At 50.4% G+C, this 57,671-nt stretch carries 53 protein-coding genes and 1 other annotated feature (2 of these 54 only partly in view); of the genes, 18 read left to right on the top strand and 35 right to left on the bottom strand.

What is annotated here, in order from left to right:
* Positions 1-196, top strand: partial view of an iron ABC transporter permease gene (locus DXU84_RS16745; RefSeq protein WP_013576112.1) — the 3' end only. Its footprint begins 833 nt before the window's first position; only the last 196 of its 1,029 coding nucleotides appear in the window; its start codon lies beyond the left edge, outside the window; the stop codon is at positions 194-196.
* Positions 189-977 (top strand): heme ABC transporter ATP-binding protein, encoded by a 789-nt coding sequence (locus DXU84_RS16740; protein WP_013576113.1) that lies wholly within the window; start codon positions 189-191, stop codon positions 975-977. Before DXU84_RS16745 ends, DXU84_RS16740 begins: the two co-directional genes overlap by 8 nt.
* Before the next feature lie 46 nt (positions 978-1,023).
* Here the strand turns inward: DXU84_RS16740 and DXU84_RS16735 are convergent, their stop codons facing one another.
* The 15 genes from DXU84_RS16735 to DXU84_RS16665 all read right to left on the bottom strand — a co-directional run bounded on the left by DXU84_RS16735 (position 1,024) and on the right by DXU84_RS16665 (position 16,311).
* A complete protein-coding gene (locus tag DXU84_RS16735) occupies positions 1,024-2,478 on the bottom strand; it encodes a YdiU family protein (RefSeq protein WP_153376257.1) in 1,455 nt (484 codons plus the stop codon).
* Positions 2,479-2,620: 142 nt separating this feature from the next.
* Positions 2,621-3,349 (bottom strand): EAL domain-containing protein, encoded by a 729-nt coding sequence (locus DXU84_RS16730; RefSeq protein WP_037035304.1) that lies wholly within the window; start codon positions 3,347-3,349, stop codon positions 2,621-2,623.
* Positions 3,350-3,864: 515 nt separating this feature from the next.
* The gene (locus tag DXU84_RS16725) at positions 3,865-4,878 is read right to left on the bottom strand and encodes a lipoate--protein ligase A (RefSeq protein ID WP_121019047.1); all 1,014 of its coding nucleotides are present in this window, start codon (positions 4,876-4,878) and stop codon (positions 3,865-3,867) included.
* A 96-nt stretch (positions 4,879-4,974) separates the two neighbouring features.
* A complete protein-coding gene (locus DXU84_RS16720) occupies positions 4,975-5,454 on the bottom strand; it encodes an NlpC/P60 family protein (protein WP_013576118.1) in 480 nt (159 codons plus the stop codon).
* Positions 5,455-5,608: 154 nt separating this feature from the next.
* Positions 5,609-5,998: a 4-amino-4-deoxy-L-arabinose-phosphoundecaprenol flippase subunit ArnF gene (gene arnF, locus DXU84_RS16715; RefSeq protein WP_013576119.1), complete on the bottom strand. Its 390-nt coding sequence runs from the start codon at positions 5,996-5,998 to the stop codon at positions 5,609-5,611.
* The gene (gene arnE / locus DXU84_RS16710; protein WP_013576120.1) at positions 5,995-6,327 is read right to left on the bottom strand and encodes a 4-amino-4-deoxy-L-arabinose-phosphoundecaprenol flippase subunit ArnE; all 333 of its coding nucleotides are present in this window, start codon (positions 6,325-6,327) and stop codon (positions 5,995-5,997) included. The genes arnF and arnE overlap by 4 nt, the downstream gene beginning before the upstream one ends.
* A complete protein-coding gene (gene arnT / locus DXU84_RS16705) occupies positions 6,324-7,994 on the bottom strand; it encodes a lipid IV(A) 4-amino-4-deoxy-L-arabinosyltransferase (RefSeq protein ID WP_112152171.1) in 1,671 nt (556 codons plus the stop codon). The genes arnE and arnT overlap by 4 nt, the downstream gene beginning before the upstream one ends.
* The gene (arnD, locus tag DXU84_RS16700) at positions 7,994-8,893 is read right to left on the bottom strand and encodes a 4-deoxy-4-formamido-L-arabinose-phosphoundecaprenol deformylase (RefSeq protein WP_153376255.1); all 900 of its coding nucleotides are present in this window, start codon (positions 8,891-8,893) and stop codon (positions 7,994-7,996) included. Before arnD ends, arnT begins: the two co-directional genes overlap by 1 nt.
* A gap of 13 nt (positions 8,894-8,906) precedes the next feature.
* Entirely contained in the window at positions 8,907-10,889 is a 1,983-nt protein-coding gene (arnA, locus tag DXU84_RS16695; RefSeq protein ID WP_112197123.1) for a bifunctional UDP-4-amino-4-deoxy-L-arabinose formyltransferase/UDP-glucuronic acid oxidase ArnA, read from the bottom strand.
* The gene (arnC, locus tag DXU84_RS16690; RefSeq protein WP_013576124.1) at positions 10,889-11,869 is read right to left on the bottom strand and encodes an undecaprenyl-phosphate 4-deoxy-4-formamido-L-arabinose transferase; all 981 of its coding nucleotides are present in this window, start codon (positions 11,867-11,869) and stop codon (positions 10,889-10,891) included. Before arnC ends, arnA begins: the two co-directional genes overlap by 1 nt.
* Entirely contained in the window at positions 11,869-13,011 is a 1,143-nt protein-coding gene (arnB, locus tag DXU84_RS16685; RefSeq protein WP_013576125.1) for a UDP-4-amino-4-deoxy-L-arabinose aminotransferase, read from the bottom strand. The genes arnC and arnB overlap by 1 nt, the downstream gene beginning before the upstream one ends.
* Positions 13,012-13,358: 347 nt before the next feature.
* Positions 13,359-14,108 (bottom strand): vitamin B12 ABC transporter ATP-binding protein BtuD, encoded by a 750-nt coding sequence (btuD, locus tag DXU84_RS16680; RefSeq protein WP_013576127.1) that lies wholly within the window; start codon positions 14,106-14,108, stop codon positions 13,359-13,361.
* A gap of 19 nt (positions 14,109-14,127) precedes the next feature.
* Positions 14,128-14,679 (bottom strand): glutathione peroxidase, encoded by a 552-nt coding sequence (locus DXU84_RS16675; protein WP_013576128.1) that lies wholly within the window; start codon positions 14,677-14,679, stop codon positions 14,128-14,130.
* Between the two features lie 72 nt (positions 14,680-14,751).
* The gene (gene btuC, locus DXU84_RS16670) at positions 14,752-15,759 is read right to left on the bottom strand and encodes a vitamin B12 ABC transporter permease BtuC (protein ID WP_013576129.1); all 1,008 of its coding nucleotides are present in this window, start codon (positions 15,757-15,759) and stop codon (positions 14,752-14,754) included.
* Positions 15,760-15,912: 153 nt separating this feature from the next.
* Positions 15,913-16,311, bottom strand: a complete 399-nt coding sequence (locus DXU84_RS16665; protein WP_013576130.1) for a DUF2502 domain-containing protein — start codon at positions 16,309-16,311, stop codon at positions 15,913-15,915.
* Positions 16,312-16,582: 271 nt separating this feature from the next.
* Here DXU84_RS16665 and DXU84_RS25030 point away from each other — a divergent pair, with 271 nt between their 5' ends.
* Complete coding sequence (locus DXU84_RS25030; protein ID WP_013576131.1) at positions 16,583-16,741, top strand: hypothetical protein; 159 nt, start codon at positions 16,583-16,585, stop codon at positions 16,739-16,741.
* A 349-nt stretch (positions 16,742-17,090) separates the two neighbouring features.
* On the opposite strand, the gene ihfA is transcribed toward DXU84_RS25030, so the two are convergent.
* The 8 genes from ihfA to thrS all read right to left on the bottom strand — a co-directional run bounded on the left by ihfA (position 17,091) and on the right by thrS (position 24,302).
* Positions 17,091-17,387 (bottom strand): integration host factor subunit alpha, encoded by a 297-nt coding sequence (gene ihfA / locus DXU84_RS16660; RefSeq protein ID WP_004089944.1) that lies wholly within the window; start codon positions 17,385-17,387, stop codon positions 17,091-17,093.
* A gap of 4 nt (positions 17,388-17,391) precedes the next feature.
* On the bottom strand, positions 17,392-19,779 hold the full coding sequence (gene pheT, locus DXU84_RS16655; RefSeq protein WP_112152168.1) for a phenylalanine--tRNA ligase subunit beta: 2,388 nt from the start codon (positions 19,777-19,779) through the stop codon (positions 17,392-17,394).
* Positions 19,780-19,793: 14 nt separating this feature from the next.
* Positions 19,794-20,777, bottom strand: coding sequence for a phenylalanine--tRNA ligase subunit alpha (pheS, locus tag DXU84_RS16650; protein ID WP_013576133.1), 984 nt, complete (start codon positions 20,775-20,777; stop codon positions 19,794-19,796).
* A gap of 99 nt (positions 20,778-20,876) precedes the next feature.
* Positions 20,877-21,001, bottom strand: a sequence feature (Phe leader region).
* Positions 20,952-20,996 (bottom strand): pheST operon leader peptide PheM, encoded by a 45-nt coding sequence (pheM, locus tag DXU84_RS25025; protein WP_106120997.1) that lies wholly within the window; start codon positions 20,994-20,996, stop codon positions 20,952-20,954. Its footprint overlaps the feature before it by 45 nt.
* A 125-nt stretch (positions 21,002-21,126) precedes the next feature.
* A complete protein-coding gene (rplT, locus tag DXU84_RS16640) occupies positions 21,127-21,483 on the bottom strand; it encodes a 50S ribosomal protein L20 (protein ID WP_013576134.1) in 357 nt (118 codons plus the stop codon).
* Between the two features lie 42 nt (positions 21,484-21,525).
* Positions 21,526-21,723, bottom strand: a complete 198-nt coding sequence (rpmI, locus tag DXU84_RS16635) for a 50S ribosomal protein L35 (protein ID WP_013576135.1) — start codon at positions 21,721-21,723, stop codon at positions 21,526-21,528.
* A 95-nt stretch (positions 21,724-21,818) separates the two neighbouring features.
* A complete protein-coding gene (gene infC / locus DXU84_RS16630) occupies positions 21,819-22,370 on the bottom strand; it encodes a translation initiation factor IF-3 (protein ID WP_013576136.1) in 552 nt (183 codons plus the stop codon).
* A 3-nt stretch (positions 22,371-22,373) separates the two neighbouring features.
* Positions 22,374-24,302 carry a threonine--tRNA ligase gene (gene thrS, locus DXU84_RS16625; RefSeq protein WP_013576137.1) on the bottom strand — a complete coding sequence of 643 codons (1,929 nt, stop codon included), beginning with the start codon at positions 24,300-24,302 and terminating at the stop codon, positions 22,374-22,376.
* A gap of 289 nt (positions 24,303-24,591) precedes the next feature.
* Here thrS and DXU84_RS16620 point away from each other — a divergent pair, with 289 nt between their 5' ends.
* Positions 24,592-25,272, top strand: coding sequence for a MarC family NAAT transporter (locus tag DXU84_RS16620; RefSeq protein ID WP_013576138.1), 681 nt, complete (start codon positions 24,592-24,594; stop codon positions 25,270-25,272).
* Positions 25,273-25,295: 23 nt separating this feature from the next.
* Here DXU84_RS16620 and DXU84_RS16615 read toward each other — a convergent pair whose 3' ends face one another.
* On the bottom strand, positions 25,296-25,931 hold the full coding sequence (locus DXU84_RS16615) for a transglycosylase SLT domain-containing protein (RefSeq protein WP_013576139.1): 636 nt from the start codon (positions 25,929-25,931) through the stop codon (positions 25,296-25,298).
* A 322-nt stretch (positions 25,932-26,253) separates the two neighbouring features.
* Here DXU84_RS16615 and DXU84_RS16610 point away from each other — a divergent pair, with 322 nt between their 5' ends.
* Positions 26,254-27,123 (top strand): fructosamine kinase family protein, encoded by an 870-nt coding sequence (locus DXU84_RS16610; RefSeq protein ID WP_013576140.1) that lies wholly within the window; start codon positions 26,254-26,256, stop codon positions 27,121-27,123.
* A gap of 105 nt (positions 27,124-27,228) precedes the next feature.
* Here the strand turns inward: DXU84_RS16610 and DXU84_RS16605 are convergent, their stop codons facing one another.
* On the bottom strand, positions 27,229-27,777 hold the full coding sequence (locus DXU84_RS16605; protein WP_013576141.1) for a YniB family protein: 549 nt from the start codon (positions 27,775-27,777) through the stop codon (positions 27,229-27,231).
* Positions 27,778-27,970: 193 nt separating this feature from the next.
* Between DXU84_RS16605 and hxpB the strand changes: the two genes are divergently transcribed.
* From hxpB to DXU84_RS16580, 5 genes are all read left to right on the top strand, one after another.
* A complete protein-coding gene (hxpB, locus tag DXU84_RS16600) occupies positions 27,971-28,636 on the top strand; it encodes a hexitol phosphatase HxpB (protein ID WP_013576142.1) in 666 nt (221 codons plus the stop codon).
* 308 nt (positions 28,637-28,944) lie between these two features.
* Positions 28,945-29,781, top strand: a complete 837-nt coding sequence (gene kduI, locus DXU84_RS16595; RefSeq protein WP_153376253.1) for a 5-dehydro-4-deoxy-D-glucuronate isomerase — start codon at positions 28,945-28,947, stop codon at positions 29,779-29,781.
* A gap of 78 nt (positions 29,782-29,859) precedes the next feature.
* Positions 29,860-30,621: a 2-dehydro-3-deoxy-D-gluconate 5-dehydrogenase KduD gene (gene kduD / locus DXU84_RS16590; protein WP_153376251.1), complete on the top strand. Its 762-nt coding sequence runs from the start codon at positions 29,860-29,862 to the stop codon at positions 30,619-30,621.
* A gap of 152 nt (positions 30,622-30,773) precedes the next feature.
* The gene (locus DXU84_RS16585) at positions 30,774-31,331 is read left to right on the top strand and encodes a metal-dependent hydrolase (protein WP_013576145.1); all 558 of its coding nucleotides are present in this window, start codon (positions 30,774-30,776) and stop codon (positions 31,329-31,331) included.
* A 189-nt stretch (positions 31,332-31,520) separates the two neighbouring features.
* Positions 31,521-32,912, top strand: a complete 1,392-nt coding sequence (locus tag DXU84_RS16580; protein WP_037035298.1) for an L-cystine transporter — start codon at positions 31,521-31,523, stop codon at positions 32,910-32,912.
* Between the two features lie 87 nt (positions 32,913-32,999).
* Here DXU84_RS16580 and kdgR read toward each other — a convergent pair whose 3' ends face one another.
* A complete protein-coding gene (gene kdgR, locus DXU84_RS16575; RefSeq protein ID WP_013576147.1) occupies positions 33,000-33,791 on the bottom strand; it encodes a DNA-binding transcriptional regulator KdgR in 792 nt (263 codons plus the stop codon).
* 239 nt (positions 33,792-34,030) lie between these two features.
* On the opposite strand from kdgR, the gene DXU84_RS16570 reads away from it, so the two are divergent.
* Complete coding sequence (locus DXU84_RS16570) at positions 34,031-35,428, top strand: MFS transporter (RefSeq protein WP_013576148.1); 1,398 nt, start codon at positions 34,031-34,033, stop codon at positions 35,426-35,428.
* Between the two features lie 56 nt (positions 35,429-35,484).
* Here the strand turns inward: DXU84_RS16570 and htpX are convergent, their stop codons facing one another.
* The 4 genes from htpX to DXU84_RS16550 all read right to left on the bottom strand — a co-directional run bounded on the left by htpX (position 35,485) and on the right by DXU84_RS16550 (position 39,999).
* Complete coding sequence (gene htpX / locus DXU84_RS16565) at positions 35,485-36,366, bottom strand: protease HtpX (RefSeq protein WP_013576149.1); 882 nt, start codon at positions 36,364-36,366, stop codon at positions 35,485-35,487.
* A 258-nt stretch (positions 36,367-36,624) separates the two neighbouring features.
* Positions 36,625-38,697, bottom strand: a complete 2,073-nt coding sequence (prc, locus tag DXU84_RS16560) for a carboxy terminal-processing peptidase (protein ID WP_013576150.1) — start codon at positions 38,695-38,697, stop codon at positions 36,625-36,627.
* A gap of 19 nt (positions 38,698-38,716) precedes the next feature.
* On the bottom strand, positions 38,717-39,406 hold the full coding sequence (proQ, locus tag DXU84_RS16555) for an RNA chaperone ProQ (protein WP_013576151.1): 690 nt from the start codon (positions 39,404-39,406) through the stop codon (positions 38,717-38,719).
* 95 nt (positions 39,407-39,501) lie between these two features.
* Positions 39,502-39,999, bottom strand: a complete 498-nt coding sequence (locus DXU84_RS16550) for a GAF domain-containing protein (RefSeq protein ID WP_013576152.1) — start codon at positions 39,997-39,999, stop codon at positions 39,502-39,504.
* 257 nt (positions 40,000-40,256) lie between these two features.
* Between DXU84_RS16550 and yebS the strand changes: the two genes are divergently transcribed.
* The 5 genes from yebS (at position 40,257) to DXU84_RS16525 (ending at position 48,234) form a co-directional block, all read left to right on the top strand.
* Positions 40,257-41,504: a membrane integrity lipid transport subunit YebS gene (gene yebS / locus DXU84_RS16545; protein WP_153376250.1), complete on the top strand. Its 1,248-nt coding sequence runs from the start codon at positions 40,257-40,259 to the stop codon at positions 41,502-41,504.
* Positions 41,473-44,103: a PqiB family protein gene (locus DXU84_RS16540; RefSeq protein ID WP_013576154.1), complete on the top strand. Its 2,631-nt coding sequence runs from the start codon at positions 41,473-41,475 to the stop codon at positions 44,101-44,103. Before yebS ends, DXU84_RS16540 begins: the two co-directional genes overlap by 32 nt.
* Positions 44,104-44,187: 84 nt before the next feature.
* Positions 44,188-45,705, top strand: a complete 1,518-nt coding sequence (gene rsmF, locus DXU84_RS16535; RefSeq protein WP_037037450.1) for a 16S rRNA (cytosine(1407)-C(5))-methyltransferase RsmF — start codon at positions 44,188-44,190, stop codon at positions 45,703-45,705.
* A 371-nt stretch (positions 45,706-46,076) separates the two neighbouring features.
* On the top strand, positions 46,077-47,798 hold the full coding sequence (locus DXU84_RS16530; protein ID WP_013576156.1) for a diguanylate cyclase: 1,722 nt from the start codon (positions 46,077-46,079) through the stop codon (positions 47,796-47,798).
* A gap of 193 nt (positions 47,799-47,991) precedes the next feature.
* Positions 47,992-48,234, top strand: a complete 243-nt coding sequence (locus DXU84_RS16525; RefSeq protein ID WP_013576157.1) for a YebV family protein — start codon at positions 47,992-47,994, stop codon at positions 48,232-48,234.
* Between the two features lie 43 nt (positions 48,235-48,277).
* Here DXU84_RS16525 and DXU84_RS16520 read toward each other — a convergent pair whose 3' ends face one another.
* From DXU84_RS16520 to DXU84_RS16505, 4 genes are all read right to left on the bottom strand, one after another.
* Entirely contained in the window at positions 48,278-48,928 is a 651-nt protein-coding gene (locus DXU84_RS16520; protein ID WP_112152166.1) for a hypothetical protein, read from the bottom strand.
* Positions 48,929-49,026: 98 nt separating this feature from the next.
* Positions 49,027-49,419: an ASCH domain-containing protein gene (locus DXU84_RS16515; protein ID WP_013576159.1), complete on the bottom strand. Its 393-nt coding sequence runs from the start codon at positions 49,417-49,419 to the stop codon at positions 49,027-49,029.
* Between the two features lie 97 nt (positions 49,420-49,516).
* Entirely contained in the window at positions 49,517-52,357 is a 2,841-nt protein-coding gene (locus DXU84_RS16510; RefSeq protein ID WP_153376248.1) for a WG repeat-containing protein, read from the bottom strand.
* Positions 52,357-55,119 carry a WG repeat-containing protein gene (locus DXU84_RS16505; protein WP_153376246.1) on the bottom strand — a complete coding sequence of 921 codons (2,763 nt, stop codon included), beginning with the start codon at positions 55,117-55,119 and terminating at the stop codon, positions 52,357-52,359. Before DXU84_RS16505 ends, DXU84_RS16510 begins: the two co-directional genes overlap by 1 nt.
* Positions 55,120-55,635: 516 nt before the next feature.
* On the opposite strand from DXU84_RS16505, the gene DXU84_RS16500 reads away from it, so the two are divergent.
* Entirely contained in the window at positions 55,636-55,893 is a 258-nt protein-coding gene (locus DXU84_RS16500; RefSeq protein WP_013576162.1) for a DUF1883 domain-containing protein, read from the top strand.
* 364 nt (positions 55,894-56,257) lie between these two features.
* A complete protein-coding gene (locus tag DXU84_RS16495; RefSeq protein WP_015690175.1) occupies positions 56,258-57,436 on the top strand; it encodes a M20 aminoacylase family protein in 1,179 nt (392 codons plus the stop codon).
* Here the strand turns inward: DXU84_RS16495 and DXU84_RS16490 are convergent.
* Positions 57,433-57,671, bottom strand: partial view of an extensin family protein gene (locus DXU84_RS16490; protein WP_013576164.1) — the final stretch only. The gene runs 460 nt beyond the window's last position; only the last 239 of its 699 coding nucleotides appear in the window; its start codon lies off the right edge, out of view; it ends in the stop codon at positions 57,433-57,435. The genes DXU84_RS16495 and DXU84_RS16490 overlap by 4 nt on opposite strands.

Genomic DNA, 57,671 nt, shown 5'->3' with positions numbered 1-57,671 from the left:
GCGTATTGGCGCAGACCACCGCTGGCTATTACCGGGATCGGCCATGGCGGGTGCCTGCCTGCTTTTGCTCGCTGACACGCTGGCCCGCACACTGGTTGCTCCGGCAGAAATGCCGGTGGGATTGCTCACCAGCCTGATTGGCGGGCCGTATTTCTTATGGCTGATCCTGCGCCCGGGAGTTCCGCGTAATGTCTGACTTTACTTCATCAATGGTTGCAGAAAATCTGACGTATTCCGTCAATAGCCGCCGGTTAATTGACGATGTTTCACTCAGCTTGCAAAGCGGAGAGATGGTGGCGTTGATTGGGCCAAACGGTGCCGGAAAATCAACACTGATGCGTATGCTGACCGGCTACCTGATGCCACAATCGGGGCAGATTTCGCTTCAGGGAAGGCAACTCAATGACTGGCCAGCACAGGAACTGGCGCGCACCCGGGCAGTTATGCGTCAGAACAGTACATTGGCGTTTGGCTTTAGCGTGCGGGAAGTACTGACACTCGGGCGTTCACCGCACGGTCAGCAAAATATGCAACGGGCACTGACTGAAGTCATGACGCAAACCGATTGTCTGAATCTGGCAGAAAGAGATTATCGCCATTTATCGGGGGGCGAACAGCAGCGGGTTCAACTGGCGCGGGTACTGATCCAGCTCTGGCAACCCGCCCCTTCCTCACGCTGGTTGTTTCTCGATGAACCTACATCGGCGCTGGATTTATATCATCAGCAACACGCGTTGCGTTTGCTGCGACAGCTAACCCGGCAAACGCCGCTGGCGGTATGTTGCGTGCTGCATGATCTCAATCTTGCGGCGTTGTATGCCGACCGGATTATTTTATTGCACGGCGGAAAAGTGGTCGCCAGCGGGACGCCCGTTGACGTACTGAGCGAGGCCATACTGAGCCGCTGGTATCAGGCCGATTTGAACGTCTGCCCGCATCCGGAAACCGCATTGCCGCAAGTTTTCTTACGCCAGTAGAGACGGTTCAATAAAAATGCCACATTCAGATGTGGCATTTTTTATCTCAGCTCGAACAAGATATTTCGAGGTGTTTTCCCCAGTCGGGTGGCAGTTTCGCCATTTCGTCATATTGAGGCGCATCGCTGTAAGGGTCACGCAATGCCTGGTGAAGTTGCTCCAGCGCACTGATATCATCCACTTCAGCCCTTTCGATGGCTTTCTGCGCCAGATAATTTCTCAAAATAATGCGTGGATTACTTTGTTTCATGGCGTCCTGCCGCGTGGCATCATCAATATCTTCCGTTTGTAAACGCTGACGATAAGCCTGATACCAGCTGTCAAAAGCGTCACGGTCGATGAATTCATCCCGTAAAGGCGACGCGGCCTGCTGTTGTTCTGTCTGGCTGAGCAACCTGAAAGTCTGCGTGAAATCCCGCCCCTCTTTCGCCATCAGACTTAGCAGCCCGGTGAGCAGATCGTTATCCTGTTTATTCTCGGTAAAGAAACCGAGTTTGCCGCGCATCAGCGTGCCATAGGCTCTCATCAGCGCCGGTTCATACTCGCCAAGTGCGGTCTGGAGCTGTTCCGTGGACATCAGGCCGGATAACGTTTGTGCCAGACGATGCAGGTTCCAGTAAGCCACCGCCGGCTGATTATCGTAGCTGTAACGCCCCTGATGATCGGAATGGTTGCAGATATAACCCGGCTGATAATCGTCGAGGAAACCGTAAGGGCCGTAATCGATAGTCAGTCCGAGAATCGACATATTGTCGGTATTCATTACGCCGTGTACAAACCCGATACTTTGCCATTGTGCAATCAGCGCAGCGGTTCGTTCCACCACACTGGTAAACCATTGCTGGTAGCGTGATGCGTCAACCGGCTCACTTTCCAGCAACCGGGGCCAGTGATGTGCGATGACATAATCTGCCAGTTGCCTGACATGTTCAGGCTGTTTGCGGTAGTAGAAGTGCTCGAAATGACCAAAGCGAACATGGCTTTCCGCCACGCGGATCAGCATCGCACCGCGCTCAGGCTGCTCGCGGAAAACCGGCTCATCACTGGTGGCAATCGTCAACGCCCGCGTTGTCGGCACCGATAAATGATGCAGCGCTTCCGAGGCGAGAAACTCACGCACGACAGAACGCAAAACCGCACGACCATCTCCCATTCGTGAGTAAGGTGTCAGCCCGGCCCCTTTCAGATGCCAGTCGAACCGTTTTCCGGAAGGTAAAACCTGTTCGCCCAGTAAAATACCCCGTCCGTCGCCCAGTTGTCCGGCCCACTGGCCGAACTGATGCCCGCTATAAACCTGAGCCAGAGGCTGCATACCGGGGAAGAGTTTTTCACCGCACCAGTATTCGCGATGCTGAGCATCGAAAAGCGAGTCATCCAGCCCCAGTTCACGCGCCAGTGGTTCGCTGTGATAAAGAAGCCGTGCGCCTTTTAGCGGCGTCGGTTGCAGTTGCGTGTAAAAGTCAGGCAACTGGTCAGCATAATGATGTTCAAATCGCAGCATAAATCCCCCTTTTTAATAGTGTAGGACTGCGGGACGTTAATTAACACGGAGCGAATGCAGGGAGATTATGACCTTGAGTGATAAAAAATCCCGGCACAGCAGGCGCTGGCCGGGATCCTGAGAGTGAAACAACCTGCGACGATCAGTGAAATTGGCTGGGCCGCACAAGCAGGCTGTCCAGTTCAGCGGGCTCAACACCAGGCCATAGCAAACCCTTCACCCCTTGTATTTCTACTTTGCGTAACGCATCAAAATAGTCCTGAGAGTCGAGCCCGTCGACCACGATATTACGGCAAAAACGGTTAACATTTCTTATCAGCGAGGGCATCACGATAGTGAAATGTTCACCCTCACAGAGCTGCCAGAAAAGATTTTTGTCGAGCTTCACCCACTGAAAAAGATGGTCAAAAACGGGCACCATGTTAATAGTGCCTGAGCCGAAGTTTTCCAGACAAAGCGGGAAATATTTTTTTAATGCAACCAGTTGCTGGTTATTTTTGCCTTCGGAAAGACGCGGAAACGACTCACTCAGATTAAGATGAATGAAAGTATGCATGCTGAACGCATTGCGGAGATTTTCATCTTCCAGCAATAAGGCCACCTGTTTTTCCTCAACACTGATATTCAAAATAACCTGATTATCGCTAAACCATCGGGCATGCTCACCCGCCCATATCTGTTGTTCATTAAGAAACCGTAATAACTGCTGCGGTGTTAACAGGTTCAGTACCAGTTCTGTGGGCATGACTAACTTGCTGTCTGCGCTGGAAAAACGGCAAATTAATTCTATGGCGAGTAATTTCCCGTCAATGGTATAGACCGGCTGGCACAGGTAGCTGCTGTTAAAGGCCGTATCGAATTGTATTTTCATTTTTGTCCAAAACATCAACGGCACGACTAATTGATTAATAACTTTTTTGACTATCAATCAGATCATAAAGATACCGGAGCCCCGAGGCGAAACCGAAATATTAGAGAAATTGATATCAATAAAGAGCCTATCCGGTTGTAAGTGTACAGAGACGACCACACGAGCGGCTGCGATTCAAAGTTTTTAAAAACGCCTTTCCCTTATTGCCTTCTTTTTAGGGGTTATAACAGTCAACACAGGGATTTCAGACTAATCTTATCGCCAGAGGTGAAAACACGCAACTTGCCTTGTGAGCGCTATCAATCCTTTTTCAACAAGAATTCCTGCTTTGTTTTGTGCTAATGCCCAAAAAGCATGTTACTAAATATTTTAGCTAATGGTTATAGTGACTTATGGAATATTGCGCAAGTGACGGGATTCACAACCGGGCTTTTAAGAATGATGAGTAATTTTGCTAAGGTAATAATAAACCGGAGGTTATTCGTCATCATCACCGACCTCCGGCATTCTCAACTTTACTGGATACAACGCACCAGCCAGTTTTGCAGTTCAGTGAGTTCAGCCTGCATCGCCGGATATCGGATAATGATGCGCTGGCAGGCTTGCCCGACGTCCTGCGCGTGATAGCGCGTGCCTGCCAGCTCCGCAGCTAATCTCTGTAACGGTGCGGGATTAAGGCTGTCGGTGAAAATCTGCGCACGGCTGATGTTGCCCTTCTCCACATCAAAGTGAATATCCACCCCGCCCCAGATAAACCGTTCGTTCAGTAAATGGCTGAAGGCCGGTGCTTTGCCGAAATTCCATTCCCAGCTGCTTTGTTTAGCAAATCTTTCGGGGAATCCCGGAATGTCAGGAAACACTTCCGGAGAGATGATTTCAGGTTTTACATTCCCACCATACCAGTCGAAAAATGCCGCAATCACGGCCTGGCAAATTTGCTCATGATTGATATCCGGCACAAACTCATTGAGATTCGCGACCCTCGAACGCACCGAAGTGATCCCTTTTGCCTGCAACTTTTTGACGTCCGGATTGAGATAGTTGGCGAGACGGCTGAGATCGGCATTAAGCAGTAACGTGCCGTGATGGAAGCCGCGGTCGGCTGTTTCACGATAGGCGGAACCGGAAATTTTCCGCTCGCCTTCCGGCGTCTGTACCACCAGATCGTTACGACCCGAGGCAGTAGCATCGATACCCAGCGTTTTTAGTGCGTTGAGAATAATGCCGGTTGAAATGCTTTTATCGTATTCCGGTTTACCCGCCATGAAGGTGAAGCAGGTATTCCCGAGATCGTGAAAAACCGCCCCGCCGCCACTGCTGCGCCGCGCCAGACGAATGCCGTCTTCTTCCATTCTGCGGGTATTGCATTCTTTCCACGGATTCTGCGCCTGCCCGATAACCACGGTTTCGGAATTTCGCCAGAGGAATAACACACGCTGCGTGGTCATCTCGCGGAAAATACAATCTTCTACGGCCAGATTGAACCAGGGATCGTAAGAATCGGAAAGTAATAGTCTGAGAGGTTTCATTGCATATTCATCCTGAATGAGTCTGCTTTGATAATAACAGCAAAAAACAGGATGAAATACGCAGTGAAATCAGGGGGAATGCGATTGGGCACCGTGTCAGATACGGCGCGCCTGCCAGTACACTTTTCGCCAGTAAACGTTGTCGAGTGAAGAACGGGTCACGCCCTGGCTGGTCGAGGCATGAATAAACTGATCGGCAGTATCATAAATACCGACATGCAAACCATTTTCACCGCTGCCGGTTTTGAAGAAGACTAAGTCGCCGGGCAACAATTCATCACGTGGCACTTTGGTGCCAATTTTGGTCTGGTCGGCGGTCGTTCTCGGCAGCACGACGCCAAACCGATCGCGGTAAGTGCGGAAGACAAAACCAGAACAGTCAACGCCGCTCGGTTGTAATCCGCCGTAACGATACGGGGCACCGTGCCATTGGCTGAGCTGGTCGTTAAGCTCGGCCACGACAGTAATAGAATCGGCAAACCTGCCGCTTGGCGGCGGAGCGTGGCTGCTGCAACCGTTAAGAATTAATGCGGCAACGGCCAGCAGGGAATACATGGATACGGATGAGCAGCGCATAGTGCATTCCTTCTCGAATAGCATCACGGCCTGACCAGACGCGAAGGTTTACGCGCGCCGGATAAGTCGCCGTTATCTAAGAACTAATAGAATTTAGCGCTATTTTATCCGTCATCCAATGTTTAATGATGTTTTTTATCGTCATAAAAATCATTCAATGGGATTTTTTTACCGGTTTACTGTGGATAAGCCAGACACCTGACAGGATAAGCAACCCGCCAATTGTTTTACTTAAGCTGATGCTTTCATTGAACCAGGGCAGCGTTACTGCGGCAATATACACCAGCGCATAACTCAGACTCAGTAAGGTATACGCCCGGTTGAGTGGCAGGTAACGCAAGGCAAAGAACCAGCATCCCATCGATAATATATAGCCACACAGCCCCATAAAAACGGCAATCAGGGCATGTAAATGGCTAACAATAAAGGGAGTATCTATAGCGGCCAGTGAAAACAACGGGATCTGCACTATGCCCCATTTCATCAGTAATTGTGCCGCCGTTACCAGCAAAACACTTCCCGCACTCCACAGGTATCCTTTCATAAGCTGACACTCATTAGTGCAATACCACACATGATCAGTGCGACGCCGCACCAGTGGCGGCCATCGACAACTTCACCGAAGAACCAGCGGGCACACAGCGTGATCAAGACGAAATTCAGGCTGAGCATCGGATAAGCCAGGCTCAGCGGCAATAATTGCAATACACGTAACCATAACAGCATGGCGATACCGAGCAACAATATCGCCAGCCCGAGCCAGCGTAAAACTCTCGCCATGCCATGCGCAGCAACCTGTGCGGCCTGCTTCTGACAAAGCTGACCGGCACAGGTGACAACGCTGACGACAAGAACCAGAAGGAAACCGGTCATGGCAGTTTTTTGTAGAATAACAGTGCCTGACGGTCGATCCGCACCGTTTGATCCGCAGGAGGCAGAGAGGATTTCACCGCAGCATTACGGTCAAGTCTGAGGATCAGAGAAACATTTCCTGCCTGACGCGCTTGTTGCAGCCACTGTGAGAAATGTGCCGCATCGACAAAATTGTCTTTGGCATCCGGATAGCTCAAACCGTATTGCAGCTCACCCTTTTCATCAAACATCAGAATATCGCTGCGCTTGAGTGTCCACGCAACTGCGGTTGCCACACCGACGTTATCTGTCAGCACATAACGACTGTCTTTCAGCAACGCCATATTTTGCGTCAAAAAGGGCTGTGGCTGTTTGGAATCCATCACTTTTTTCGGAATAGCCTGTCCGGCCAGCAATGCCAGCACCAGCGGGCAAAGGGCAGCCCAATACCAGCGCTTTTTCAAATCCGTCAGCGACACTGCGCCAGCCAGCGCCCACACGGCAAAACACAGAATACCGATCAGGGCATGCGGCAACTCAGAACGACTGAACACGGCTTTGATGTGGAAAGGTAATATGCCGGAGATCAACAGAACTGCCACGGCCAGCAACACACCAAACACGATGTTGAGGGTCCCATTGGCTTTCAGTGCACGTAATTTTCCTGACTCAAGGATCTTATCTAAATAATCCGCCATCAGCAGGGCAAGCGGCGCAAAGCACGGCAAAATGTAAGTCGGCAATTTACCTTTAGCAATGCTAAAGAAAATCAGCGGCATGATTGTCCAGCTCAGCAGGAAGAACAATTCCGGACGCACGACGCGTTGAGTCCAGCCCGCCCGCAAAGCTCCCGGTAACAACCCGAGCCATGGCAGCGCCCCCAGAAACAGCACCGGCAGGTAATACCAGAAAGGTGCCTTGTGCTGAGCATCAGCCTCAGCAAAACGCTGAATATGCTCAACCCAGAAGAAGTAGTTCCAGAAGTCCGGCTCCCGGTGTGCTATCGCCAGCACCCACGGCAGGCTCAGTACCGCCGCACTCACAATCGCCAGGGGCCCCCAGCCAAGCAGGGTTTTGAAACGCTTTTCGCGCCAGATAATCGGCAGAACCGCAATAACCGGTAACGCCAGCGCCAGAAAGCCTTTGGTCATAAAACCCATACCACAGGCCAGCCCGAGTGCAATCCAGCTCAGGGCTTTTTGCGGTGTACGCGATACCCGCAGGCAGAAATAGCTTGCGACCATTGCGGCCGTCATCCACAGCGTGATCATCGGATCCATCACACTGTAAGTCCCGATGCCGAAAACCAACGTCATGGACAGATAAATCAATGCCGCAGTGTAAGCCGTCTGGCGGTTGCGCCACATAAGATGCGCCAGCCAGAACACTAAAATCGCGCTAAGCGCCGTGCTGAATACCGATCCAAAACGCACGGCAAAGTTGCTGTCGCCAAAAATCATCTGGCTGATATTGTTAAACCAGTAACCCGCGACGGGTTTCTCAAAATAGCGTAACCCGAGAAGATGTGGCACAACCCAGTCGCCGCGCTGAAGCATTTCGCGGCTGATTTCTGCATAACGGGTTTCATCGGGTTGCCATAAGAGACGGGTGTTAAGAGGAACAAGGTAAACCAGGGCAAAGAACACCAAAATCAGCGTGCCCCACAGGCCTTTAATTGTTTTCGACATCAGGAAAAACCTTCTTGCTGACAGCCTAACCAGCCTTCCCGACCCGGGAAACTGGCGCGAACCACTTTGCCTCTTGGCAATGTACTGAGATCTTGCGGCAGCAACTCACCCAGCGCGCAAAACTGGATCCCCTGCGCAGACGCACGGGTTAACAATTCATCGAACTGTTTAGCCAGTGACATGCCTTCCACTTCGGCATGAATGGTATAAACCGGTACACCATGATCTTTCGCAATAGCATCAAGAATAAAGTCGTTGAAGTTATCGGCGTTAATCTCGCCGCCAGCCACTTCGTCATAAGTGGGTAACGTCACGGGAATCTGCACAGCGCCCAGTGTTCCGTTTTCCAGTACCGGCAGGAAAGGTCGCGTTCCGCGGCAATCACTGTTGTAGTAAAAGTGGAAACGTTCTTTGACTTCGATAACCCGCTCATCGGCACGCCAGCCTGCTACGGCCGAACATTCGACATCATGGCCCAAACTTTTTTCGAGCGCATCCAGCCCCAGGCGGATTTGTTCTTCCAGCTGTTTCTCGGACCATTTCCCGACTTTTGCCTGCCAGCCCTGATGATCCCAGGCGTGCAGCCCGACTTCATGCCCGCGTTTTGCGGTTTCTTTCATCAGATAACCGAGATCACGCGCGATAAGTTTACCCGGCCACGCGGTGCCTGCCAGTAAGATATCCCAGCCGTAAAGAGACGCCGCATTAGAGCGCAGCATTTTCCACAGGAAGCGCGGTTTAAGCAGGCGCCATAAATGACGCCCCATATTATCCGGGCCAACGCTGAAGAAGAAACTGGCAGTAATTTTATGATTTGCAAGAGTTTGCAGAAGCTGAGGGACACCCTCGCGGGTGCCACTCCAGGTATCCACATCAATGCGCAGACCCACTTTCTTCATGACGGGCACCGTTTCAGGCTTTGCCAGCGTCAGGATTTACTGAACGCAGGAAGAAATCCAGGGTTTCAGCAACGGTTTTATCCATGCCGATTTCCGGTTTCCAGTTAAGCAGACGACGGGCATTTTTGATGCTCGGCGTACGGTGCTCCACGTCCTGATAGCCTTTTCCGTAATACGTGCTGCTTTCCACCAGATTGAAACCAGCGAACGGCGGGAACTGCGCGCGCAACGGATGTGATTCAAAACTGCTCAGCAGCATTTCTGCCAGTTCACGAATGCTCGCTTCGTTAGTCGGGTTACCGATGTTAATAATCTGGCCATCACATAAGTTGTCGCGGTTCTCGATGATCCGGAACAACGCTTCAATACCGTCGTTGATATCAGTGAAGCAACGCTTTTGCTCGCCGCCATCCACCAGTTTGATCGGTGATCCTTCAACCAGATTAAGAATCAGTTGGGTGATCGCACGGGAACTGCCGATACGCGCAGCATCCAGGTTATCCAGACGTGGTCCCATCCAGTTGAACGGACGGAACAGGGTGAACTTCAGGCCTTCTTTCGCGCCGTAAGCCCAGATCACGCGGTCCAGCAGTTGCTTGGAAACAGAGTAAATCCAGCGCTGTTTGTTGATCGGGCCGACAATCAGACGGGAATGATCTTCGTCGAATTCCTTATCATCACACATGCCGTAAACTTCAGACGTTGACGGGAAGATAATGCGTTTTTTGTATTTAACGCAATCGCGGACAATTTTCAGGTTTTCTTCGAAATCCAGTTCGAATACGCGCAGCGGATTACGGGTGTATTCGATTGGCGTTGCAATCGCCACCAGCGGCAGAACGACGTCGCATTTTTTGATGTGATATTCGATCCACTCTGAATGGATGCTGATATCGCCTTCCACGAAGTGGAAATGCGGATTACCCATAAAGCGGCTGATCGCGTCAGAGCTGATATCCAGGCCATAAATTTCATAGCGGTCTTCGCGAAGCAAACGCTCACTCAGGTGGTTACCGATAAAACCATTCACGCCGAGGATTAAAACACGGGTACGGCGTTTCATCACCGCCGTGGGCAACGTTGCGACACGCATATCCGGCATAATGCCCAGTTCCAGTGCCAGACGGGAACCCTGTACATACAGGCCGTTTTCACTCTGCCCTGCCAGAATTTCCAGCGCGCCTTCGCCACAGGCGATGGTCAGCGGATCAGAAGAAAGCACGGTGCCCGGTTGTTTGTCGTGCTGAGTTGCCAGCGGACGTGCGCGCCAGATAGTCAGCTTACGTTGGCCGAGATAAGAGAATGCGCCGGGATAGGGTTCAGTCACCGCGCGGATCAGGTTATTAATTTCAGTGGCCGATTTGTGCCAGTGAATTTCACCGTCAGCGGCGGTACGGCGACCAAAGTAACTGGCCTGAGATTCGTCTTGCGCCGTCAGTGTGATGTTACCCGCTTTCATTTCCGGCAACAGATCTGTCAGTAATGCTTTCGCTGCCTCACGCACTTTGGCATGAAGTTTCAGCGCCGTGTCATCGCCAGTGATCGCCACTTTGCGCTGACCAACGATATCACCTGCATCCGGTCGTTTGACCATTTTATGCAAAGTGACACCCGTTTCGGTTTCACCGTTGAGGAGCGCCCAGTTAACCGGTGCACGACCACGGTAACGCGGCAGCAATGAACCGTGCAGATTGAAGCCACCCTGCGGCGCCAGAGATAAAATCTCTTCGCTCAGCATATTACGGTAGTAGAAAGAGAAGATGATATCGGGCTGTAAAGCACGGATGCGGTCAACCCACAATGGATGGTTAACATCTTCCGGTGCATAAACGGGCAGGTTCAGCTCAGCGCCCTGACGGGCAACGGAAGAAAAGAACTGGTTTTCATTCGGGGAATCAGTGTGGGTGAAAACTGCCTGAACATCATAACCCGCGTCAACCAGAGCCTGTAAACCAACACAACCAATATCATGATAGGCAAATACAATCGCTTTCATTACTCTTCTTCCTGACTGTGGTCTTCGGAACGAACGCCGACGACTTTTTGAACAAAATAACGGGGACGCGCACGAACATCGTTGTAGATCCGCCCGATGTATTCACCGAGTAATCCCATACCGACAAACTGCGCACCGATAAACATAAATAACAATGCAAATAGCGTGAATACGCCTTCCGCAGACCACTCAGGGCCGTTGATCAGGCGCATTAAAATGAGGAATACCGCCAGCAGGAAACCGAAGATGGCAATCACACTGCCAACAACACTGAGCATTCTCAGCGGTGTTGTCGTCAGACAAGTGATCAGGTCATACATCAGGTTAATCAGTTTCATCAGACTGTATTTGGAATCACCAAACTCACGCTCAGAATGCTGAACCGGAATTTCTATGGTTCTGCGTGCGAATGTGTTGGCCAGAATAGGAATAAAGGTACTGCGCTCATGGCAATGCAGCATAGCTTCGATAATGTGACGGCGATAAGCCCGTAACATACAGCCGTAGTCACCCATCGATTTACCGGTGGCACGTTGGATCATCATGTTGATCATCTTTGATGCCGTTTTACGGAACCAGGAATCGCGACGATTTGCACGTACGGTGCCGACAACGTCATAGCCTTCATCGGCAGTGGCGACCAGGCGCGGGATTTCTTCCGGTGGATTTTGCAGGTCAGCATCAAGCGTAATGACCAGATCACCGGTCACATGGCTAAAACCGGCCATAATGGCGGAATGTTGGCCGTAATTGCGGTTGAGCAAAACGGCAATAACATGGCTGTCCGGTTGTTCTGCAGCGGCAGCGAGCATGTCGCCGGAGCTGTCAGAACTGCCGTCATCCACCAGAATGATTTCGTATTGCTGGGTTAATTGCTGACAAGCGGCCTGCGTACGAGATAACAACGCCGGCAGGCTTTCTTCTTCGTTGTAGACCGGGATAACCACCGAGACTTTACGGATTGGTTCGTATTGCGCCACTACTGCGCCTCCAGAAGGGAAAAAAGAGCCGCGACAACGCGGTCCACATCGCTGTCCTGCATATCAGGGAACAGCGGCAAACTGCATAAACGTGCCGAATTCCATTCACTGTTTGGCAGGCTCAGATGCGGATAACGTTCGCGGTAATATTTTTGGGTGTGAGCTGCACGGAAATGTAAACCCGTTCCGATCCCCTGCTCTTTCAGACGTTCCATCAGTGCGTCACGGCTGATACCACAACGCGCTTCATCCACACGGATCATGAATAAGTGCCACGCATGAAGGTGCGGGTAAGCCGGTACAGCCATTGGCAGATAAGGTGAGCCCTGTAATTTATCCAGATAACGCTGTGCCAGCTCCGCACGGCGGGCATTCATTTGTGCAAGACGTTTAAGCTGCACGACAGCCACAGAAGCATGAATGTCGGAGAGATTGTATTTAAAGCCTGGCTCAACCACTTCAGCCTGCGGTTTACGCCCCAGCACCTGACGATCAAATGCATCAACCGCCAGACCATGGAATTTCAATGCACGTACTTTTTCAGCCAGAGCATCATCGTCGGTGGCAATCAGACCGCCTTCTGCGCAGGTCATATTTTTGATCGCGTGGAACGAGAAAATTGCTGTCCCCTGTGCGCCAATCCAGCGTTCACGGTATTTTGTGCCTGCCGCGTGCGCAGCATCCTCCACGACCGGAATACCGTGTTCATTAGCAACAGCATAAATCGGGTCAAGGTCTAAAGGCGCGCCGGCGTAATGCACCGGGATAATCGCTTTGGTTTTTGGCGTGATAGCCGCAGCAACCGCGTCGGCACTGACCATCAACGTGTCAGGATCAACATCAATCATCACCGGTTCTGCGCCGAGCAGGACAATCATGTTGATGGTTGAAACCCAGGTCTGTGAAGGCGTGATCACTTCATCGCCCGGTCCGATGCCGAGCGCCATCAGGGTGACATGCATGCCGCCGGTCGCAGAACTGACTGCGATAGCATGCTTACAACCGAAAGTGGCAGAAAAATCCTGTTCAAGCTGATGAGTCTGTGGCCCGGTGGTGATCCAGCCAGAACGTAAAACCTGCCCCACTGCAGCTATTTCTTCTTCGCCCATAGACGGACGGGAAAAAGGCAAAAAGTTTTCCATTACGCTATCCCAAAAAGGTAATTACCGATACCGACTGTAGACCGCATTTATTTAACAGTAAGTAAACGCCGTCATGAAATTATGGATCTTATGATGTCGGTTTAATCTTAATTTAACCTTAAGAATTTACCAGTCACGCGAAGCTAAACAGAAAGTAAATAAACAAAAATTAAATAGCAGGAAAAAATAAAAACCATTTAATAACAATCAATTACATTAAATTATGTTTTTATGAAAAAATGAACTTTATTAAAACAATGCATCTTCTGCGTTTTTTATGAACAAATAAGAATTGGGGTAAAGCGTAAACCCCAATAATAATATAATTAAACCGCTATGCATTAAGCTCAGGTCGCCATTATCCATTGCCTGCCTGCCAGTTCGTGTATCTGAAATGCCACTTTGTACACGTCTGAAAGTATTTCAGGCTGCATGACATCAGCACATTTTCCCGCCGCCATCACCTGACCCTGCGACATAAGCCAGATCTGATGTGCGTAATGGAGGGTATGGTTGAGATCATGATCGCTTAACACAACGGAACGTCCTGCCGCGCAAAACTCCGCAAGTAACTGATCCAGCGCCTGCTGCTGGGCAACATCCAGGCTGTTCATCGGCTCATCAAGGAATAAAAGCTGACTATCAGGATTCACCGTCGGCCACACTTGCAATAAAGCAGCCGCCAGCCTCACCCGCTGCCATTCCCCGCCGGATAAATGCGTGACCGGCCGGCCAAGTTTATCGCTGAGATGTAAAGCATCACATAAACATGAAACCGTGCGCTCAAGAACAGCAGGATCCACTTCTCGCGGCTGATGAAGGGACAAATATTGAAATACCGGCATCAGGGATGCCGGGGTCAGTTGCTGGCATAACCAGGCGCGAAGACGTGCCAGCCTGGGTCCGGGAACGTCGGCAAGCGGTTGTCCGTCGAGAATAACCTCGCCTCCCCCTGCCGACATACCCGCCAGACGGGTCAGTAAAGTGCTTTTCCCGGCGCCATTCGGGCCGATAATATGGATCCGACAGCCCGGCACAATCTGCGCGCTAAATGCGCTAAGCCGCCCCGCAACGGTTATCTCACGACATTCCAGCATTGGTGTATTCACACGCAAATTATTTCGCCAGTGCGGCTTTGATGGTTTCCATAAGGATCGGATCTTCCGGTGTCATATCGGGTGCAAAACGCTGAACCACGGTGCCGTCACGACCAATCAGGAATTTCTCAAAGTTCCACAAGATGTCATCGGGCTTAAGAGGTTGACGACCTTTGCTGGCCAGACGTTCGTAGAACGCACTGTCTTCCGGTTTGACGGCTGTCGGACAGGCTGCAATCAGCGCTGAATACAGCGGATGACGGTTGTCTCCGTTGACGTTAATTTTGCTAAACATCGGGAATTTCACGCCAAAATGGGTGGTGCAGAAGGTTTTGATCTCATCTTCAGTGCCCGGTTCCTGCGCGCCGAATTCATTGCACGGGAACCCCAGCACTTCAAAACCACGATCGTGCCAGGCCTGGTAGATATTTTCCAGCCCCTCATATTGCCTGGTCAGGCCACATTGTGATGCCACATTCACGACCAGCAATACAGAACCTTTATAAGCACCGAGCGTCGTGGTTTCGCCATCGATAGTTTTCAGGGAGATATTATAAATTTCATTACTCATCGTTTTCGTCCTGATATTTGTAGGTTAGGGGAAGGGTTTCAGTGAACAGCATAGCCGACACACCGAAAAGCATCAGCGGATTTGTCCGGTTCTGGTCAGCAACCAGATGAATACCGGTGCACCCAGCGTGGCAGTCACCACACCAATCGGTAATTCCGCCGCGGATAAACCAATTCGCGCCAGCACATCCGCTAACAGTAAAACTGAAGCGCCGCAAAGCGCACAGGCGGGCAGCAAACGGCGCTGATCGGTGATCCCGCAAAGCCTGAGAATATGCGGGATGATCAGCCCGATAAAACCGATGACGCCCGATAAGGCGACGCTCAGCCCGACCATCCAGCCGACGGCAAGCACCAGAATATAACGCCAGGTGTTCAGCGATATGCCGAGTTGCCTCGCCTGCTGCGTCCCGAGAGACAATAGATTGAGTGCATTCCCCTGTAAGACCAGCCACAGTAAAACAGGCAGCAACATTAATCCCAGCCAGAGCTGATTCCAGTCAACACCGCCAAATCCGCCCATCATCCAGTACATCAACTGCCGTAAATCGAGATTGTTGCTGAAATAAATCGCCCAGGTCATTAAAGCACTGCAGACAATCCCAATAGCAATCCCGACAAGAAGCATACGGGCATTCGTCAAAAGGCGTTTACGGGCAATATATAGCAGAAAGAAAGTGACAATCAGAGCGCCCGCGATGGCTGCCAGACTCATGATCCAAACAGGCAACAGGCCGTGGCTTAACATGACACATAAAACCAGCGCGACGCAGGCACCATTGGCAACACCGAGTAAACCGGGCTCGGCAAGAGGATTTTCGAACAACGACTGCATCACTGCCCCGGAGACAGCGAGACTTGCGCCCACCAAAATGACAGCGACAGCGCGCGGAAACCGTAATTGCCACACGAACAGACGCGCCTCAGTGCTGAACCATTGATCCGGCCACAGCCAGCGTTCACCCGCACTCAGACTGAACACCCATATCAACAACAAGAACATACCCAGCCCGTATAACCAGCGGCGGTCACGGTATTTCTGTTGCTGTTCAAAGGCAGAAAAGGTCTGCGGGATAGGCATGAATGGCTAATTCCTGGGGCTCACGGGAAGTGACTATCCTACCGATATTAGGCAGTTAGCTCTAGCGAAGAACGGCTGAATACCATAAATAGAAATTGAAAAAGCCGGTGACTGAGCACCGGCTTCGGACACGTTGGGCATTTACAGGGAAAATCAGTGTCCCTGATAACCATTCGGCGGGATCGGCTGGCCGTTCCCCTGATGACCATTATTATCATGATGATCATTACCGTTTGGACGGCCCGGGTTATGGGGCTGCGGTCCTGGCTGATTACGCCCCGGCTTATCATGGTTACGCTGCGGTGGTTTAGCGTCCCAGCGATTACCGTGCCAGTACATGCCATGTTCATTACGCTCACCGTAATGATGGCCCTGATGATCATGCCACCACTGCGGTGGGCGCCAGTCATAGCCATCCCAATAGTAACCGCGCTGATCCTGATCCCCGAGGTGAAGTGATACGCCAGGTACGTTGAGGTCAATAGAAACATTTGCCTGCGCGATCACAGGCAAAGCCAGTGCACAACAAAGCAATAAGAGAGATTTTTTCACGTTAGTTACGCCTTCTTTATTTTTTATGACGTGATTTTTATATCAGTCAGGTATTGAAGAAAATATAAGAAATAAGCGTATTTTCGGATAACTTGCTCTGACCTTACAATAAAAACACAAACATGTCCTGGTTGAAATAATTCAACAAGACGGCGTGTGTTATCTATTCAATTCCTATTAAGACACTAACAAATCTTAACGCAAGCCTGACAACAACCTGTCTGCATTCTATTTATAATCGACCTGTTTATTCAAACGAAGGATGTATTTTATGCGTCGTATTTTCGCTCTGCTGAGCATTGCTCTGGTTGTCGTCAGCCTCAGTGGCTGTTTATTCCCACCATTTTGGGGTCCTGGTGGTGGCGGTCATGGCGGCGGTGGGCACGGTGGCGGCGGTCCGGGTGGACCTCGTATGTTCTATAACCACTAGTCACCTTTTATAATTCCATTCTCCCGTTCCCGGCTAATTTGTCCGGTAACTTTTATTCAGATATTAATATGTAAATATTATTAACTGAACATAATGAGTGACTTACCATAGGGGCTTCGGCCCCGTTTTATTTGAATGGCATCCGGATAAATAATAAACCAAAGTTCTTTTCAGGCCTTGAAATTTAATCTATCAGACTAATCCTGAACCGCCTACCCCTTTAACGCTATCTTTTCACTTTCTGTGCTAATTACTTAAAAGCGTTAAAACCTATTGTTTCCGATGACACTGCACTCTTAAAAATCAGATAAAAAAAAGGCCGCTTTCGCGGCCTTTTTGATGTTTTCACTTATTCTTTCGGCGTGGCATTCTCTACACGACTTTTCAATTTCTGTCCCGGACGGAAAGTCACCACACGACGCGCCGTGATCGGAATATCTTCGCCGGTTTTCGGGTTACGTCCCGGACGTTGGTTTTTGTCACGCAAATCAAAATTGCCAAAGCCAGACAGTTTAACTTGCTCGCCATTTTCCAAAGCACGACGTACTTCTTCGAAAAATATTTCAACAAGGTCTTTGGCATCCCGTTTGCTCAGCCCGAGCTTTTCAAACAGGTGTTCTGACATTTCAGCTTTAGTAAGCGCCATAGGTTCAATCCCTCAAGGATGCTTGGAATCGCTGTTTTAGAGCCTCTACACATTTTGCAACGGTAGCGGCGATCTCCTCTTCTTCCAGTGTACGGCCGGTATCCTGCAACACCAGACTGATAGCCAGGCTCTTGTAACCTTCAGCTACGCCCTTGCCACGGTACACATCAAACAAGTTTACGCCAACTACCTGATTTGCGCCAACTTTCTTGCACTCTGCCAAAATATCGTCTGCGGGCACGTTTTCGGCCACTACCACAGCGATGTCACGACGGTTCGCCGGGAAGCGAGAAATCTCTTTCGCATCAGGCAGTACGCGGTCTGCGACCTTATTCCACAACAGTTCGAAGACCACGGTACGACCATTAAGATCGAGTTTACGTTCCAGCTCAGGGTGTACTACACCAATGAAACCAATACGTTCGCCGCGTAAATAAATTGCTGCGCTCTGCCCAGGATGCAACGCAGGATTCGCTTCCACCTTGAACTGTACATCGTTCATTTTGCCGGTAAGCTCAAGAATAGCCTCAAGATCACCTTTCAAATCGTAGTAGTCAACTGCCTGACGCGCCAGATCCCAATGCTCTTCATTTTTAGTGCCGGAGATTACACCAGACAGCATGACGTCCTGACGGATACCCAAATCGGCTTGCGTATCAGGTACAAAGCGCAGGCCGCTTTCAAATAAACGTACGCGACTTTGCTGACGATTCTGGTTATTTACTACAGCAGTCAGCAGGCCAGACCACAGGGAAAGACGCATTGCAGACATTTCAACCGAGATCGGGCTGGGTAAAATCAGCGCTTCTTCGCCAGGATGCAGCAGAGCCTGCACTTTTGGATCGACAAAACTGTAAGTGATCGCTTCCTGGAAACCACGATCAACCAGCAGATTTTTCACACGTTTCAGTGAAAGGTTCGCTTCACGGTGTTTGGTCATCACCAGACTGGCTTTAACCGGCACATCAGGAATGTTGTTGTAGCCGTAGACACGCGCGACTTCTTCCACCAGGTCTTCTTCGATTTGCATATCGAAACGCCAGCTTGGCGCCACAGCTACCCAGTGGTCGCCATTATGCTGAACCTTACACCCCAGACGGGTCAGGATGTCAGTCACCTGAGCATCTTCAACATGATGCCCGATCAGGCGATCCAGTTTTTCACGACGCAAGGTGATGGTTGCCGCTTTCGGCAAATCAACGTCGGAGGTCGCTTCAATGACCGGACCGGCTTCACCACCACAAATGCTCAGCAACAACGCAGTAGCCCGTTCGATAGCTTTGAACTGCAGCTCAGGATCCACACCACGTTCATAGCGATGAGAAGCATCCGTGTGCAGACCCTGACGGCGTGCACGGCCAGTAATTGAGAGCGGAGCAAAGAATGCAGATTCCAGCAGGACGTCCTGCGTCTCGTCGTTCACACCGGAATGTTCGCCACCAAAGATACCGGCCATTGCCAGGGCTTTCTCATGGTCTGCGATGACCAGCGTATCTTCCGCCAGTTTCGCCTCTGTGCCATCGAGCAACGTTAATGCTTCGTTTTTCTGCGCCATGCGCACGACGATGCCACCACTGATGCGATTCAGATCAAACGCATGCATTGGCTGACCGAGTTCGAGTAACACGTAGTTCGTGATATCGACCACTGCGTCGATAGAACGGGTGCCACAGCGACGCAGTTTTTCACGCATCCACAATGGTGTAGGTGCTTTAACGTTGATGCCTTTAACGACACGGCCCAGATAGCGCGGACACGCTTGTGGCGCCTGCACATCAATGGGGATGGTGGCATCAATCGTTGCTTTCACCGGGTTCATTTCCGGCTCAACCAGTGGCAACTGGTTGATGACAGCAACATCACGCGCCACGCCGAGGATACCCAGGCAATCAGCACGGTTTGGCGTTACGCTGATTTCAATCGTGGTGTCATCGAGTTTCAGGAATTCACGGATATCTGTACCGACTGGCGCATCAAGTGGCAGTTCAATAATACCGTCGTGATCCTCTGAAATACCCAGCTCAGAGAACGAACACAGCATGCCTTCTGAAGGCTCGCCACGCAATTTGGCAGCTTTGATTTTGAAATCACCCGGCAATACGGCGCCCACCGTTGCAACTGCAACTTTAAGGCCCTGACGACAGTTTGGCGCGCCACAAACGATGTCCAGCAGACGATCGCCGCCCACATTGACTTTAGTCACACGCAGTTTGTCTGCGTTTGGATGCTGACCGCATTCGACAACTTCACCGACAACCACGCCATTAAATGCGCCTGCAACCGGCTCAACGCCATCAACTTCCAGGCCGGCCATAGTAATTTGGTCTGATAATGCTTCGCTGCTAATGGCTGGGTTTACCCACTCACGCAACCAGAGTTCACTGAATTTCATGTGATATTCCCGCCTTACTTAAACTGTTTGAGGAAACGCAGATCGTTTTCGAAGAATGCACGCAGATCAGTCACGCCATAACGCAACATAGTCAGACGTTCCATCCCCATTCCGAAGGCAAAACCGGAATACACTTCAGGGTCGATGCCCACATTGCGCAGGACATTCGGATGCACCATGCCGCAACCCAGCACTTCCAGCCATTTGCCATTTTTGCCCATTACATCCACTTCTGCGGAAGGTTCTGTGAACGGGAAATAGGAAGGACGGAAACGGATCTGCAAATCAGCTTCAAAGAAGTTATTCAGGAAATCGTGCAGTGTGCCTTTCAGGTTGGAGAAGCTGATGTCTTTATCAACGATCAGGCCTTCCATCTGATGGAACATCGGGGTGTGAGTCTGATCGTAATCGTTACGATAGACGCGGCCCGGCGCGATAATACGAATTGGCGGCTGCTGGTCTTTCATGGTGCGGATCTGAACACCGGAAGTTTGCGTGCGCAGCAGGCGTTTGGCATCAAACCAGAAAGTATCGTGATCGGCACGTGCCGGGTGATGACCCGGAATGTTCAGGGCATCAAAGTTGTGATAGTCATCTTCGATTTCAGGGCCGGTTTCCACGGTAAAGCCTAATTCACCAAAGAAGGTTTCAATGCGGTCGATAGTACGGGTCACCGGGTGCAGACCACCGTTTTCGATGCGACGGCCAGGCAGGGAAACGTCAATCGTTTCCTCTGCCAGGCGGGCATTCAGTTCAGCGGACTCCAGCATATTTTTACGCGCGTTCAGGGCTTCCTGAACCTGCGCTTTCGCTTCATTGATGACCGCGCCCGCAGCCGGGCGTTCTTCCGCAGGTAATTCACGGAGGGTTGTCATCTGGAGTGTCAGGTGGCCTTTCTTACCCAGATATTCGACACGCACATTATCCAGCGCGGCGATATCCTGAGCACTCTCTACGGCTGCCTTGGCATTGGCAACCAGCTCTGCGAGATGTGGCATTGCTTTCCTCTTCTTCTGGCCAATATGGCCCGATGTAAAATAACCGTGATTAATCAGGGGCGCGATTTTGACCCTGAACCTTAGCGTATAAAGCACAGATACAAAAAAGCCTCCACGAGGGAGGCTTAGGCGCTACTTTTCGTTTCTTCTCTTACGCGCGAAAGCCTTCCAAAGTCAGGCGCTAAAGTAAAAAAAGAAACGGAAAATAGCAGCATTCATGCTTGCGTTACCTTGTCGGTTGTAAATCTTGTGCCGTAATTGAAACGAAACTGTGGGTATTAAACAACGAAACAGAATGTTTTTAAACACAAAATATAAAAGAGGGAGCAAGCTCCCTCTTTCACCTGACTTACGCCAGAGCTGCTTTCGCTTTTTCGACCAGTGCAGAGAATGCCACTTTGTCGAATACTGCGATGTCAGCCAAGATCTTACGGTCAATTTCAATAGAAGCTTTTTTCAAGCCGTTAATGAATTTGCTGTAAGACATGTCGTTCTGACGAGCTGCTGCGTTGATACGCGCGATCCACAGCTGACGGAACTGACGTTTCTTTTGACGACGGTCACGGTAAGCGTATTGACCAGCTTTGATAACAGCCTGGAATGCAACACGATATACGCGAGAACGGGCACCGTAGTAGCCTTTCGCCTGTTTTAAGATTTTCTTGTGACGTGCACGTGCAATCACACCACGTTTTACGCGAGCCATATGCTCTCCTGAGTTTTATATTCTAGATGAAAAAAAGTGTATTTATGCGTACGGCAGACATGCAGAGACCAGACCCAAATCGTTCTTGGATACCAGGCCTTTTGGACGCAAGTGACGTTTACGCTTAGTAGCTTTTTTGGTCAGAATATGACGCAGGTTTGCGTGCTTACGCTTAAAACCACCATTGGCGGTTTTTTTGAAGCGTTTAGCGGCGCCGCGTACTGTTTTGATCTTTGGCATTTTAAATTCCACTTCGCATTGTTATTAACATGAATCAGAAAGGCGAATCCAGAATACGCGGTGCGAACACCGCGTAGCAGGATTACTTGGAAGCCTTACTGTTTCTTCTTAGGTGCGAGCACCATGATCATCTGACGACCTTCGATCTTCGTAGGGAAGGATTCGACAACGGCCAGTTCAGAATCTTCACACAGGTCTTTACGGACGCGGTTAAGCACTTCCATACCGATCTGTTGGTGCGCCATTTCACGCCCACGGAAACGCAGGGTGATTTTGGCTTTATCGCCATCTTCCAGAAAGCGAATCAGGTTGCGTAGTTTGACCTGATAGTCGCCATCATCGGTACCAGGTCGGAATTTGATTTCCTTAACCTGAATAACTTTTTGTTTCTTTTTCTGCTCTTTGGTCGACTTGCTCTTCTCGTAGAGGAATTTGCCGTAATCCATGATTCGACAAACTGGCGGCTCGGCATTCGGACTGATTTCTACTAAATCGACGCCCGCTTCCTCAGCTTTTTCAAGAGCTTCATTCAGACTGACAATACCAATCTGCTCGCCATCGACGCCGGTGAGGCGAACTTCTTGCGCGCGAATCTCTTTGTTAATGCGATTAGGACGCGCCGGTTGAACTCGTTTTCCGCCTTTAATACTTTATTCCTCCAGTTGATGAAGACTTCTGCTGCGGATTTCCGCCAGCAGTTTGTCAACGACTTCGCTAACATCCATGCTTCCTAAGTCTTTGCCGCGGCGGGTACGAACAGCAACTTTGCCTGCTTCGACCTCTTTATCGCCACAAACTAACATATAAGGAACACGGCGTAGCGTGTGTTCGCGGATTTTAAAGCCAATCTTCTCATTTCTCAAGTCGGCTTTAACGCGAATGCCTGCATCTTGCAGTTTTTTAGTTAATTCTTCGACATAGGTAGCTTGTGAATCAGTGATATTCATAATCACTACCTGAACCGGAGCCATCCAGGTTGGGAAGAAGCCCGCGTATTCTTCAGTCAGAATACCAATGAAGCGTTCCATTGAACCCAGGATAGCACGGTGAATCATTACCGGAACCTGACGGTCGTTACTTTCGCCAATATAAGAGGCGTTCAAACGACCAGGTAATGAAAAGTCGAGCTGCACGGTACCACACTGCCACGCACGATCCAAACAATCATGCAAGGTAAATTCAATTTTTGGACCGTAGAACGCCCCTTCACCCGGCTGATATTCGAACGGAATGTCGTTTTCCGTCAGCGCAGCCGCCAGGTCATCCTCAGCACGAGTCCACATTTCGTCAGTACCAATGCGCTTCTCAGGACGGGTGGACAATTTCACCACGATTTTTTCGAAGCCAAACGTGCTGTACATGTCATACACCATGCGGATACAGCTGTTCACTTCATCACGCACCTGCTCTTCTGTACAGAAGATGTGAGCATCGTCCTGAGTGAAGCCACGAACACGCATCAGGCCATGTAATGCACCAGATGGCTCATTACGGTGGCAACTGCCAAACTCAGCCATACGCAATGGCAGATCACGGTAAGATTTCAGACCCTGATTGAAGATCTGAACGTGTCCCGGACAGTTCATTGGCTTGATGCAATATTCACGGTTTTCAGAAGAGGTCGTGAACATCGCTTCTTTGTAGTTTTCCCAGTGACCGGTTTTTTCCCACAGCACGCGGTCCATCATGAACGGACCTTTTACTTCCTGATAGTCATAAGACTTCAGTTTCATGCGTACAAAGGCTTCCAGCTCACGGAAAATGGTCCAGCCGTCGTTGTGCCAGAACACCATACCTGGTGCTTCTTCCTGCATATGGTACAGGTCAAGTTGCTTACCAATTTTACGGTGGTCACGTTTACCGGCTTCTTCCAGACGCTGAATGTAAGCATTCAGTTGCTTTTTATCCGCCCACGCAGTGCCGTAGATACGTTGCAACATTTTGTTATCGCTGTTGCCACGCCAGTAAGCACCGGAGGTTTTCTGCAGTTTGAAATGATGGCAGAAACGCATGTTCGGTACGTGCGGACCACGGCACATATCCACGTATTCTTCGTGGTGATACAGACCCGGATGGTCATCATGACTGATGTTTTCATCCAGAATCGCCACTTTGTATTCTTCGCCACGGCTTGCAAAGGTATCGCGCGCTTCCTGCCAGCTGACTTTCTTTTTAATGACGTCGTAATTCTTTTCAGCCAGTTCGTGCATGCGCTTTTCAAGCAGTTCGATATCTTCCTGAGTCAGCGTACGATCTAAATCGACGTCGTAATAGAAGCCATTATCGATAACCGGGCCGATTGCCATTTTGGTGTCTGGCCACAGTTGTTTAATGGCATGACCCAAAAGGTGCGCACAGGAGTGGCGCAAAATTTCAAGACCGGCTTCGTCTTTAGCGGTGATGATCGCCAGTTGCGCGTCAACCTCAATCAGGTCGGTTGCATCAACCAGTTCGCCGTTAACACGACCAGCGATACAGGCTTTCGCCAGGCCAGGGCCGATATCAAGGGCAACATCAAGGGGAGAAACGGGGCGATCAAAAACGCGCTGGCTTCCATCAGGAAGAGTAATGACAGGCATGCTAATTCCTTAATCTACAGTGGTGCCCCACACGACAGAGCACATCTAGAAAAATATTTGAGTTTAAATTCACGTAGTTATTCACGCTATTTAGCTTTACCTTGCCAAATATAGGCACCCTGAATACATCACGTAATTATATCGGGATGCGACGCGAAAACAGTCCATAAGTTTAGCATTCGTAAAGTGCGAATTTCCAGCAACCTGTGTTGCTAAACGCGGATATTTTTCGTGTAATCCCCCCTGACACGTTAAGGTAACCAGAGCAGCATTTAAAAAAGGGAAGGATATGACAGAAGTCAGGCAGTTATTTGAAGTACTGGGATTGGGCCTGATGGTACTGCTTCCGCTGGCAAATCCACTGACGACCGTGGCTTTGATGCTCGGTCTTTCCGGGAATATGACCACACAGGAAAGAAACCAGCAGTCGCTGATGGCCTCGGTCTATGTCTTTATCATCATGATGGTGGCGTATTACGCGGGACAGTTGGTGATGAATACGTTCGGGATTTCCATTCCCGGCCTGCGTATTGCGGGGGGACTTATCGTCACCTTTATCGGTTTCAGAATGCTTTTCCCACAGCCACACGTGGAAGAAAGGATCCTTATCGAGAACAAAACGGCGGAAATGAAAAAACAGGATTCGCCAAATATCGCTTTTGTTCCTCTGGCGATGCCAAGTACCGCCGGGCCGGGCACCATTGCCATGATCATCAGCAGTGCTTCAACGGTGAAATCATCTGATTTCCCGCACTGGATTATTACCGTTGCTCCGGTGATGATTTTCTTTTTAGTGGGTTTGATTTTGTGGATATCTCTGCGCAGTTCGGGGGCGATTATGCGTCTGGTCGGGAAAAGCGGGATTGAGGCTATTTCACGTCTGATGGGATTCTTGCTGGTGTGTATGGGCGTTCAGTTCGTTATCAACGGGGTTCTTGAGATTATTAAAACCTTCCCGCCAGCAGCCTGAGCCGCTGGCGGAAACATCAATGCTTACCGCATCGCGAGGTAGGCATTGTTCACTTTCCACAGATAGCGTGGCGCTTGTGGCGCCGGGTGTTTTTTCTGCACATGGGCAGAAAACTCAGCAGGCGTCATCAGATTGATTTTCGCAATCGCATACGTCTTATCTTTGTCGAACGTTCTCAACAACGCCCCTGCTCCGTTCACATATGCCAGTGTGGTGGCGTAACGACGAGTTTCAGGGTTATTAATACCCGCAAGCTGCTGTTGTAAAATACTTAAATAAGCCGTACCCAGGTCAATGTTCACCGCCGGATCTTTTAAATCACGCGGCGTGGGCTGACCGTAACGTCCTTTCATCCGGTAGGCATCGCGTCCTGCCGTTGAGGCCTTTAGCTGCATTAACCCAATCGCATTCGATTTGCTGACAACGGTTGGGTTATATCCAGATTCGACCTGAATGATTGCTTTAACAAGTGTTTCGTCGACGCCATAGGTATTTGCCGCCTGGTGAATAACATCACCATAAGGCCCTGGATGCATTAATGAAGTATCGCGCTGAGGTGGCGGCGATGGATTCAAAAAACGCGTCGTCTGAACCGGTGTTTCTTTAGCGCAACCCGCCAGCAATAGCGCGGCCATCAAATAAAGAATGTTTGGTTTCACGTTATCTCTCTCGCGACTGGGACGAGATGTAGCATATACATCTTCTTCCAACACCTGAATATATTTTTCGTCTATTATTATTATTGTTTTGTTAAACAAAGGGGTTAGAGGGATGTCGATAAGACAATTCCGTTTATAAAACCCGTTTCATGTCACATATTCCTAAATTAATCTGTCCGCTGATGATACGTTCTATTTAGACATCTGAGAAATTGCATAAATTGACATCATCATCTGATTCAGCCGTGCGCCGGATCGGGTTTTCGAAGCTGAAAAAACGCTAACTTAATGAATTATCTGGCCAGTCAGAAGGGGTCATACCATGTGGCAAGCCGTCAATCGTTTGTTGAGTGAACACTTAGGCAATGCTGAAATCCGCGAACGTGTTGAGCTTCCGGGAGGCGAAATCCACCCGGCATGGCGGCTGAGCTACGGCGACAGAAACGTGTTTGTGAAATGCAATGCACGCGAAATGTTGCCTATCTTTGCCGCTGAAGCCGATCAGTTGGCCTTACTTGCGCGCAGCCAGACCGTCAGGGTGCCGGAAGTTTATGGTGTAGGTAGCGACCGTGATTACAGTTTCCTCTTGCTCGAATACATCCCGCAAAAACCTCTGGATGCACATAATGCCTATGTTTTAGGCCAACAACTTGCCGCATTGCATCAGTGGAGTGAACAACTGCAATTCGGTCTGGATTTCGATAATGAACTGGCGACAGTTCCGCAACCCAACAGCTGGCAACGGCGCTGGGCTAACTTCTTTGCCGAGCAGCGCATTGGCTGGCAGCTGCAACTGGCTGCTGAAAAAGGGATGATATTTGGTAATATCGAAGATATCACCGCCATGGTTCATGCCCGCTTGCAGAATCATCAGCCGCAACCTTCACTTTTACACGGCGATTTATGGCCGCATAACTGTGGCTTATCTGATGATGGTCCGGTGATTTTTGACCCGGCCTGTTACTGGGGAGATCGGGAATGCGATTTGGCGATGCTGCCGTTATATCCGAATGTTCCGCCGCAATTATATGACGGTTATCAGAGTATAACGCCACTCCCTGACGACTTCATTTCGAGGCAACCGATCTACCAGTTATATTACCTGCTTAACCGCAGTAATTTATTCGGTGGTCAGCATCTTGTGGTGGCGCAACGCGCCATAGAAAGGCTGTTACACGAAGATATCAGTTAGCGGGATAAATATTTCAGCTCTGAACAAATAAGACCTGAAAACGTTAATATTCAGGCCTTATTTTTCATTTTCACAGAAACCCGTTATAAATATGTCGTCAAATTATCAGGCCATTAATCCTAATAATTTCAAAATGAAGTAGCCGATGACAGCGATGATAATTGGCAAAATATACAACGGAAAATACTGCACCAAAATCGTGTGTCGCGGTATCACGATACGCTCTTCAATTTGCGGACGTGTCCGGCCTTCAGCACCTTTCGCCTGTTCCAGAATAAGCTGATCCTGGATCCCTTCGCGAATGTGTTTTACCTGACGGGACATTCTCGCGCCGGAAGCCTGAAGTGCCAGCCCCACAAAAATCAGCCAGTAGATAATGAAGAACATGATGTTCGCGCTGGTGAAACCCTGCCCTAAAGCTGGCACCGGTGAGTTGTACCAAAAGACATTGAGAAACGAGGTATTGAACTTCACCATATCCACCATCACGTGGATGAAATCCAGCATGACCGCGTTGATGCCCTGCTCAGTCTTAGTGTGCTCGTTGATGAAATTCAGCAAAGAAATCAGCGTAGAAAGCAGCGCAGGGATAAAAATGATCCATCCCGCAATTCGTTTAATTACTGCCACACGTCCGGCTTGTTGGTACGTCATGAATTCCCCTTGTTAGGATACCTAAAGCAACGGCTAAGTTTACCCACAGAAAGCCTGCTCCGCCCAATGTTTTAATCAGTTAGCGTAACGCTGTACCGGGAACGTCCATCCTGTTCATTTTCACATCAGATTTCACCTGCATTCCCACCGATGTTAAAGTGGGTTTCTATTTATTGTGAGGGAGTCCGCTTTCATGGCTTATGTCCGCCCTGTTAATGCAGCAATTTTCGATATGGATGGTCTGTTAATTGATTCTGAACGGTTATGGACTCAGGCTGAGCTGGACGTTTTCAGTCGCCTGGGCGTTGATATTTCCCAGCGCCATTTGCTGCCGGATACGCTAGGTTTGCGTATCGATCAGGTGGTCAGGATGTGGTATCAGGCGCTTCCGTGGCAGGGTCCGGGTCAGGAAGAAGTGTCCTCAATGATTATTGCCCGCACGATTGAACTGGTAGAACAAACCCGGCCGTTGCTGCCTGGCGTGAATCATGCCCTTGAGCTTTGCCGTGATCAGGGGCTGAAGATTGGTCTCGCGTCGGCATCACCGCTGTTTATGCTCGATACCGTGCTGGAAATGTTTAATTTACACTCCTTCTTTAAGGTTCGTGTTTCAGCGGAAAAGCTGCCTTACAGCAAACCGCATCCTGAGGTCTATCTGCTGGCTGCCGGAGAATTACAGGTTGATCCGCTCAACTGTGTGACGCTGGAAGATTCCTTTAATGGCATGATCGCCACCAAAGCCGCGCGTATGCGCTCGGTGGTGGTGCCGGACCATGAATACAGTGTGGATCCACGCTGGGCGCTTGCCGATGTCAAACTTTCTTCCCTCGAAGAATTGCGTGTGGCACACATCAGCTAAAATTTATGCGCAGCCGCTCATGCCGCTGCGCACCTTCTCTGCTTTCTCTCCTTTCCATATACCTTCTCTACGCATTTCTCCTGCCACAATTTTTGAAGCTTCGTTTAATTTCGTAAATCTTGAACTGACTCATAAAATAAATAAAACGTTATTTCATTTTTATTGAATTCGCATGCCAATGAACCTATGATTCCTGCAACAAGGACGAGCCGGGAGCTCTCCTGCTTCTGTACGCTGTCACTGCCACGCAACGGTCAGACTAGCCCGGTAAGTCCTCCTTGATATCGTCATTCATGAGAGGCACCGACATGCAAGTTCGTCAAAGTATCCACAGCGACCACGCGAAAACGCTTGATACCGCTGAATTACGCCGTGAATTCCTCATTGAGAAAATCTTTGAGAAAAATGCCTATACCATGACTTACAGCCACATCGACCGCATCATTGTCGGCGGCGTCATGCCCGCTGAAAAAACGGTATCCGTGGGTGATGAAGTCGGTAAACAGCTTGGTGTGAGCTATTTTCTTGAACGTCGCGAACTCGGCGTGATTAATATCGGCGGCTCGGGTCTGATCGTGGTTGACGGTACAACCTATGAAATCGGTCATGAAGAAGCGTTGTATGTCGGCAAAGGGGCAAAGCGGGTCGAGTTCAGCAGCGTTGATGCCTCCAGACCGGCCAAGTTCTACTACAACAGTGCGCCGGCACACACGACTTTCCCGAACAAAAAAATCACACTGGCGGAAGCCTCTCCGCAGACCATCGGCGATGCAGCTACCAGCAACCGCCGCACCATCAATAAATTCATCGTGCCCGACGTTCTGGAAACCTGTCAGCTGACCATGGGGCTGACCAAACTGGAAGAGGGGAGCCTGTGGAATACCATGCCTTGCCACACCCATGAACGTCGTATGGAAGTGTATTTCTACTTCAATATGGAAGCGGAAACTGCCGTGTTCCATATGATGGGGCAACCACAGGAAACCCGTCATTTATTAGTGCACAACGAGCAGGCTGTCATCTCTCCTAGTTGGTCAATTCACGCCGGGGTGGGTACCAAAAACTATACCTTCATCTGGGGTATGGTCGGTGAGAACCAGGTATTCGATGACATGGATCACGTCAAAGTCAGCGAACTGCGCTAACTCCCCCTTGCTCTGCCTTCACCGGCAGAGCAACTCATTTTTTATGGCGAACGCGCCGTTGCAAAAGAGACTCTGAATATGATCCTCCGTTCATTTGAATTAAGCGGCAAAGTCGCAATCGTCACCGGTTGCAATACCGGGCTGGGACAAGGCATGGCGCTGGGTCTCGCGCAGGCGGGATGCGATATTGTGGGCATTAACGTTTCCGCCCCTGAAGAAACTGAAAAAAAAGTCACCATGTTAGGCCGCCGTTTTCTCGATCTGAGGGCTGATCTGAGCACCATCACAGACATTCCTGAGCTGATCGAGAAAGCAGTCGGGGAATTTGGTCATATCGATATTCTGATCAATAACGCCGGGATTATCCGCCGTGAAGATGCCATCGAATTCAGCGAGAAAAACTGGGATGATGTGATGAATGTGAACAGCAAAACGCTGTTCTTTATGTCTCAGGCCGTGGCGAAGCAGTTCATCAAACAGGGTAACGGTGGCAAAATTATAAATATTGCCTCTATGCTCTCGTATCAGGGGGGGATCAGGGTGCCTTCCTATACCGCGTCAAAAAGCGCAGTAATGGGTCTGACCCGACTGATGGCCAATGAATGGGCGAAGCATAACGTCAATGTGAATGCGATTGCGCCGGGGTATATGGCGACTAACAATACGGAACAGTTGCGCGCCGATGAAGAACGCAGCAAAGAAATCCTCGACAGAATCCCCGCCGGACGCTGGGGTCTGCCGGAAGATGTCATGGGGCCGGTAGTCTTTCTGGCATCGAAAGCCTCTGATTACGTTAATGGTTACACCATTGCCGTCGATGGTGGTTGGCTCGCGCGTTAAGGGCAGCATAAGTGACACCAGAAAGGCGTATTCTTATACGCTTTTTTGTTTTTTATCAGTCCGTTGACAATTAGTTACAGGGCATCTCTTCCAAGATTGTGACAGTTTCACTTATACTGGATAAAATAACAGTTATCCAGTTCGGACGCGTCATGACGGCGGAAGGCCATCTCATTTTCTCAATTGCCTGTGCAGTATTTGCTAAGAAGGCCCAGCTTTCTCCCGAACTGGCGCATGGTGACTGGTGGCACATCATTCCAGGGTCTTTGCTTACCTGTCTGCTGCCCGATATTGATCACCCCAAATCGGTGCTGGGCCAGCGTCTCAAATGGTTGTCGGCCCCCATCGCCCGGGCTTTTGGTCACCGTGGATTCACTCACAGTTTGCTGGCGGTGGCTGGAGGGATTTTCCTGCTACGCACTCATTTCCCTCACGACTGGGTGATCCCCGCTGATGCTTTCCACGCCATGATTATCGGTTACCTGAGCCATATCCTGGCAGATATGCTGACGCCTGCAGGAGTGCCGCTGCTCTGGCCTTGTCGATGGCGTTTCCGGCTACCGCTGATTAACAGCCAGAAAGGTAATCAACTCGAGCGCACGCTCTGCCTTATGCTGGTCGGCCTGACGCTTTTCTGGCCAGACTGGACGCCCATCATTGGTGCAATAAATCCTGACTTTTTTAATCACATCCTGAAATTATTCATCTGAATAGCATGAAATATTGCCGATATGATGAAAATTAGTACAAATACCAACAAAAAGTTATAATGAATTCCTTTTGGATATAAATACTCAGACCCTCAAACTGATATTCTGCCCCCCAATGCTTTGGGATGGTGCAGTCCTTTTCCGGAAACACCCGTTTCATTTATCAAAATTATAAGTTTGGAGTCTGGTATGAATCTTCCGCTCGTTCTTAACGTAGTGGTTTTCGTTGCCCTGCTTTTGCTGCTGGCACAAACCCGCCACAAGCAATGGAGCCTGGCAAAAAAAGTTTTACTGGGTCTGGCTATGGGTGTCGTATTTGGCCTGGCTTTACAGCTGATCTACGGTTCCGATGATCCGGTACTAAAAACCTCAATTACCTGGTTCAATATTGTCGGTAACGGCTACGTCCAGTTGCTGCAAATGATCGTCATGCCGCTGGTTTTCGTCTCTATTCTGAGCGCGGTAGCGAAACTGCATAACGCGTCATCGCTGGGGAAAATCAGCTTCCTGACCATCGGTACCCTGCTGTTCACCACACTGATCGCTTCTCTGGTGGGTATCTTCGTGACGGGCCTGTTCGGCCTCACCGCTGACGGCCTGGTACAGGGTACGCAGGAAACGGCGCGACTGACGGCAATTCAGTCTAACTATGTCGGCAAAGTGGCTGACCTGAGCGTGCCTCAGTTGATCCTTTCCTTTATACCTAAGAACCCGTTTGCTGATCTGACAGGCGCAAGTCCGACATCAATCATCAGCGTCGTGATCTTCGCCGCCTTCGTTGGTGTAGCCGCCCTGCAACTGGTGAAAGATGATGCAGAAAAAGGTCCGCGCATTCTGGCCTTTATCGATACCCTGCAGGCATGGGTGATGAAGCTGGTGCGTCTGGTCATGAAACTGACCCCGTACGGGGTACTGGCTCTGATGACCAAAGTGGTCGCCGGTTCGAACATTCAGGACATCATTAAACTCGGCAGCTTTGTGGTCGCGTCTTACCTGGGTCTTGGCATTATGTTTGTTGTTCACGCGATACTGCTGTCGTTCACCGGTGTTAATCCGGCGAAATTCTTCCGTAAAGTCTGGCCGGTGCTGACTTTTGCCTTCACCAGCCGTTCAAGTGCCGCGACCATCCCGCTGAGCGTTGAAGCGCAAACACGCCGTCTGGGTATTCCTGAATCTATCGCCAGCTTTGCGGCATCGTTCGGGGCAACGATTGGTCAGAACGGCTGTGCAGGTCTGTATCCAACCATGTTGGCCGTCATGGTTGCGCCAACCGTCGGCATCGACCCGTTTGATCCGGTATGGATTGCAACATTAGTGGGTATTGTTACCCTGAGCTCTGCCGGTGTTGCCGGTGTGGGTGGTGGTGCGACATTTGCAGCCCTGATCGTGTTGCCAGCCATGGGCCTGCCGGTTACGCTGGTTGCCCTGCTGATTTCTGTTGAGCCGCTGATTGATATGGGCCGTACCGCACTGAATGTCAGCGGTTCAATGACGGCAGGCACTATCACAAGTCAGTTGCTGAAACAGACAGATAAAGCGGTGATGGATGCTGAAGAAACGGCTGAGCTGGCTCACCGTTAATTTCAGATTGCTGCAAACAAAAAACCGAAGCCAGTGGCTTCGGTTTTTTTATGTCTGAAATTCCGCAATCACTCAGAACGCGATTATTCAGAACGGATAGTCGTGAAAACCGATTTGCTCTGAAATATTCCGCGCGGCAGTATGCAGCATTTCTACGTAATGACTTTTGCTTTCTTCGGAGAAACGAATCGTCGGGAAAGAAATACTCAAACCAGCAATCACCACGCCAAAGCGGTCGAATACCGGAACTGCGATACAACGAAGCCCTTGTTCCTGCTCTTCATTGTCTTCGCCGAAACCCTGCGCACGAACCTGATCCAGCGCAGTCTGCAAATCGGCAGCATTCATGATGGTATTTTCAGTACTGCGGGTAAATTCAATTTCCTGCAACAGCGCGCTGACTTCTGCTTTATCGCCCCACGCCAGCAGCACTTTACCGATTGCGGTGGTGTGCAGCGGATTGCGGCGACCAATACGCGAATGCATGCGCAGGTTGTACATCGAATCAATTTTATGGATGTAGACAATCCCGTCTTCATCCAGTGCACCGAGGTGGATCGTTTCGCGGGTCAGACGGGACAATTCGCGCATCTGAATATCAGCGCTGCGGATCAGATCGACGTTTTGCAACGCTTTGGCACCCAGTTCAAACAACTTGAGCGTCAGGGAATATTTCTCTGATTCTCCTTCCTGCGCGACATAACCCAGGGATTTCATGGTCTGAAGAAAACGGTAGACCGTACTTTTAGACATCATTACGCGCTGAGAAAGTTCAGTAATGCCAATCTCACGCTCTTCCCCCAACGCCTGTAAAATGCCAAAAACTTTCAGGACTGAGGAGACGGAATCGGGTTGCTTATCAAGATCTGCGATAGCCATAGGGTGTATTACCTGCTCGCGTTGAGTTTGTTTCAAAAAAAATAGAACGTGGTTTTTATTATACTGGCAAGCATCGCTGAGAAGCAATCAACCCATTGATCAAGAATGTAAGAACTGTTAAGCCAGTTTCATTCCCGACAGAGAGATAAAAAATTCATTACATCATGTGACAATTGTCACTTTACGTTAATTAGCGTAGTAATATTCCCCTCCCTGATGACTACGCACTGACAGAACTCATGACTTCTACACCTGCTGACGGATTACCCATTCCACAACGATATGGTGCCATTCTGGCCATTGCGCTGGGTATTACCGTTTCTGTACTGGATGGCGCTATCGCTAATGTCGCACTGCCCACCATCGCTAATGATTTCCATGCCAGCCCGGCAACCTCTATCTGGGTGGTTAACGCCTATCAGCTGGCGATCACGATTTCTCTGCTTTCTCTGGCGTCACTGGGCGACATATTTGGCTACCGCCGCATTTACCAGACGGGTTTGCTGGTATTTAGTATCACCTCGCTCTTTTGCGCCTTGTCGGATTCACTGATGACACTGACTGTCGCCCGTGTGTTACAAGGTTTCGGTGCGGCAGCGATCATGAGTGTAAATACCGCGCTGATACGTATTATTTATCCGCAGCGTTTCTTAGGACGTGGCGTCGGTATTAATGCACTTATCGTTGCCGTCTCGGCAGCGGCCGGACCCACCATTGCCGCCGGTATTCTGTCGGTGGCCTCCTGGCAATGGCTGTTTGCCATCAACGTTCCGATTGGTATTGTGGCTCTGATACTCGGTCTGAAGTTTTTACCGGCGAACTCGACGCGAAGTCAGGGTCAGCGTTTTGATATCATCAGCAGCGTGATGAATGCCCTGACCTTTGGCCTGCTGATCAGCGCCATCAGTGGATTTGCGCAAGGTCAGAGCCCTATGTTGATCCTGAGCGAAGTCATTGCCCTCCTGATCATCGGCTGGTTCTTCGTACGCCGTCAGCTTTCCCAGCCTTTCCCGCTGCTGCCGATCGATTTATTGCGCATTCCTATTTTCAGTATGTCTCTGGGTACTTCGCTGTGTTCTTTCAGCGCCCAGATGCTGGCTTTTGTTTCACTGCCCTTCTTCCTGCAAAACACTCTCGGTCTGAATTCCGTGGAAACAGGCCTTCTGCTCACGCCGTGGCCGCTGGCGACGATGGTGATGGCGCCGATCGCCGGCCGTCTGGTTGAGCGCTTCCATCCGGGAATGCTGGGCGGGATTGGTCTGATCGTGTTCTCATTCGGGCTCTTTTCCCTGTCATTACTGCCATCAGAGCCTTCGCATCTGAACATTATCTGGCGCATGTTGCTGTGTGGTGCCGGCTTTGGGTTATTCCAGTCGCCGAATAATCACACAATCATCAGTTCAGCCCCGCGAAACCGTAGTGGCGGCGCGAGCGGACTGCTGGGCACTGCGCGTCTTTTGGGTCAGACAACCGGCGCGGCGATGGTTGCTCTGATGTTTAACCTGTTCCCGCAGCATGGCACTCACGCATCACTGATCCTTGCAGGAATGCTGGCCGGAACCGGCGCGCTGGTCAGTTTACTGAGGATGACGCAGAAAACCAGCAGCCAGAAGGAATCGGAAAACCTGAAATCCTGATATGAAAAAGCCCGGCAGAGTAGCCGGGCTTTTTGTTCAGCATTGCTTGAAATAAATTACTTGATGTATGCACCACTGCGCAGCGCTTCGATACGCTTGTCGAGTGGCGGGTGGGACATAAACAGCTCGCTGAATGACTTCGATTTACCGTTGATGCAAAACGCCATCATGCTCCCCGCTTCCTGCGGTTCATGACTGGTTTTAAGGCGCTGCAACGCAGCAATCATTTTTTCACGGCCCACCAGTTTTGCAGAACCGGCATCCGCATGGAATTCACGGTGACGTGAGAACCACATCGTGATGATGCTGGCCAAAATACCGAAGACCAGTTCAAGCACGGTCGCCACGGCAAAATAAATCAGCGGATTGCCGTTACTGCTCTCTTCGCCATCACGGTTGCCGGAAAGGAAGCCCGAGGCCACCTGCGCAATAATACGTGAAATGAAGATCACGAAGGTATTCACGATCCCCTGAATCAGCGTCATGGTTACCATATCGCCGTTCGCAATGTGGCTGATTTCATGGGCGATAACCGCCTCGGCTTCGTCCTGACTCATGCTTTGCAGCAATCCGGTGCTCACCGCCACCAGAGAGGCATCGCGACGTGCGCCCGTGGCGAAGGCGTTAATATCGGGTGCGTGATAAATCGCGACCTGTGGCATCGCAATGCCCGCCTGCTGAGACTGGCGACGCACGGTGTCCATCAACCAGCGCTCAGTTTCGTTACGCGGCTGCTCAATGACTTCCCCCCCCACTGAGCGTAACGCCATCCATTTCGACATCAGTAATGAGACAATTGCGCCACCGAAGCCAAATAGCCCGGCCATGATCATCAGCCCCGGCACGCTGCTGTGCTGAATGCCGGTCAGGCTAAGTACCAGCCCGAATACCAGCATAACGGCCAGGTTAGTCAGCAGGAACAACGCTATACGCATCATAAAATTTCACTTCCTCATTGTTACTTCATTGTTATTAGCGAGTCATACCACCGGCACATAGCATGCCGGGCTGTACTGATCCTATGGGCTTCTTATCAGGATTCAAGACTCCATGCGTTCTGAAGGCCTGAATTCACAATACTTTACATTTTGAAGCGTTTGCTTTTACAGACAGGGCTGAAATACCGATGTTATTCAGAAAAACACCGCATAAAAAAAGCGCACCGGAGTGCGCTTTTAGTCAGTCTGTCACAAGAATTATTTTGCCGGGGCCTGATCAACCTGAGACTTTTCCAGCTTACCGAGATCGACAGCAATATGGTCGGCTTCATCAAGGTAAGGATCCGGAGCAACATAATCTTTCGGCAGATCGTCGAGAGATTTCAGCGGCTTCTTGCCTTCACGCTTGAAGCGTTCATTCAGGCGATTAAGACGCAGTGCATCATCCTCTTTATCTTCTTTATCACGCTGGGCGTAATTCAGAGAGGCAATGTTACGTTTGTCTTTCAGCGCCTTGTAACGCGCGATATCTTGCTGGATGTACTGGAACTCAGGATTTTGCGCAATACGGGCTTCATGCATTTTCAGCAATTCAGGCAGGAACGGTTTCATGTCGCCTAATTTGGTGTAGGTTGCCGCATTAATACTATCCCACGGAAGTGCGTTATCTTCGAACTTCTCGCCGGTTTCAATCGATTCAATACCGGTTGGCATCAGGATATCCGGGGTAACCCCTTTACGCTGAGTACTGCCGCCATTGATGCGATAGAACTTCTGGATAGTGTATTGCACAGAACCGAGCGCAGGCCATTCAGGGCGCAGCATCTGGTCGTAAATACGGTTCAGTGAACGATACTGCTGAACCGTACCTTTACCGAAGGTCGGCTCACCGACAATCAACGCACGGCCATAATCCTGCATAGCGGCGGCGAAGATTTCTGATGCCGAAGCACTGAAGCGGTCAACCAGAACCACCAGCGGGCCTTTGTAGTAAACGACGCCATCAGTATCACTGTCCTGACGGATGCGACCATTATTATCGCGTACCTGAACCACCGGACCACTTGGGATAAACAGACCGGACAGCGAAACCGCTTCCGTCAGCGCCCCCCCTCCGTTGGTGCGCAGATCGATAACCAGGCTGTTAACGTTCTGCTTAGCCATTTTCTGCAACTGCACTTTGACGTCATCTGTCAGGCCAACATAGAAGCCAGGAATGTCCATCACAGCGACTTTTTGAGCGCCAACATTTTTGATGGTCATTTTGACGGCGCGATCTTCGAGACGAATCTTCTCGCGGGTCAGCGTAATCACATGGTTCTTGGCATTTTTACCCGCTGGCAAGATCTGCAAACGGACTTTGCTGCCTTTTGGCCCTTTGATTAACGCAACCACATCGTCGAGACGCCATCCGATCACATCAACGATCGGAGTCTGTTTTCCTGCCTGAACCTGACCGACACCCACAATACGGTCACCCACTGCAATGGCTTTACTTTTGGCCGCCGGGCCGCCAGCAACCATCGAATTGATGACTGTATAATCGTCGTCACCTTGCAAGACCGCACCAATACCTTCCAGAGACAGGCTCATTTCAGTATTAAATTGTTCAGTGCTGCGAGGCGATAAATAGTTGGTGTGCGGATCAATTTCGTGCGCGAAGGCATTCATGACCAGTTGGAAGACATCTTCGCTGTTGCTTTGCGTCAGACGCTTCATCGCAAAATGATAACGCTTAGACAATACATCGCGAATTTCCTGATCGTTCTTGCCGGTCAGTTTGAGGTTCAGCTCGTCATATTTGACTTTCGCATCCCACAATTTGTCCAGCTCAGCGCGGTCTTTCGGCCACGGTGATTTACTGCGATCAAGTTCAATGGTGTCGTTGCCCGTAAAATCCATCGGGCGCTCAAGCACTTTTAACGCATAGTCATAACGTTCAAAGCGGCGTTTCTGAGCCAGATTGAATAAGGCATAGGGGGTAGTTAACTGACCGGATTTCAGTTCCTCACCCAAGGTGGCACGTTTATCAGTAAATTGTGCGACATCGGAAGCCATTAATACGTTATGGCCATAATCGAGCATGTTGAGGTAACGGTCGAAGATTTTCGCTGAGAAATCTGCATTAAGGTCGAACTGACGATAATGTGAACGGGTAAAACGAGCAGTCACACGCTCGCTCACCGTTGCATCCTGCGGATCCTGCGTTAAATTAGGAAGTTGAGCGAGAGTCACCGGTGTACTCTCGTTCGCAGCAAAGCTGGTGTTCACCAGCCCGGCTCCTGCCATTAACAGACCCGCAATAACGCTTAATCTGACAAATTTGTTCATGCCTGAGTTGGCCTCCGTATCAGAACTGCAAATGTTCTGCGCGTACAATCATCGCCAGACCCGAAGAGAGTTGAACGCGAACACCGTCTTTGGCAATTTCCAATACGGTTGCATCCATCGCACTCTGACCTGCTCTGACTTTGATTTCCTGGCCAATTTGCAGTTTTGAAATGTCTGTTACTGGCACATGACGCGGTTCACGTTTTTCCTCACGCGGTGGGCGAGGTGTACGGGGTTTGCGATTTTCCTGGCCAGCCACAGCTGCGGGCGCATTTTCACGACGCGGCGCAGGTTTTTTAGCGGCCGGACGTGGACGACGTGGCTCAGCGGTTTCACCGGCTTCACGACGTTTAGCCTGTTGTTCCGCACGTTGTGCCTGAACACGGGCTTTCGCTTCTTCCAACTGTTTACGGGCATGTTCTACGTGCTGTTCTTCAAGAACGCCACATGAATTACCATCAAGATCAACACGTTCTGCACCGACTTTAACGCCGTACAGATAACGCCAGCTTGAGGTATACAGGCGCAGAGCAGAGCGTAACTGAGTTTTGCTCAGATTCTCTTCACCTTGCACGCGCGCGACCAAATCCGCAAAGATACCGATCTTTAATGGGCGTGCTTCGCCTTCGGCGGTAAAACAGAGCGGGAACCGCTCAGCCAAAAAGGCGATGACTTCTTTACTACTGTTCAACTTAGGTTGATTTTCCATGAAATTTCCTGATTACAACGGGTTTGCCAACCGGCGCAGGCATGAACAGGCGTCATTATAATGACGCCATTATTAAATGCCACGTTATCCGACGATCAACTTACGATCAGATTGACATATTTTTCAGCATCGCAGCTTTCGAGATGCTGGCAAAGCCCGCTGACTAACTCTGTCAGCCCCAGTTCATCCGCTTCATCGAAGCGTTGATAAACGGTGCTATCAATGTCTAATACGCCGATCACTGTGCCATTAACGGCCACTGGCAGAACAATTTCGGCATTACTTGCTGCATCACAGGCGATATGCCCGGGGAAGGCATGAACATCGCCCACACGCTGTACAGCATTTTCCGCTACTGCGGTACCGCAGACGCCTTTTCCTACCGGAATACGCACGCAGGCAATTTTACCCTGGAATGGCCCCAGCACGAGTGTTGTGCCGTCCAGCAGATAAAAACCTACCCAGTTGACGCCATCAAGACGTTCAAAAAGTAAGGCACTTGCGTTCGACAGAGTAGCAATAAAATTGTTTTCTCCGGCGATCAACGCGTTCAAATCACGTTTTAATTCCGTGTAGAATGCTTCTTTATTCATGTAGTAACCAATAATGACCTAAGGGCACTGAGCCGTTCTGTTGTGCTTAACCCCTATAAAATAAGCATTAAATGCCCATGTGAACAAGGTTAATCCTGTGTGACATCAAAAAGACTCGCCTACAATAACTGTTTGCCGACCGCATAATACGTTATTTTGTCAAAAAAACCTGGCTGATCTTGGCCTGATGGCCTCGTCTGCCCCCCAACGGGGATGCGTAATTGTAACAACAGGTATTCTTTACTATTCCAGGTACTATGAAAATAAACACAATATCAGTCCAGTTACCGCATGTTCGCTACCAGCGGTGCCATGAATGCGATTACCTTTTCTCGCTTCCGGCGCTGAAACGGACGCAAACTGCACATTGCCCGCGCTGTAACGCCAAAGTGGAAAAAGGCAAAGTTTGCTCCCTTCCCCGGCTGATCACTATGGCCATCAGCATTTTGCTGCTGATGCCTTTCGCTTATACCGAACCACTGATCAGCATCCGTCTGCTTGGCACGCGTATTGACGCCAGCCTGCTTGAAGGCATCTGGCAGATGTCGCGTCAGGGCGATCCGGTCACGGCAAGTATGGTCGCGTTTTGCACCATCGGTGCGCCGCTGACACTCGCTGTTTCAATTCTTTATCTGCATTTTGGCAGCAAGCTGGGGATGAATCTCAAACCTGTATTGCTGATGCTTGACCGCCTGAAAGACTGGGTGATGTTGGATATTTATCTGATTGGCATGGCGGTCGCCAGCATCAAGGTCAAAGAATATGCGGATATCAATGCCGGAGTTGCACTGGCCGCGTATCTGATGATGACTGTGATGGTCACAATGACGATGATTAATCTTAATATTGAGCAGCTGTGGGAGGAGTTTTATCCGCAGCGCAGGCCAAAGGGCGTACCGTCTTCACTGCGTTTGTGCATCGCCTGTAAATTTACCGGATTACCGGATGAACGCGGGCGCTGTCCACGCTGTCATGTTCCCATGCAACAACGCTACAAACACAGTCTGCAAAAAACCTGGGCGGCGTTGATTGCGGCCATGATGTTTTTAATCCCGGCCAATTTGCTGCCGATTTCCATCATTTACGCCAACGGGCAGCAACTGAAGGACACTATTTTCTCCGGTGTCGTTTCGCTTGCCACTTCAGGGAATATCCCGATTGCCGCAATTGTGTTTATTGCCAGCGTACTGGTGCCTTTTACTAAAGTGATTGTGATGCTGACACTGTTACTCAGCATCCATTTTAAAGCGATTCAGGGACTGAAAACGCGCATCCGTTTACTGCGACTGGTCACCTGGATAGGACGCTGGTCGATGCTGGATTTGTTTGTTATTTCATTAATGATGTCGCTGGTAAACCGTGACCAGCTTTTGTCTTTTACTATGGGTCCGGCCGCCTTTTACTTTGGCTCTGCCGTAATTCTGACCATTCTTGCCGTTGAATGGCTTGATAGCCGCTTGATTTGGGATGCACATGCAACAGGAAACGCCGAATACACCGACTGAAGCACGGATAAAACACAGGCGCCGGATTTCGCCTTTCTGGCTTCTGCCGTTTATTGCTTTACTGATCGCCGGATGGCTGATTTACAGCAACTATCAGGAGCGTGGAAATACTGTCACGATCGATTTCCAGTCAGCAGCGGGTATCGTTGCGGGCCGTACTCCTGTGCGTTATCAGGGGGTTGAGGTTGGGACAGTAGAGTCCATCAGTCTGACCAAAGATCTGCGTACCATTCAGGTAAAAGTCAGTATCAAAAGCGATTTGTCTGACGCCCTGCGCGAAGGCACACAGTTCTGGCTGGTGACGCCAAAAGCCTCACTGGCCGGGGTTTCCGGCCTTGATGCGCTGGTGGGCGGTAACTACATCGGCATGATGCCCGGCCCCGGCAAAGAGAAAGATCATTTCGTCGCGCTCGATACCCAGCCTAAATTCCGCCTGAATACCGGTGAGCTGATGATTCACCTGCATTCAAAAGATCTGGGCTCACTGAGCACCGGCTCCCTGGTGTATTACCGCAAAATCCCTATCGGGAAAGTTTACGATTACGACATTGAAAGTGGTAATGACGGCGTCACGATTGATTTGCTGATCGACAAGCGTTTTGCCGGTCTGGTGAAAGACAACACGCGCTTCTGGAACGTATCCGGTTTTAAAGGCGACTTCAGCCTGAGTGGCGCGAAAGTGCAAATGGAAAGTCTGGCCGCGCTGGTTAACGGAGCCATTTCAATGGATTCGCCAAATGATGGTAATCCGGCCAAAGCAGACCAGTCTTACGTGCTGTATCCGGATCTGGCGCAGAGCCAGCGTGGGGTTGAAATCAATCTCGATTTGCCGAACGGCAACGGCTTGTCAGAAGGACAGACACCGCTGATGTATCAGGGGTTGCAGGTCGGTACCCTGACCAAAGTCACTTTGCAACCCGACAATAAAGTTACCGGTAAACTCACTGTCGACCCTTCGGTAATCGACATGATGCGTACCGGGACGCGTATCGAAATGAACAGCCCGAAAATTAGTTTGAACAACGCTAACATCAGTCAGTTACTGACGGGTAATACGCTGGAACTGATCCCGGGCGATGGGGAAGCGCAAAAGCATTTCGTGGTGCTTGACAGTAACCAGCGCCTGCTTCAGAACCCCGGTACCGTCAAGATTCAGCTGATTGCGCCGCAAAGCTATGGAATTGATGCGGGGCAGCCGATCAAGCTTTACGGTATCAACGTCGGCTCGGTGATTGACCGCACGCTGACTGATGAAGGCATCCTGTTTAATGCCGCGATCAAGCCGGAATATAAAAATCTGCTGCACAAAGACAGCAAGTTTGTGGTCAACAGCCGCGTGGATGTGAAGCTGGGCATTGATGGCATGGAAGTGTTGGGTGCCAGCGCACAGGAATGGGTCGATGGGGGTATCCGCCTCATTCCTGGCAGTAAAGGTGAACCCGTTCAGAAATACCCGCTTTACAGCAACGCGGAAAAAGCCGCTGAAGGTATTCAGGGAGATCAGCCAGGTGCCACACTGACATTGACGGCGAAAACCCTGCCAGATATTCAGGCCGGATCAGTGGTGCTTTACCGTAAATTCCAGGTTGGGCAGATTGTGAATGTTCGCCCGAAAGCGAACGAGTTTGAAGTGGATGTGTATATTCAGCCGCAATACCGCAATCTTCTGTCTGAGAAAAGCATTTTCTGGGCTGAAGGTGGTGCCAAAGTGCAACTCAATGGCAGCGGTCTGACCGTTCAGGCCTCGCCGCTGGATCGTGCGCTGAAAGGCGCCATCAGCTTTGATAATCTTGAAGGTGTCTCCACCAGTAAAGGCGTGAAACGGGTTCTGTATGATTCAGAAACCGCGGCCCGCGCTGTCGGCAGCCAGATAACGCTGAACACTTATGATGCCAGTAAGCTTTCTGCTGGCATGCCAATACGCTATCTGGGCATCACAATTGGTCAGGTCGAATCACTGAAGCTCGATCCGCAGCTCAATCAGGTTTCGGCCAAAGCCGTGTTATATCCGGAATTTGTGAACGACTTCGCCCGTCGCGGTTCGCGCTTCTCGATTGTTTCTCCGGAAATTTCAGCCGGTGGTGTCAGTAATCTGGAAACCCTGCTCCAGCCTTATATCAACGTTGAAGCAGGCAAAGGCGTTCCGGCGCGTAATTTCGACCTGCAGGAATCTACCATTACCGATTCCCGCTACACCGACGGTCTTGGCATTGTTGTTGACGCAGCAGAAGTCGGTTCATTGCAAATCGGCACGCCAGTGTTGTTCCGTGGCATTGAAGTAGGTACGGTCTCGGGCTTCTACCTTGGTGCGATGGCCGACCGGGTAAACGTGACGTTGAGGATCAGTAAGAAATACCAGTATCTGGTGCGCGAAAACTCGGTGTTTTGGCTGGCATCCGGTTATGACCTTCAATTCGGTCTGACCGGCGGCGTGTTCAAAAGCGGCACATTCCAGCAGTTTATCCGTGGCGGTATCGCTTTTGCGACCCCACCGACAACGCCGCTGGCGCCGAAAGCCAGCAATGGCAACCATTTCCTGCTCAATCCGGAAGCGCCAAAAGACTGGCAGAAATGGGGAACGGCAATCCCCAAAAATTAACCAATATGATTTTCATCAAGGCCACCTTCGGGTGGCCTTTTCGTTTCCTGGTTACGACTGAAGCCCCTCCCTGCGCAGGTAAATATGCTAAACTCCGCGGCTGAAAACTTATTCAGTTCTGGAACCGCACTCTTGTCAAAGCTCACCACTGCCAGCAGTTTTGCTGATAAATTACCCGCCGCTTTTCTGGAAGCCACTCGTGCAATCATGCCTGCCAGCCTGAGCATGGAGGATTTTATCGCTGCCTGTCAGCGCCCTCTTCGCCCCAGCCTGCGGGTCAACACCCTCAAAATCAGCGTGGAAGATTTCCTTACACTGGCCGGCAGTTATCAGTGGGATTTAGAGCCTGTGCCGTGGTGCACCGAAGGTTTCTGGATCAACCGCCATGCACTGGATGAATCGCGTTTAGGCAATGCGTTGTCTCATCTTGCGGGGTTGTTTTATATTCAGGAAGCCAGCTCAATGCTGCCGGTCACTGCGTTATTTGCTGATGGCACTCAGCCGACGCTGGTGATGGATGTCGCCGCCGCACCGGGTTCAAAAACCACGCAGATTGCGGCGCTGATGGAAAATCAGGGCGGCATCGTTGCCAATGAATATTCCGCAAGCCGGGTAAAAGTTCTGCACGCCAATATCAGCCGCTGCGGTGTCAGCAATACAGCACTCACCCACTTTGACGGGCGCGTATTTGGTGCCGCATTACCGGAAACTTTCGATGCCATTCTGCTGGATGCCCCCTGCTCGGGCGAAGGCGTTATCCGTAAAGATCCTGATGCCATGAGCAACTGGTCTGAAAACAGCGTGTCGGAAATTGCTGCCACGCAGCGTGAACTGATCGACAGCGCTTTTCATGCGCTGAAACCGGGCGGTGTACTGGTTTATTCAACCTGCACCCTTAATGCGCAGGAAAACCAGCAGGTCTGCCAGTGGCTGCTCGAGACTTATGCTGATGCGGTGGAAAGTGAATCGCTGGCAGACTTATTCCCGGGTGCGAGGAAAGCGGTGACGCAGGAAGGCTATCTGCACGTATTCCCTCAGGTTTATGACAGTGAAGGTTTCTTCGTCGCGCGTTTTCGCAAAACGGACTCCGTACCGCGCTTGCCTGTTCCGGGATACAAAGTCGGTCGTTTCCCTTTCTCTCCGCTTTCCCGTCAGGACAGCGCAGAAATTATCAAAGCTGCCGGTCAGTCCGGACTGTTATGGCAGGAAAAACAATATACGTTGTGGCAACGCGACAAAGAGATCTGGATATTCCCGGCAGTTCTGGAACCGCTGTTTGGGAAAGTGCGCTTTTCGCGTATTGGTATCAGGCTGGCTGAACGCTTTCCGAAAGGCTTCCGCTGGCAACACGAAGCCGTGGTCGCATTCAGCGATACTGAAACTAAAAACCGTTTTGAAATTGACGACGAACTGGCGCAAAGCTGGTTCCGGGGCGTCGATATTTATCCGCAAACTGCCCCACCGGCAGATGAATGTCTGGTGACATGGCTCGGCCAGCCGTTGGGATTAGCGAAACGAATCGGAAGCCGGATTAAAAATAGTTTGCCGCGTGAGCTGGTCAGGGATGGCGCGGTTCGTCCGCAGACCTTATCGAACGATTAATTAATTTAAACTTTTTGCAAACTTCTGTGCCATAAGATCATCGTGATGGCGCAGAATATTCTACCTAATCATTATCTTTAACGATTAAAAACTCATCCTGACAAGCATTTTGGCGAATTCTGTACAACGTCGTGTTTAGGTGAAATAGGGGTGACAAAGTGTATGGAACCCTTACTTAGGCAACATTTTATGCCGAATATAGTAGATAATTATTTATATTATCAAGAAAGATTTATTGAATTATAAGTAGGAATAATCCTACCGTGACATGTATTATTGCCATCAAGATAACATTGCTAGTGATATATCATTTTCAGATATAAATCTTAATGCCTGATGTTGAGTAAAGACCTGCCAGTCGGAGAAGTGTCATGTCGGATGAAATGAAACTCGAATCAGCAGATGGGCTGCTATTACAGCAAATGGCCAGCCTGCGGGATATCATCGATAACAATTCTGACTGGATCTGGGAAGTCGATACGCAGGGGCGTTATGTTTTCTCTTCCAATAAATGCATCGAGTTTCTCGGTGTTCCACCTGAAAAAGTATTAGGCAAAACGCCTTTTGACTTCATGCCACCTGATGAAGCCAAACGGGTTGGCGAGCAGTTTGCTGCTATCGTCGAACGACGCGCGCCATTCGGCGGTTTGCTGAACCGTAATATTCGCCCTGACGGGACGGAAGTCATTCTTGAAACCAGCGGTGTTCCGCTGTTTGACAACGAAGGTAATTTCCGGGGTTATCGGGGGATCGATCGTAACCTGACCAGCCTTGATCAGGCTCCGGGTCAGCGCCTCTTCCAGCTTGAAACCATTTATTCCAATGCGCCGGTCGGCCTGTGTTTTATCGACCTGCAAATGCGCTACGTCACCGTAAACGATGCCATGGCGAATATTATCGGTTTACAACCTTACGAAGCGATTGGTCGTAAAGTCGGCGTGTTTCTGCCCGGTCTTTCTCCGTTGCTCAATAATGCACTTGAACTTGCGAAGCGGAATGAAACCACGCCGGACCGCGAATTTTCCGTTCCCGGTAAGAATCAGGTTTTCTTTGTACGTATCAAAGCCGCCTGTGATACGCAGAATCAGCTTAATGGCCTTTCCGTCGCGATGACCGACATTACCAGCCTCAAACGTATGGAAAGAGCACTGCGTGAAAGCCAGGAGCATTACCGCAATATGGTTGAGCTGAACCCGCAAATCCCGTGGACAGCCGATCCGCGCGGTCTGCTCAACGACGTCAGCTCGCGCTTCCAGCGGATTACCGGCATGACGCGACAGGATATTCTGGCAGATAAGTGGATCCAGAGTATGCATGTGGAAGACCGTCGTGCTGCCGTACAAACCTGGGAACATTGCCTGAAGACCGGCGCCCCCCTGGATATTGAAGTTCGTTTCTGCCACGTAGACCGCGGCTGGAACTGGATGCGCATTCGTGCCGCAGCGAGCTATGCCGCTGACGGCTCCATTCAGCGCTGGTATGGCACCGCCGAAGATGTGCATGAACGTAAGTTGCTGGAACTGAAACTGGTCAAAGCTAACCGCCGTCTGGAAATTCAGGCGCGCACGGACTCGCTGACCAAATTGCCGAACCGCCGTGAATTTAAAAAAGTGCTCAGCCATGAATATATGCGTGCCAAGCGTAACCGCACGCCACTGACCGTGGTGATGATCGACATCGATTACTTCAAACATTTTAACGATCACTACGGCCATCTTTCCGGTGACGCCTGTCTGCGTCTGGTCGCGCGTACATTACGAAAATCACTCAAACGCAGCACCGATGTCGTGACACGTTTTGGCGGCGAAGAATTTGCCGCGATTCTGCCGGATACGGATTTGAAAGGGGCGTGGATTGTGGCGCAGCATATTATGGAATCCATTGAAGTGCTGGGCATCAAACACAGCTTCAGTGAATTTAATCGCGTGACCATCAGCCAGGGAATTGCGACCTATATGCCAGATCAGGATCCGGACATTGAGGATCAGTCGGATATTGTGAGTGCCGCTGATGAAGCGCTGTACCTCTCAAAAAACAACGGTCGCAATCAGATTAATGCCATGCCCGTCTCGGTAAGATTCAATAAACTTTAATCCTCTGTACAGTCGTGCGCTATCTGCCGCGCGGCTGGTTCACCTTCCCCTCCTCTTTTTTTTGCCTGTTTTATGCAGCAGTAAAATTCAGGTGGCACTTTTTGTGCTGTCGTCTATCCTCATATAAGGGCGGCCAACTGGTCATACCTGATGTTGTTGAAATTACTCGCGTCACTCTGGCAAGGGGTACCTGATGGGAAAATCGAGCATAAGAATTGGTAGCTACGAAATTGACGATGCGCATCTCTCAACGCCTGAAGCAAAAGGCGGCGATAAAGTGCACATCCCGTGCAAATCAGATCCTGATTTGTGTATGCAACTTGATGCCTGGGATGATCACACCAGTGTCCCGGCAGTGGTCGATGGTCGTCACTCTGTGTTGTACAAGGAGAAGTATGACGAACAGAAAGATGAGTGGATAATGCGACTGGAGTGATACAGCATGGCGAACGGGATGATGTTCGCCATGCCGCTTGCGTTCACTCAGCGTTTTCAACCAACGAAATACCCCGTCCGGCAAAAAAGCGGGCGAAGACTTTCACCGGTAACGTGACATCCTGTTGTGTGGAAATATCATGACCGGAAGGATTATGAAAGGTCACAAACTCCCTGTCGGCACGCGTCACCAGCACCAGATGCCCGCCTTTACGCGGCGGAACAGTCTCCGGAATACGAACCGACGGATGCACCGAGGCAATGAAGAACCGGTGATCTACCATTTGTGCAGCAATATCCTCAGCAGCAATTCCCACTTTAACTACTGCGGTCATCCCCAACTCCTGGCGAACATACTCAACAAAAGGTGCATAAATCAACCCCTTAATGTTGTCGCCATCACGAACATACGCGCCATATGGCAGACTGCGCTGAGTCAGATTAAGAACAGGCACCACTTTTCCGGAAACCGCCGCCAGCACCATTTTCAGGCAACACATCCCACAAACATGGTTTGCCCACTCAATAAATTCCTGCTGGGTTGATGCGCCAGACTGGGCCCATAGTTTGATATCACTCAGTTCGAGTTCACCGGCAATAATTCCGGCAGCACAGTCAGGGTCTTCCCACTGGCTGAAATAAGGTATTCCTGAAAGGGTTGCAAAAGCGCGTTGATTTACTGAATTCACTGACATGACATATTCCTGAACGGCAGATCGACAACATCAGGTTGATCATATAGCTGGCTGGCGAGATTTAAGGCCTGATTTTCCTTATCAGGCCCCTCAGATATTTAGAACTTTTCTATCATCCGGAACTTCATCAGTAACAATGGCATAGTGGGTTCAAACATCTCGTACTCTTCGAAGAAACGCTGATGCTCAGCGCGCCAGTAAGCCAGCGTGCGGTCACCTTCACCTTCTTCCCAGGCATGTTGCTCTGTCACCTGATCAAAAGGAACTTGTTTCACTTCGGTCAGTTGTACGGCACACACCGGATTATTGCGACCATCGACCACCACAAAGATTTCGCCAGGTTCTGGTTCCGGGTCATCATCCAGGTTTGAACAGGTGGCGGTTTTTGTGCCTGCAATAACACGTTTAGCCAGTTCGTCTGCTGACGACTCGGTATCACCAAACGACCAGCGCTCTGCATCCCTGTATTTAAGTGGGATCTGCGGAATCATAATTTATCCTTTCAATTGAGATAGTTCACTACTATGACAGTTAAACATTAGCACAAAAAAACCCGCCGTAGCGGGTTTTAAAAGCCAGAAATGCGTTCTACGGTTTGCAGTTATCCGGCATCGCTACCGGCCACTGTCTTGCGCTGCCAGCGCCGTATAAAACGGCAATGCCGCATTCCTTATCGATCCTTGCAAGCGGTTTACCCGTTTTATCAATCATCATTGACATCACAGGCGTTGAAACGACGGCAACGCCGCTGTCAAACGGTGAGACGGCACTGAATAGCGGTGCAATGGCAAAGTTACCCTGTACATCGACAAAACCGTAATTATTGTTCGTTTTGGCGAATGCCAGGCCATCCACAGGCAAACCTAAGTCGGCATAAGCAATGCCCTCAGCTTGTTTACCCTGGCCGTTTATCCAGGTTTTCATGCCGTCTGCGCGTGTCAGTACAGCATGATCATTCACCATCAGGCTGGCATTCCCCTGTACCGTCAGTACTAATTTACCGGTGTTGTCGACATAACGGGTCGCTGGCGTACCATCCTGCGGGTCGTTAGAGACAGACCACGTGCTGGCTGACGGCATTGTCCACCTGCCCTCAGGCATAGCCGCAACCCGCACACCTTTATCATCGATCAGCTCATACCCTGCCGGCGTCGAACGCAAAGCACGGCCCTGCACAAAAGCAGAACTTTGGGCTTCCGCTACGGGCTGAATTTGCCATTCTCCTTGCGCAGAAAGATAACCTTCCTGCGGCTTACGGGATAATTTTACCCAATCGCCCAGCGCGCTGATACGGGTTTGCTGTTCGTGCAGTTCAATGTTGCCTTGGGGATCCAAAAGCCAGGACTGCCCTGCGGCAGAGGTGGCAAGAATGCGTCCATCACTGAACTGAGTGACTGATAACCCCGCCGTTGCTGCGACTCTCGCTTTCGCATCATTGCCAATGATTTCAGCAATCACACTGGATTCGGCTTGGTCAGGAGCGGCCGGTTGCGTCAGCAGCCAGAGCGCAGAATTAATACGTTTTGCTTTAGCATACTTCGCTTCAACAATGATTTTACCCTGACCGTCCACAATGCCCCATAAGCCTCCCGGCGCTCTGAACGCCGCCAGACCATCGGCGTAGTCACCCACATCCTGATAAGAGGGCTGAACAACCGTTTTCTGTGTGTTGACATCAAAGATGCCCCACAGCGCGCCTTCGGCAGCGGTTTCGCGAAAACGGAACCAGCCGTTACCCACAGACTCAATCTCGAATACGTTGGGCAAATCATAATGCTTACCCGCGTGATCCAGTGCGGTCAGCTTGCCGTCCAGATAATCAAGCGCATAGCCATGAACAAAGGGCGAAATATTGTCTTCGGTCAGCGGGATAACAATTTTCCCCTGAGCATCGACAACACCGGTTCCCTCAGCCGTTCTGACAATAAACTGTTCGATATTACCGTCTGCGTCAGCAGATTGAATATCCTGCCATTTGCTGTCGAGCTGAAGTGAACCGTCCGGGCGCAGGAAACCGGCACCGTTTTTACCGCTTCCGGATTCAGGACGAATCAGTGCCAGTGGCGATTGTGCAGAAGTAACATCATTTCTCACATAGAGAGGTTCAATCCGGCTGCCATCAAGGGCGCTGATATTCTTCTGATTCAGTAACGCCTTTCCTGATGCATCAACAATATTGACGACATCACCCTGGTCGTTGCGCAGCCATAAACGGTGGTTGATCACTTCTGCGCTGGTGATTTGCGCCAGCCAGCCCACATTCTGTGAGCCTCCGATGATGCCGCCAGAAGGTGCAACAATCGCGTTAACCTTTTTCGGGTCACCTTTGGTAGTGATCAGATATTCACCCGTACTGTGCTCCCAGGGCTCACTGCCCGCAGGCAACAAAAGAGGTTGTTTACGTCCCGGTACATACAATGTAAGAGCGTCTTTGGTGACGGGATTCAACACGTAATCACCGGAGACACGAAGCGAAGAGGCCTCGGCTTCGCTAAAGGTGGCGATAACCACTGCGGAATTATCAAGTAATTTGATCCCTTCAGGGGTTTTTGCCAGCCAGAAAGCGCCAGTTTCTTCACTGACCGACAAGTACTTCTGTTCGTCCGGCACACCGTCGGTGCGAATTAAGGTAATTCCTTCCGCATTTTTCGCCAGGGCAACAGAAGAGTTTTGCGGATCAAGGGTGATTGCGCTGTATTGCGGCAGAACGCGCCAGGTAAGATTGCCATCAATGATGCCGTAACCTTTGCTGGCATCAAAAGCGATAAAGAGATCTTTCGGGCCAAACGGTTCAACCACTTCCATTTTGTCGGTAGCCACATGACGGACACCATCAGGGGAAAGCAGAACGCTGTTAAACGTCAGACTCAGCCGGGCCGGAATGCCGTCACTCAGAGTGGCGTCATCCACTAATTCATCCAGCGCTTTACCGACCTGGGCACCTTTGTGGTCAATAATTTGTGGTTTACCTCCCGCCGTCACCACGGCCAACCCGGATTCGGTAAAGGGCTGGACGCGATCAAAGGCCGGCGGAATCATCCAGTTTCCTGTCAGATCGATGAATCCCCACTTGCCCTGTTGCATGGCAGCGGCGGCACCAAAATGATAGTCACCGACTTTTTCAAAAACAGGTTTAATGACCAGTTGCCCCTGATTGTCTAAAAAGCCCCAACGCTCGCCATTTGCATCTGCAGCAGGCAAAAGCACTGCTGCACGGCCTTCATGGACATCACGGATACATAAATTCTGAACCACAGGCAATGCATTATGCCTTTGTGCATCCGCCTGCGCCGCAGATAACGGCGCAAAGCAACTGTCGGGCTCTGCCGCGATTGCAGCGGATGTCAGCGTCAATAAGGCCAGTGTACTGCTGGTATTCAGAGCACAACGGAGTGCATTTCTTAGCCTTGAAGGTTTGCTGACAATCATTAATTACCTCCGGTACCGCATGCAGGAGCCTTGGCTGGCCAGAGATAAGCCCCCTTAGCATCCACAATGACACGCTGATTACAGCGCACCTGAATTTTCGCCTGAACAGCGCCATCACCGTTTAGCAAACTGACCACACCTTTACCCCCTGCCCATGCATGTTTCTCGCTGAAATCATTTGCCCAATCGAACTTAGGCAAAATAGCGAAACGCCCTGTGGTATTGATGTAACCTAGCAAATTGCCATAGGTCGATTTCTTCATGGCGGTAGCAAAATTATTGCTCATTGCACCAACCTGATCAAAGTAAGAACCGATCAGTTTCTTGCCTTGCTGATCAACAAAACCATACAGGCCCTTGCTATCACGCAGAGGGATGACGCCAGAATTGGCTTTATCCGCCTGCAGGCTGTCGAGTCCGGCGAAGCGCTGAATCTCATTGCCGTCGTTGTCATACAACACAGTTTCGCCTGTAAGATCGTCATTCATGACCAACCGCGCCATCGAGTTCAATGCCTGGGCCTGTTCAAAACCGTCTAACGGAACCGCGCCATGATCATTAATCAATGTGACGCGGCCATCACTGACCGCGCGGCTCAGATTAAGAGGCGGGATGAAATTGAATTCAGCGGTATAAAGTGGTGGGACTTGCCAGTCGCCCTGACTGTTAATCGCCCCAAAATGAGGGGAAAAACTGAGCATAACCCAGTCGCCATCAACAGAACTTGAAGATGCAGTAATTGCCTTGCTGACAGGGAAACGCCCTGCGCTGTCGAGCAATGCAACACCACCTTCGGAAGGTTGAACCAGCCAGTGGTTGCGGCCCACAGGCTGCGGCCTTGAGAGCAAATCTGTGGCTAAAGCCTGACCGTTTTCAGCGCTGTAGAGGCTGTAATGGCTGGCAAGCGCACCACGCTCACCGGGCTGATCGTTATCAGAAAGCGTAAAAGCACCCTGCCCGATATACTGGAATTTACCGCTACGGCCCGCATCAGGCGCAATCGCCCAACTGCCGTCGGTTCTGATCACGCCCCAGCCCGTATCTGTCTGCGCCAGGGCATAACCGTCATTGAAGGAATCAATCTGAATAAACTGAGGTGCAGCTTTATTGCTTTTACTCGCAATGTCCCATAAGCCCCAGCGTTGGGCATCTTTTTCGCCCCCGGTATAAAACAGCAGTCCGGATGACAAACGCTGAGCGCTTTGCTGAATATTTGCCGGAACGTCTATCGCGTTACCGCTGCGATCAATAAGGTGCTTAACGTCTGTATTGCCATTGTTGTCAGTGGCCCAGGTATAGTCGCCGTTAAACGGGGTGATTTGCGTAAAGACTGGCTGGATAACCCATTTCCCTGCCGCATCGATCGCGCCAACTTTTTTGTTTTCAGTATGGATGATCAACGGAGCCTGAGAAGCCTCTCCTTCAACCGATGCCCACTGAGGATCGGAAAGCACATTCCCCTGGGAGGTGAGGATTGCCGGAGGTTTTGTCGCATCAACAGGCGTCAGAACAGCCCATGGCAGGCTTTGTGCCGTATCTGTGGTTGCTTGCGCCAAAGCATTGATGTCATCGATCATCGGCGTCGTGGCCAATGGTCTTAACTGATAGTCTTTCAGCGCTGTCAGCGTGGCGTCATTAAGAAGCGCTACGCCGTTATTGTCATAGATCTGCGCGACCTGAGGCGTTTTCCCCTCAGTTTGCATCACCCAAAGACGGTTGCCCTGTTGCAGAACTTGCGGCTTATTCACTTTCAGCGAAGCAACCTGATTATCAGCACCGATAATCACAATGCCTTTACTGCCCGTTCCCAGCGTAGCTTTACCCCAGTCGAGGATGTTTTCAGATTGATCTGCAGGAATATCCTGCACTTTTTCCAGCTTATTGTTGAGCAACTGTTTGCTGCTATCCGCAGCTGTAACCAGCCAGCTACCTGAAGCCAGCGGACGTACAGATTTATATTGCTCTTTATTTAACGAAACACCCTGCCGGTCAACGAACATCCAGACGTTTTTGGTTTTCACCGCAACGACATCACCACTAAATTGCGGCTCGTCGCGGGTTTTCAGGATCATCGGGTCAATCGCCCAGTCACCATTTTCATCGAGATATCCCCAGTAACCGTCTTGCGCAGAATCACGCTTTTTAGCTGGAATCAGCCCGGACTGAGGCAAATCCAGTGCAATGACATCATCAGGCAGAGAAAGGGAACGATTTGTGGAGGCATTCCACAAGGCAGGCGAAACTTGCGTTTGCACACTTGCCAATGCCTGACCGCGCACAAATCCCTGGCTGTCGAGAGAAACGGCAAACGGCAGCGTTTTTATCACTGCACCTTTGCGATCAATCAGTACCAGACGGTTATCGGTCACGACCAGCGCGGTGCCTTGTGCATTGAAATCGGTTGCCCGCGTAAATTTAGGTTCAATAACCCAGTGGCCTTTCTTATCGATATAGCCGAATTTATCGCCTTTTTTCGCAGCAGCCAGGTCGTTCACAAAACCCCGGGCTTCACTGAAATCAGGCTTGATCACCATATGCCCGGTGGTATCCACGTACCCCCACAACGGTTCGCGGGATAACCCGACCTGCACAGGGGAAAGCCCTTGCTGGAAAGGCAACTGGCAATCCTTGGCCGTTTTTGCATTGCTACACGCCCGTAACAGTGCGTCATCCGCATGTACCGGCAGGCTAAAAAAAGCATTCAGAACCAGGGATAACGCACTGAAGTTTCTGACATATTTGAATTTTTCGGAGCAATTCATCCGATGCCCTTATAACTGGATAAAATTAGAAAGTGTAGCGCCCGCATTTTTTTCATCACCCGCAGAATGGGCGCGTGAGACGGTAAAAAAACCGATAATAATCAATTTAAAGCGAGCGCACATGCCATACGCCTATAGGGTGTCAGCTTGTGAAAGAAAAAGCAGCTATTTTATTACTCTGTAACGAATGAATACATATTATCAATTCCCGGAAAGAGACGCCCTGTGTGTTACCGCTCACCTGCATTACTCACCCGCCGATAACCTGACAGCAACATTCCAACCTCCTTACTAGAAATTAGATCATTTTCATTTACATGTGTTTGAGTGGCTAACAATTAATCTTCGGAAGATTATTACAACTCTTGATTAAGGTCATTATTTCCCCCTCTTTTGTCTGGTTTTATAGATTCCAGAGCGTTGTGTGACCAATATCACTCCCGGTCCGGGTGGCGTCAAACCTGGCAGTGTTCGGTTACAGCGTATTTCAGGTGTTTTATCTTATTGGGGGAAGTCATGCCTATCGTTCGAGCCAGATTGAGTCTGTTTGGTGGCGACACCGTCGTCATACGTTGTTCAGAAAAATGTCACATTCATCTGATGTGTGAAAATGATGTTGAGCGAAAAGGACGTCACTCAGGTTTCGGCGATATTTTGACGGTTAATGATCAAAATACGGCTTATGTGGGGATCCCTTATAAAGGCATCTGGAATGTTCTTATCGATTCCCAGTGTGACTCACTGGAACACTCAATAAGTTATATGCCCGCCTGAAACCCGCTATTACCTCCTCGATTCTGCTGCTTTATCTGAGACCTTTATCAGGCGGATGGAAAACCATTTGCCTGATATTTCATGAATTACCAGTCAGCCCGGTCTGCATCACAACGGTACAGTTAACCGCTGACACCATCCAGCAGCAAAATGTTGAATTGCGTAACGTCGCGGAAAAAACTTTAGCCTGTCACATCAATTACATACCGTTATTGAATTGAACATTCCATAATTTTCAAAAGTCCTTTTTTTGCCTGATTTATGTATTGCCAGTCCGGATTTCACATTGCATTCTGTCAAAGGTAATGACATGGCACCGGTCATATTGGCCGGATTTCTTTCAGGCAAAAAACAGATCCTTATAATGAATAATAAATCACTTTGCACCATCGCTGACGTAGCGGATCTCGTTCCGCAATTGCGCCAGGTTCGCCAACACCTGCACCAACACCCTGAACTTTCCAATGAAGAATCTGCAACCGCAGCACTGGTCGCTGAAAAACTCGAATCTCTAGGCTATCAGGTGACCACCGCCGTGGGCGGATACGGCGTCGTCGGCTCAATGAAGCATGGAAACGGGTCACGTAGCATTGGCATCCGCGCAGATATGGATGCCCTGCCCATCACCGAACGAACAGACTTGAGCTACTCCAGCCAGTTTCCTGGAAAAATGCATGCCTGCGGCCACGACGGCCATACGACGATGTTGCTGGGTGCCGCTGAACAGCTTGCACGCAGCAAAAACTTTTCCGGCACCGTGCATCTTATTTTCCAGCCCGCTGAAGAAATTGGGTTTAACAGCGGTGCGGAGCGCATGCTGGCCGAACAGTTGTTTGAACGATTCCCCTGTGATGCCGTCTACGGGCTGCATAATCATCCCGGCTATCCGGTCGGCAAAATGATGTTCCGTTCTGGCCCGTTTATGGCAGCCTGCGACACGGTCAACATCACTATTCATGGTAAAGGCGGACATGCAGCCCGCCCGCATATGACCGTAGATCCTATACTGGTTGCCAGCAGTCTGGTCATCGCCCTGCAGTCTGTTATTTCGCGCAATATCGACCCTAATGACACAGCGGTTGTCACCATCGGTTCATTACATTCAGGGCATGCGGCGAATGTCATCCCTGAAACTGCACGCCTTGAAATGAGTGTTCGCTCCTTCGATCCCGAAGTCCGCAAAACGCTTGAGCAACGTATCCGCACTCTGGCAGAGAATCACGCTGCCGGTTACGGTGCCCGCGCTGAAATTGAATATGTTCCCGGATATCCGGTACTGGTGAATCACGATCAGGAAACAGCATTTGCTGTGGAAGTGGCAAAAGAACTGCTGGGTGAAGAAAACGTGGTCGATAATCTTCCGCCAATTTCTGGCAGTGAAGACTTTGCGTATTTCCTGCAGCAGAAGCCCGGCTGCTTCCTGCGTCTGGGCAACGGAGACAGCGCGGTGCTGCATAATCCGGCCTACAACTTTAATGATGAAAGCCTGAGCTTTGGCACCGCCTACTGGACGCGTCTGGTGGAGCGCTATTTAGTCGATTAACGGCAAAAACCGAACCAGCGCATGCCGAGGTGGAAGTGATTGGCATGCGCTGCGTTGTATTCCGGCCCGATGGAATTGCCAAAATACGGGCAGCTCTCTGAAAATAATGTCCGCACATACTCTCCTTCTGCGCCGGGCTGAGGCCATTGTTTCAGCACCGTAAGATGGCGCCCGTCAGCCAGCGAGAAACCGGCAATATCCAGCGCTTGCGCCGTAGCGTGTTCGCTTAGCCGGG

Origin of the sequence: Rahnella sp. RcJ3 (assembly GCF_009498575.1) — a bacterium.
GTDB lineage: Bacteria > Pseudomonadota > Gammaproteobacteria > Enterobacterales > Enterobacteriaceae > Rahnella > Rahnella aceris.
The sequence above is the reverse complement of the archived record's forward strand: the minus strand, read 5'-3'. Positions and strand labels throughout refer to the sequence as shown.

Bases quoted from the DNA above. Each gene is read 5' to 3' on its own strand.
- DXU84_RS16525 (WP_013576157.1), top strand. From the start codon at position 47,992: ATGGGAAAATCGAGCATAAGAATTGGTAGCTACGAAATTGACGATGCG.
- DXU84_RS16720 (WP_013576118.1), bottom strand. From the start codon at position 5,454: ATGCGCTGCTCATCCGTATCCATGTATTCCCTGCTGGCCGTTGCCGCA.
- yebS (WP_153376250.1), top strand. From the start codon at position 40,257: ATGAAAATAAACACAATATCAGTCCAGTTACCGCATGTTCGCTACCAG.
- DXU84_RS16540 (WP_013576154.1), top strand. From the start codon at position 41,473: ATGCAACAGGAAACGCCGAATACACCGACTGAAGCACGGATAAAACAC.
- DXU84_RS16495 (WP_015690175.1), top strand. From the start codon at position 56,258: ATGAATAATAAATCACTTTGCACCATCGCTGACGTAGCGGATCTCGTT.
- DXU84_RS16735 (WP_153376257.1), bottom strand. From the start codon at position 2,478: ATGCTGCGATTTGAACATCATTATGCTGACCAGTTGCCTGACTTTTAC.
- rpmI (WP_013576135.1), bottom strand. From the start codon at position 21,723: ATGCCAAAGATCAAAACAGTACGCGGCGCCGCTAAACGCTTCAAAAAA.
- arnA (WP_112197123.1), bottom strand. From the start codon at position 10,889: ATGAAAGCGATTGTATTTGCCTATCATGATATTGGTTGTGTTGGTTTA.
- DXU84_RS16510 (WP_153376248.1), bottom strand. From the start codon at position 52,357: ATGATTGTCAGCAAACCTTCAAGGCTAAGAAATGCACTCCGTTGTGCT.
- DXU84_RS16550 (WP_013576152.1), bottom strand. From the start codon at position 39,999: ATGAATAAAGAAGCATTCTACACGGAATTAAAACGTGATTTGAACGCG.
- pheT (WP_112152168.1), bottom strand. From the start codon at position 19,779: ATGAAATTCAGTGAACTCTGGTTGCGTGAGTGGGTAAACCCAGCCATT.
- arnB (WP_013576125.1), bottom strand. From the start codon at position 13,011: ATGGAAAACTTTTTGCCTTTTTCCCGTCCGTCTATGGGCGAAGAAGAA.
- DXU84_RS16675 (WP_013576128.1), bottom strand. From the start codon at position 14,679: ATGAGTAATGAAATTTATAATATCTCCCTGAAAACTATCGATGGCGAA.
- proQ (WP_013576151.1), bottom strand. From the start codon at position 39,406: ATGGAAAATCAACCTAAGTTGAACAGTAGTAAAGAAGTCATCGCCTTT.
- DXU84_RS16530 (WP_013576156.1), top strand. From the start codon at position 46,077: ATGTCGGATGAAATGAAACTCGAATCAGCAGATGGGCTGCTATTACAG.
- pheS (WP_013576133.1), bottom strand. From the start codon at position 20,777: ATGCCACATCTCGCAGAGCTGGTTGCCAATGCCAAGGCAGCCGTAGAG.
- DXU84_RS16610 (WP_013576140.1), top strand. From the start codon at position 26,254: ATGTGGCAAGCCGTCAATCGTTTGTTGAGTGAACACTTAGGCAATGCT.
- DXU84_RS16520 (WP_112152166.1), bottom strand. From the start codon at position 48,928: ATGTCAGTGAATTCAGTAAATCAACGCGCTTTTGCAACCCTTTCAGGA.
- DXU84_RS16515 (WP_013576159.1), bottom strand. From the start codon at position 49,419: ATGATTCCGCAGATCCCACTTAAATACAGGGATGCAGAGCGCTGGTCG.
- DXU84_RS16740 (WP_013576113.1), top strand. From the start codon at position 189: ATGTCTGACTTTACTTCATCAATGGTTGCAGAAAATCTGACGTATTCC.
- htpX (WP_013576149.1), bottom strand. From the start codon at position 36,366: ATGATGCGTATAGCGTTGTTCCTGCTGACTAACCTGGCCGTTATGCTG.
- ihfA (WP_004089944.1), bottom strand. From the start codon at position 17,387: ATGGCGCTTACTAAAGCTGAAATGTCAGAACACCTGTTTGAAAAGCTC.
- DXU84_RS16620 (WP_013576138.1), top strand. From the start codon at position 24,592: ATGACAGAAGTCAGGCAGTTATTTGAAGTACTGGGATTGGGCCTGATG.
- arnD (WP_153376255.1), bottom strand. From the start codon at position 8,893: ATGAAGAAAGTGGGTCTGCGCATTGATGTGGATACCTGGAGTGGCACC.
- rsmF (WP_037037450.1), top strand. From the start codon at position 44,188: ATGCTAAACTCCGCGGCTGAAAACTTATTCAGTTCTGGAACCGCACTC.
- kduI (WP_153376253.1), top strand. From the start codon at position 28,945: ATGCAAGTTCGTCAAAGTATCCACAGCGACCACGCGAAAACGCTTGAT.
- kdgR (WP_013576147.1), bottom strand. From the start codon at position 33,791: ATGGCTATCGCAGATCTTGATAAGCAACCCGATTCCGTCTCCTCAGTC.
- DXU84_RS16505 (WP_153376246.1), bottom strand. From the start codon at position 55,119: ATGAATTGCTCCGAAAAATTCAAATATGTCAGAAACTTCAGTGCGTTA.
- arnF (WP_013576119.1), bottom strand. From the start codon at position 5,998: ATGAAAGGATACCTGTGGAGTGCGGGAAGTGTTTTGCTGGTAACGGCG.
- DXU84_RS16580 (WP_037035298.1), top strand. From the start codon at position 31,521: ATGAATCTTCCGCTCGTTCTTAACGTAGTGGTTTTCGTTGCCCTGCTT.
- DXU84_RS16605 (WP_013576141.1), bottom strand. From the start codon at position 27,777: ATGACGTACCAACAAGCCGGACGTGTGGCAGTAATTAAACGAATTGCG.
- thrS (WP_013576137.1), bottom strand. From the start codon at position 24,302: ATGCCTGTCATTACTCTTCCTGATGGAAGCCAGCGCGTTTTTGATCGC.
- prc (WP_013576150.1), bottom strand. From the start codon at position 38,697: ATGAACAAATTTGTCAGATTAAGCGTTATTGCGGGTCTGTTAATGGCA.
- btuD (WP_013576127.1), bottom strand. From the start codon at position 14,108: ATGCTGGAATGTCGTGAGATAACCGTTGCGGGGCGGCTTAGCGCATTT.
- btuC (WP_013576129.1), bottom strand. From the start codon at position 15,759: ATGCCTATCCCGCAGACCTTTTCTGCCTTTGAACAGCAACAGAAATAC.
- DXU84_RS16500 (WP_013576162.1), top strand. From the start codon at position 55,636: ATGCCTATCGTTCGAGCCAGATTGAGTCTGTTTGGTGGCGACACCGTC.
- arnT (WP_112152171.1), bottom strand. From the start codon at position 7,994: ATGTCGAAAACAATTAAAGGCCTGTGGGGCACGCTGATTTTGGTGTTC.
- rplT (WP_013576134.1), bottom strand. From the start codon at position 21,483: ATGGCTCGCGTAAAACGTGGTGTGATTGCACGTGCACGTCACAAGAAA.
- hxpB (WP_013576142.1), top strand. From the start codon at position 27,971: ATGGCTTATGTCCGCCCTGTTAATGCAGCAATTTTCGATATGGATGGT.
- DXU84_RS16725 (WP_121019047.1), bottom strand. From the start codon at position 4,878: ATGAAACCTCTCAGACTATTACTTTCCGATTCTTACGATCCCTGGTTC.
- DXU84_RS25030 (WP_013576131.1), top strand. From the start codon at position 16,583: ATGCGTCGTATTTTCGCTCTGCTGAGCATTGCTCTGGTTGTCGTCAGC.
- DXU84_RS16570 (WP_013576148.1), top strand. From the start codon at position 34,031: ATGACTTCTACACCTGCTGACGGATTACCCATTCCACAACGATATGGT.
- kduD (WP_153376251.1), top strand. From the start codon at position 29,860: ATGATCCTCCGTTCATTTGAATTAAGCGGCAAAGTCGCAATCGTCACC.
- DXU84_RS16585 (WP_013576145.1), top strand. From the start codon at position 30,774: ATGACGGCGGAAGGCCATCTCATTTTCTCAATTGCCTGTGCAGTATTT.
- DXU84_RS16730 (WP_037035304.1), bottom strand. From the start codon at position 3,349: ATGAAAATACAATTCGATACGGCCTTTAACAGCAGCTACCTGTGCCAG.
- arnE (WP_013576120.1), bottom strand. From the start codon at position 6,327: ATGACCGGTTTCCTTCTGGTTCTTGTCGTCAGCGTTGTCACCTGTGCC.